Origin of the sequence: Pseudoxanthomonas yeongjuensis (assembly GCF_010093345.1) — a bacterium.
GTDB lineage: Bacteria > Pseudomonadota > Gammaproteobacteria > Xanthomonadales > Xanthomonadaceae > Pseudoxanthomonas_A > Pseudoxanthomonas_A yeongjuensis.
On sequence record NZ_PDWT01000006.1, the window covers coordinates 115,344 to 167,849 of the forward strand.

46 protein-coding genes and 1 tRNA gene (1 of these 47 cut by a window edge) are annotated in these 52,506 nt (G+C 64.6%); 7 read left to right on the plus strand and 40 right to left on the minus strand.

Going from position 1 to position 52,506, the window contains the following annotated elements; all coding sequences use genetic code 11:
* The 7 genes from CSC74_RS14405 to CSC74_RS14435 all read right to left on the minus strand — a co-directional run.
* Window positions 1-1,991 carry the 5' portion of a TonB-dependent receptor gene (locus CSC74_RS14405; protein ID WP_246193286.1) on the minus strand. Its footprint begins 259 nt before the window's first position, so 1,991 of the gene's 2,250 nt are visible here — the first part of the coding sequence; the start codon lies at window positions 1,989-1,991; the stop codon falls past the left edge of the window.
* A gap of 500 nt (window positions 1,992-2,491) precedes the next feature.
* Window positions 2,492-4,027: an FAD-dependent oxidoreductase gene (locus CSC74_RS14410; RefSeq protein ID WP_162315185.1), complete on the minus strand. Its 1,536-nt coding sequence runs from the start codon at window positions 4,025-4,027 to the stop codon at window positions 2,492-2,494.
* A 367-nt stretch (window positions 4,028-4,394) separates the two neighbouring features.
* Entirely contained in the window at window positions 4,395-5,597 is a 1,203-nt protein-coding gene (locus CSC74_RS14415) for a CaiB/BaiF CoA transferase family protein (protein WP_211369655.1), read from the minus strand.
* Window positions 5,594-6,535 (minus strand): hydroxymethylglutaryl-CoA lyase, encoded by a 942-nt coding sequence (locus tag CSC74_RS14420; RefSeq protein ID WP_162315186.1) that lies wholly within the window; start codon window positions 6,533-6,535, stop codon window positions 5,594-5,596. Before CSC74_RS14420 ends, CSC74_RS14415 begins: the two co-directional genes overlap by 4 nt.
* Window positions 6,532-7,158, minus strand: coding sequence for a 3-isopropylmalate dehydratase small subunit (gene leuD / locus CSC74_RS14425; RefSeq protein WP_246193274.1), 627 nt, complete (start codon window positions 7,156-7,158; stop codon window positions 6,532-6,534). The genes CSC74_RS14420 and leuD overlap by 4 nt, the downstream gene beginning before the upstream one ends.
* 10 nt (window positions 7,159-7,168) lie before the next feature.
* Window positions 7,169-8,617 carry a 3-isopropylmalate dehydratase large subunit gene (locus tag CSC74_RS14430; protein ID WP_211369656.1) on the minus strand — a complete coding sequence of 483 codons (1,449 nt, stop codon included), beginning with the start codon at window positions 8,615-8,617 and terminating at the stop codon, window positions 7,169-7,171.
* A 9-nt stretch (window positions 8,618-8,626) separates the two neighbouring features.
* Window positions 8,627-10,096, minus strand: a complete 1,470-nt coding sequence (locus CSC74_RS14435; RefSeq protein WP_162315187.1) for a dihydroorotase — start codon at window positions 10,094-10,096, stop codon at window positions 8,627-8,629.
* A 361-nt stretch (window positions 10,097-10,457) separates the two neighbouring features.
* On the opposite strand from CSC74_RS14435, the gene CSC74_RS14440 reads away from it, so the two are divergent.
* Window positions 10,458-11,207, plus strand: coding sequence for a FadR/GntR family transcriptional regulator (locus CSC74_RS14440; RefSeq protein WP_162315188.1), 750 nt, complete (start codon window positions 10,458-10,460; stop codon window positions 11,205-11,207).
* 22 nt (window positions 11,208-11,229) lie between these two features.
* Here the strand turns inward: CSC74_RS14440 and CSC74_RS14445 are convergent, their stop codons facing one another.
* The 3 genes from CSC74_RS14445 to CSC74_RS17475 form a co-directional block, all read right to left on the minus strand.
* Complete coding sequence (locus CSC74_RS14445) at window positions 11,230-12,300, minus strand: class I SAM-dependent methyltransferase (protein ID WP_162315189.1); 1,071 nt, start codon at window positions 12,298-12,300, stop codon at window positions 11,230-11,232.
* A complete protein-coding gene (locus CSC74_RS14450) occupies window positions 12,300-12,644 on the minus strand; it encodes a hypothetical protein (RefSeq protein WP_162315190.1) in 345 nt (114 codons plus the stop codon). The genes CSC74_RS14445 and CSC74_RS14450 overlap by 1 nt, the downstream gene beginning before the upstream one ends.
* Before the next feature lie 643 nt (window positions 12,645-13,287).
* The gene (locus CSC74_RS17475; RefSeq protein ID WP_211369657.1) at window positions 13,288-13,533 is read right to left on the minus strand and encodes a hypothetical protein; all 246 of its coding nucleotides are present in this window, start codon (window positions 13,531-13,533) and stop codon (window positions 13,288-13,290) included.
* Between the two features lie 419 nt (window positions 13,534-13,952).
* On the opposite strand from CSC74_RS17475, the gene CSC74_RS14455 reads away from it, so the two are divergent.
* Window positions 13,953-14,222, plus strand: coding sequence for a hypothetical protein (locus CSC74_RS14455; protein ID WP_162315191.1), 270 nt, complete (start codon window positions 13,953-13,955; stop codon window positions 14,220-14,222).
* A 159-nt stretch (window positions 14,223-14,381) separates the two neighbouring features.
* Complete coding sequence (locus tag CSC74_RS14460) at window positions 14,382-15,062, plus strand: L,D-transpeptidase (protein ID WP_162315192.1); 681 nt, start codon at window positions 14,382-14,384, stop codon at window positions 15,060-15,062.
* A 666-nt stretch (window positions 15,063-15,728) separates the two neighbouring features.
* On the opposite strand, the gene CSC74_RS14465 is transcribed toward CSC74_RS14460, so the two are convergent.
* The 19 genes from CSC74_RS14465 to aspS form a co-directional block, all read right to left on the minus strand.
* Window positions 15,729-15,804: transfer RNA gene (locus tag CSC74_RS14465), tRNA-Lys, on the minus strand.
* A 63-nt stretch (window positions 15,805-15,867) separates the two neighbouring features.
* Complete coding sequence (gene queC / locus CSC74_RS14470; protein ID WP_162315193.1) at window positions 15,868-16,536, minus strand: 7-cyano-7-deazaguanine synthase QueC; 669 nt, start codon at window positions 16,534-16,536, stop codon at window positions 15,868-15,870.
* A gap of 92 nt (window positions 16,537-16,628) precedes the next feature.
* Window positions 16,629-17,312, minus strand: a complete 684-nt coding sequence (queE, locus tag CSC74_RS14475; protein ID WP_162315194.1) for a 7-carboxy-7-deazaguanine synthase QueE — start codon at window positions 17,310-17,312, stop codon at window positions 16,629-16,631.
* Window positions 17,313-17,430: 118 nt separating this feature from the next.
* Window positions 17,431-18,243 (minus strand): tol-pal system protein YbgF, encoded by an 813-nt coding sequence (gene ybgF, locus CSC74_RS14480; RefSeq protein WP_162315195.1) that lies wholly within the window; start codon window positions 18,241-18,243, stop codon window positions 17,431-17,433.
* Between the two features lie 30 nt (window positions 18,244-18,273).
* Window positions 18,274-18,792 carry a peptidoglycan-associated lipoprotein Pal gene (pal, locus tag CSC74_RS14485; RefSeq protein WP_162315196.1) on the minus strand — a complete coding sequence of 173 codons (519 nt, stop codon included), beginning with the start codon at window positions 18,790-18,792 and terminating at the stop codon, window positions 18,274-18,276.
* A gap of 67 nt (window positions 18,793-18,859) precedes the next feature.
* A complete protein-coding gene (gene tolB, locus CSC74_RS14490; protein WP_162315197.1) occupies window positions 18,860-20,179 on the minus strand; it encodes a Tol-Pal system beta propeller repeat protein TolB in 1,320 nt (439 codons plus the stop codon).
* A gap of 84 nt (window positions 20,180-20,263) precedes the next feature.
* Window positions 20,264-21,250 carry a cell envelope integrity protein TolA gene (tolA, locus tag CSC74_RS14495; RefSeq protein ID WP_162315198.1) on the minus strand — a complete coding sequence of 329 codons (987 nt, stop codon included), beginning with the start codon at window positions 21,248-21,250 and terminating at the stop codon, window positions 20,264-20,266.
* A complete protein-coding gene (locus tag CSC74_RS14500; protein WP_162315199.1) occupies window positions 21,240-21,677 on the minus strand; it encodes an ExbD/TolR family protein in 438 nt (145 codons plus the stop codon). Before CSC74_RS14500 ends, tolA begins: the two co-directional genes overlap by 11 nt.
* 12 nt (window positions 21,678-21,689) lie before the next feature.
* The gene (tolQ, locus tag CSC74_RS14505) at window positions 21,690-22,466 is read right to left on the minus strand and encodes a protein TolQ (protein WP_162315200.1); all 777 of its coding nucleotides are present in this window, start codon (window positions 22,464-22,466) and stop codon (window positions 21,690-21,692) included.
* Window positions 22,467-22,514: 48 nt separating this feature from the next.
* On the minus strand, window positions 22,515-22,952 hold the full coding sequence (ybgC, locus tag CSC74_RS14510) for a tol-pal system-associated acyl-CoA thioesterase (RefSeq protein ID WP_162315201.1): 438 nt from the start codon (window positions 22,950-22,952) through the stop codon (window positions 22,515-22,517).
* Entirely contained in the window at window positions 22,942-23,982 is a 1,041-nt protein-coding gene (ruvB, locus tag CSC74_RS14515; protein ID WP_162315202.1) for a Holliday junction branch migration DNA helicase RuvB, read from the minus strand. The genes ybgC and ruvB overlap by 11 nt, the downstream gene beginning before the upstream one ends.
* A 105-nt stretch (window positions 23,983-24,087) precedes the next feature.
* The gene (locus CSC74_RS14520) at window positions 24,088-26,016 is read right to left on the minus strand and encodes a potassium transporter Kup (protein ID WP_162315203.1); all 1,929 of its coding nucleotides are present in this window, start codon (window positions 26,014-26,016) and stop codon (window positions 24,088-24,090) included.
* 54 nt (window positions 26,017-26,070) lie between these two features.
* Entirely contained in the window at window positions 26,071-26,655 is a 585-nt protein-coding gene (gene ruvA, locus CSC74_RS14525) for a Holliday junction branch migration protein RuvA (RefSeq protein ID WP_162315204.1), read from the minus strand.
* Window positions 26,655-27,176 carry a crossover junction endodeoxyribonuclease RuvC gene (gene ruvC, locus CSC74_RS14530; RefSeq protein WP_162315205.1) on the minus strand — a complete coding sequence of 174 codons (522 nt, stop codon included), beginning with the start codon at window positions 27,174-27,176 and terminating at the stop codon, window positions 26,655-26,657. Before ruvC ends, ruvA begins: the two co-directional genes overlap by 1 nt.
* Before the next feature lie 145 nt (window positions 27,177-27,321).
* The gene (locus CSC74_RS14535) at window positions 27,322-28,047 is read right to left on the minus strand and encodes a YebC/PmpR family DNA-binding transcriptional regulator (protein ID WP_162315206.1); all 726 of its coding nucleotides are present in this window, start codon (window positions 28,045-28,047) and stop codon (window positions 27,322-27,324) included.
* Between the two features lie 138 nt (window positions 28,048-28,185).
* Window positions 28,186-28,875 carry an esterase/lipase family protein gene (locus tag CSC74_RS14540; protein ID WP_162315207.1) on the minus strand — a complete coding sequence of 230 codons (690 nt, stop codon included), beginning with the start codon at window positions 28,873-28,875 and terminating at the stop codon, window positions 28,186-28,188.
* The gene (locus CSC74_RS14545) at window positions 28,826-29,137 is read right to left on the minus strand and encodes an I78 family peptidase inhibitor (RefSeq protein WP_246193276.1); all 312 of its coding nucleotides are present in this window, start codon (window positions 29,135-29,137) and stop codon (window positions 28,826-28,828) included. Before CSC74_RS14545 ends, CSC74_RS14540 begins: the two co-directional genes overlap by 50 nt.
* Window positions 29,138-29,187: 50 nt before the next feature.
* Window positions 29,188-29,712, minus strand: a complete 525-nt coding sequence (locus tag CSC74_RS14550) for a GNAT family N-acetyltransferase (protein WP_281349763.1) — start codon at window positions 29,710-29,712, stop codon at window positions 29,188-29,190.
* A gap of 118 nt (window positions 29,713-29,830) precedes the next feature.
* Window positions 29,831-31,594 (minus strand): aspartate--tRNA ligase, encoded by a 1,764-nt coding sequence (aspS, locus tag CSC74_RS14555; RefSeq protein WP_162315209.1) that lies wholly within the window; start codon window positions 31,592-31,594, stop codon window positions 29,831-29,833.
* 174 nt (window positions 31,595-31,768) lie between these two features.
* On the opposite strand from aspS, the gene CSC74_RS14560 reads away from it, so the two are divergent.
* A complete protein-coding gene (locus CSC74_RS14560) occupies window positions 31,769-32,659 on the plus strand; it encodes a DUF3011 domain-containing protein (protein WP_246193278.1) in 891 nt (296 codons plus the stop codon).
* Between the two features lie 72 nt (window positions 32,660-32,731).
* Here the strand turns inward: CSC74_RS14560 and CSC74_RS14565 are convergent, their stop codons facing one another.
* The 3 genes from CSC74_RS14565 to CSC74_RS14575 form a co-directional block, all read right to left on the minus strand.
* A complete protein-coding gene (locus CSC74_RS14565) occupies window positions 32,732-33,361 on the minus strand; it encodes a hypothetical protein (RefSeq protein WP_162315211.1) in 630 nt (209 codons plus the stop codon).
* A gap of 200 nt (window positions 33,362-33,561) precedes the next feature.
* On the minus strand, window positions 33,562-33,915 hold the full coding sequence (locus tag CSC74_RS14570; RefSeq protein ID WP_162315212.1) for an FmdB family zinc ribbon protein: 354 nt from the start codon (window positions 33,913-33,915) through the stop codon (window positions 33,562-33,564).
* 71 nt (window positions 33,916-33,986) lie between these two features.
* The gene (locus CSC74_RS14575) at window positions 33,987-35,840 is read right to left on the minus strand and encodes an ABC-F family ATP-binding cassette domain-containing protein (RefSeq protein ID WP_162315213.1); all 1,854 of its coding nucleotides are present in this window, start codon (window positions 35,838-35,840) and stop codon (window positions 33,987-33,989) included.
* A 187-nt stretch (window positions 35,841-36,027) separates the two neighbouring features.
* On the opposite strand from CSC74_RS14575, the gene CSC74_RS14580 reads away from it, so the two are divergent.
* Window positions 36,028-38,427 carry a TonB-dependent receptor plug domain-containing protein gene (locus CSC74_RS14580; RefSeq protein WP_162315214.1) on the plus strand — a complete coding sequence of 800 codons (2,400 nt, stop codon included), beginning with the start codon at window positions 36,028-36,030 and terminating at the stop codon, window positions 38,425-38,427.
* Window positions 38,428-38,706: 279 nt separating this feature from the next.
* Complete coding sequence (ybaL, locus tag CSC74_RS14585) at window positions 38,707-40,404, plus strand: YbaL family putative K(+) efflux transporter (protein ID WP_162315215.1); 1,698 nt, start codon at window positions 38,707-38,709, stop codon at window positions 40,402-40,404.
* A 172-nt stretch (window positions 40,405-40,576) separates the two neighbouring features.
* On the opposite strand, the gene CSC74_RS14590 is transcribed toward ybaL, so the two are convergent.
* The 4 genes from CSC74_RS14590 to CSC74_RS14605 all read right to left on the minus strand — a co-directional run bounded on the left by CSC74_RS14590 (window position 40,577) and on the right by CSC74_RS14605 (window position 46,844).
* A complete protein-coding gene (locus CSC74_RS14590) occupies window positions 40,577-41,008 on the minus strand; it encodes a hypothetical protein (protein ID WP_162315216.1) in 432 nt (143 codons plus the stop codon).
* A 90-nt stretch (window positions 41,009-41,098) separates the two neighbouring features.
* A complete protein-coding gene (gene clpB, locus CSC74_RS14595) occupies window positions 41,099-43,699 on the minus strand; it encodes an ATP-dependent chaperone ClpB (protein ID WP_162315217.1) in 2,601 nt (866 codons plus the stop codon).
* A gap of 711 nt (window positions 43,700-44,410) precedes the next feature.
* On the minus strand, window positions 44,411-46,009 hold the full coding sequence (locus CSC74_RS14600; RefSeq protein WP_162315218.1) for a SulP family inorganic anion transporter: 1,599 nt from the start codon (window positions 46,007-46,009) through the stop codon (window positions 44,411-44,413).
* A gap of 343 nt (window positions 46,010-46,352) precedes the next feature.
* Window positions 46,353-46,844: a DUF3574 domain-containing protein gene (locus CSC74_RS14605; protein WP_162315219.1), complete on the minus strand. Its 492-nt coding sequence runs from the start codon at window positions 46,842-46,844 to the stop codon at window positions 46,353-46,355.
* Between the two features lie 268 nt (window positions 46,845-47,112).
* Here CSC74_RS14605 and CSC74_RS14610 point away from each other — a divergent pair, with 268 nt between their 5' ends.
* On the plus strand, window positions 47,113-49,554 hold the full coding sequence (locus tag CSC74_RS14610; protein ID WP_162315220.1) for a TonB-dependent receptor plug domain-containing protein: 2,442 nt from the start codon (window positions 47,113-47,115) through the stop codon (window positions 49,552-49,554).
* A 127-nt stretch (window positions 49,555-49,681) separates the two neighbouring features.
* Here CSC74_RS14610 and CSC74_RS14615 read toward each other — a convergent pair whose 3' ends face one another.
* Genes CSC74_RS14615 through rluD form a run of 4 tightly spaced genes read right to left on the minus strand, consistent with a single transcriptional unit; the run spans window position 49,682 to window position 52,398 of the window.
* The gene (locus CSC74_RS14615) at window positions 49,682-50,107 is read right to left on the minus strand and encodes a thiol-disulfide oxidoreductase DCC family protein (RefSeq protein WP_162315221.1); all 426 of its coding nucleotides are present in this window, start codon (window positions 50,105-50,107) and stop codon (window positions 49,682-49,684) included.
* Window positions 50,091-50,621, minus strand: coding sequence for a DUF4166 domain-containing protein (locus CSC74_RS14620; RefSeq protein ID WP_162315222.1), 531 nt, complete (start codon window positions 50,619-50,621; stop codon window positions 50,091-50,093). The genes CSC74_RS14615 and CSC74_RS14620 overlap by 17 nt, the downstream gene beginning before the upstream one ends.
* The gene (gene pgeF, locus CSC74_RS14625) at window positions 50,618-51,391 is read right to left on the minus strand and encodes a peptidoglycan editing factor PgeF (protein ID WP_162315223.1); all 774 of its coding nucleotides are present in this window, start codon (window positions 51,389-51,391) and stop codon (window positions 50,618-50,620) included. The genes CSC74_RS14620 and pgeF overlap by 4 nt, the downstream gene beginning before the upstream one ends.
* Window positions 51,388-52,398 carry a 23S rRNA pseudouridine(1911/1915/1917) synthase RluD gene (rluD, locus tag CSC74_RS14630; RefSeq protein WP_162315224.1) on the minus strand — a complete coding sequence of 337 codons (1,011 nt, stop codon included), beginning with the start codon at window positions 52,396-52,398 and terminating at the stop codon, window positions 51,388-51,390. Before rluD ends, pgeF begins: the two co-directional genes overlap by 4 nt.
* Window positions 52,399-52,506: the final 108 nt, after the last annotated feature.

Here is a 52,506-nt window from a genome sequence, read left to right on the forward strand (position 1 = left end):
CACGACCCGTTGATGCGCAGCTGCCCGGGCAGGCCAGGCACCTCTGGCGTCAGGCGGAACCCGAGCTGCGCCTTCCTCGGGATCAGGTTCGCGATGTCCCTATCTCCGCAGTCAATGACCTGACCGAACTGGTTGGCGCACGCGAACGAACCGGTGTACTCGCCGTCGGTGAAGGACGCATTGCCATAAAGCAGCAAGCTGTCGGAGACCTGCCACGAGGGCTCCAGCTCGATGCCGCGAACCACGCCGCCGGTGGCGTTGGAGGTGTAGATGGTGCTGGTTCCAGGAAAGAACACCGGCAGCTGCAGCCCGTCGTACTCGGCTCGATAGGCGGCCACGTTCAGGCGAAAGCGATTGTTCGGGGCGGTGTATTTCATACCGACCTCGTAGCTGTCGACGCTCTCCGGGTCGTAGGGCGTCGGTGCACCGATCTGGTCCGGCACGCCGGTGTTCGCGTTGGGCGGGATGGGATTGAAGCCACCGCTCTTGAAGCCCTGCGTCCAGGACGCATATACCATGACTTGCGAATTCGGCTCCCAGTTCACTCCAAGCTTGGGCGTAGTCGCGGTGTAGGTCTTTTTGGCGTTCTGCGAGACGTTGAGCAATGTGCGGTAGAACTGGGTGAAGTCCGCGCGCTCCTCGGTGTACCGGATACCTGCCGTCACGCCGACGCCGGCGCCGACTTCGTAGGTGCCTTGCGCAAAGACCGCAGTTGCGCGCGTGTTCCGGTCCTGGTCGATCGTCGGACTGCTCGCGGCAACCGCGCGGCTCTGACCCTCCTCGTCGAAGTAGTAGAGGCCAAGCACGCCCTTGAATTTATCGCTCGTGTAGGTCGCGTTGAACTCCTGGCTGTAGAATACGTTCCGGGTTCGACCCTCGTTGGCGCTCAGCAGATTGACGTCCTCACCGCGATCGCGCGCCTGCTGCATCGCCAGGCTCACCCAGATCGTGTTACCAGTGCTGAACGTCCTCTGGTTTCCATAACCCGTGGTCGAGGACAGCGATATGGCGTCGGACAGGAAGTACCGCGCGTTGATTGAGGCGCCGGTGTTGTGGATCGAACCCTGACCGAGCGGACCATAGGTTTCCGTGCGCGTGAGGTCGCGATCAAAGGTGCCATTGGCCTCCGGAATGTTGATCCCGGGCAGCACTTGCAGCGGTACGGGCACACCCGCCTCGGAAAAGTCCTGGATGGAAAACACGGACCCCTCGACCTCGAACTTCTCGTTTGGGGTGTACAGCAGCTTGGCCCGCTGAGCACGCGAGTCGATGTTGCCGATGCGACGGCCGTACTCCGTACCGTACAGATAGCCGTCGCGCTCGCGGGTAACGCCGCTGAGAGAGAACGCCAAAGTGTCTTCGATCAGCGGACCGCTTGCATAGAACCTCGTCCCCAACGCATCGAAATTGCCTGCACTCAGCTCGGCCTTGCCGGTCCAATAAGCCGATGGACGGCGCGTCTCGATCTTCAGCGCGCCACCGGAGCTGTTGCGGCCATACAGCGTTCCCTGTGGCCCGCGCAATACTTCCAGCCGGTCGATGTCGAAAAAATCGAAGAACGCGCCATTGATCCGCGGTTGGTACACGTTGTCTATATAGATGCCTACTGCGGGATCGAAGTTGATGCCGGCGGTGCTTTGTCCGACCCCGCGCATGGCGATGCGCGCGCTCGTGTTGCTGCCCTGGGAAGGCGTGATCATGATGCCCGGGATCTCGGAAGCCGCGGTCAACACGTTAGTGACCTGGCGCTCGGCCAGGGTCTCCGCTGTCAGGGCCGTGATCGCTACGGGCGTGGTCTGGACGGTCGAGGTGAAGCGCTCGGCGGTTACCGTAACCGCGTCGAGAACAACCGCTTCCTTCGGCTTTCCCGCTTCGCCTTCCTGCGTTGGCTGTTCTTGTTGGGCTTGCGCCGTCGTCGACAGTGCGATGGTGAGCGCAGAGACCAATGCGAGCTTCTTACACGTCGACTCAGGAAGTCCGGTTGCCAGCATGCTTTTCACCTTTGAATTTCCCCTAGAGGTTGTGATGACTTCGCGATGGTTTCGAGGACGCACCTCGGATGCGTCCCGATATTTGCTTGGCGATGGACCCCTGCCCGATTCAATCCTTTCCAGCTGATTGAAATAACGTAGTTCACTACGTTATCCATATTGCATAAGCCCCTCTGCCTTGTCAAGCCGATCTGCGTGCGGTTTCGAGCGTGTACGTGGCGCGGATCGATAAAGCGCGGATCCAGTGACTCCGCTGCCTTTTCGCTCGACTTCGAATCCCCTTCCAACGCGCAGCAGATAGGTGTCCGCAGGGGTGTCAACCTGCCGCTTTGCAGGCAGACGCGAGCCGCGTACCGCGAGAGACCGAGAGTGCGGGATCGATGTGCGGTTCTCGCCAGGAGCGCGCTGCGCCAGGACGAGCCATGCGATGCCGCAGGTTCGTCCGCCCGGCATTTATCCACCGCCGGGACGCCTCGCAAGCGCGATGGCGCGCAAGTGGCTCAGACCCTGATGATCTTCTCTCCGAGGAGTTTTCCGAAGGTGAGTGCGGGGGTCAGGCTGGCACCGTTGGTGTGCGCTTTGCCACCCGTGGCCGCGCCCAGGACTTCACCAGCTGCGTAGAGTCCGTCGATCGCGCGTCCCTCTTTCGTGGTCACCCGCAAGTCTTTATCCACGCCAAGGCCGGCGTAGGACTTGAGCGTCCACGTCTGAGATCGGACGGCATAGAATGGGCCGCGTGCGAGAGGCACTGGCCTGTGTTCGCGATCGAAGGGATCGGGATTGCGTCGTTCTACCGACAGGTTGTACGCATCTACGGTTTTCTGCAGGTTGGCGGGATTGATCCCGGCCCTTACGCCGAGCTCGGCCAGGGTCGCGCCCTGGTGGAACATCGGATGCGTGTTGAAGGCATCGAGCAACTTCGCCCGGCTCCAACTGCCGATGAGGGCGGGAGCCTCGTCGAGCACACGCTGGTCGAATACGGCCCAGAAGCAGTGACCCGCCTGGCGATCCATCGTCCGGTCGCGCTCGCTCATGCTTGGATGGTCTTCACGCACGAACCTTTCGCCCGATGCGTTGACGAAGATCTCCCAAGGCGCACGCGACCGCGGATCGATGTCCATGTTCGCGGCGGCCAAAGAGGGCCACTGATCGCTCTCGGCAATGGAGCCGTAATAGCCGATGTAGTTCTCGGCGCACCGCACGTGGCCGCCGGCCGACAACCCCAGGGTAATACCGACGCCTTGGCTCGATGGCATGGCCACACGTCGATAGAGTGGCACGCCGTGCAGCGCTTCGAACATGCGGGGATTGCTTGCACAACCTCCCGTCGCCAGTACGGTGCTCCGGCCAGAAACATCCGAGCGCCTACCCTTGCCATCCGCCACCACTACTCCAGTGACTACGCCCTTCCTGTCCTGCATCAGCTCGATCGCGTCGGCACCAGTCATCAGAGTGATCTGTCCCAGCCCGACCAGGCGGTCGAACTCCGGCTTCATGACCGCCAGGATGGATATGCCGTTCTGCAACGCCGCGTGATAGCGGGGCACCGAGTAGTAATCGTAGATACCGACGCTCAGACGATCGTCGGGGATGACCAGGCCCTTCCCGGCCAGCCAGTCCACCATGCCTCCCGCGTTGTCTGCCCAAAGCCTGGCCATCTCGGGCACCGCAGTACCCTTACTGATTCTCATGATGTCGTCGTAGTGCTTCTGCGCGGTGTCGTGGATGCCCCTGGCCTTCTGGAAAACCGTTCCGGCGGCGCCCAGGTTTCCGCCGGTGATCACCAGCGATCCGCCAACGCTCAACTGTTTTTCGATAACCACGACCTTCGCCCCCCGGTAGGCGGCGAAGATCGAAGCAATCATGCCTGCGGTACCGCCGCCGACGATCACCAGCGTGCTGGGCTCTCGCGCGTAGCTCTGGCGAATGGACCAGGGAAGAGCCGCGAGCACGGCTGCAGCTGCGCCGCTCTTCAGCATCCTGCGCCTGGAGAAAGAAGTAAGACCGCACGTATCGGGCACGTCGTAGCTGCTCATCGAATCGCCTCCATGGTGTGTCGTAATAACGAATCCGCCGGCAAGCCGGCGAGCGAAGCAGCCGTACGCACCGCCTGCGCGCACAGATGGGAACCAACAGCGGTGGCCGTCAGTGCGAACTGACGGGGTAATAGACGACGACATAGATAACGTATCTATCTATGTTAGAGATTGTCAAGCGAGGCAGGGGATCGCGCCGGCCCTGCCTGACGCAGGGCTACGCTGCTGACGCTTCGTCACGGGCATCATCGGTTCACCGGCACCCCGATCCGGGCACATCGACTTGAACGAGAACGTTGATGCACGATCTCGTCTTGGGCAGCTTCGGCGCATTGCCGATGCAGTGCAGCATGAGAATCCGCCGGGGTTACTGCGCTTCTCGTCCGACCACTCCGGCGACCAAGAGCTGTTCGGTCTCTTCTGCGGTAAAGCCAAGAGCGCCGAGGATCGACTCGCTGTGCTCGCCAGCCCGCGGAAGCGCCCCACCCTGCGTCGGCCGCCGACCCGCCATTTCCAGCGGGAGGATGGGCAGAGCGGTTCGAATGCCATTCGCCAGCTCGAGTTCCCCCAGTCCGCCGCTGGCGAGCAGGTGCGGATCGTCGAACAGATCCTCCGGGCGACGGATTGGCGCGAAAGGCAAACCCACTTGCTCGAATAGCTGCAGCAGCTGGCGACTGTCGAACTTCAACAGCACGTCGCGCACGATAGGCAGCAATTGCTCGCGTGCCGCCACCCGCATCGCATTGGTGAGATAGCGCTCATCGGCCGCGAGATCGTCAAGCTCCATGGCCTTGCAGAAGTTGAGCCATTGCAGGTCGGAGACAACGCCCAAGAACACGCGCTCGCCATCCCGCGTCTCGAAGACGTCGTAGATGGCCCAGGCCGAGATGCGTACCGGCATCGGTTGGGCCGCCTTGCCCGTCACCGCTTTCTGGGCCATGTGCTGTCCCACAAGATAAACAGTGGTTTCGTAAAGCGCGCTCGTCACCTTCTGGCCTAGTCCGGTACGGTGCCGTTGCTCTACGGCCGCCAGGATGCCGATCACGCCGAACATTCCCCCCGTCACGTCTATGACGGACGCACCGGCCCGGAGCGGGCGTCCGGGTGGGCCCGTCATGTAGGCCAGGCCACCCATCATTTGCGCGACTTCGTCCAGCGCGGTCCGGCTCTCGTAGGGACCGGAGAGGAATCCTTTTTCCGAGCAGTAGATGAGCCGCGGGTTGAGCTCGGCCAGCGAGTCGTAGCCGATACCAAGCCGCTCCATGGCGCCAGCGCGGAAATTTTCGACCAATATGTCGGCGTTTGCCACAAGGCTTCTCGCTATTTCAAGACCCCGCGGTTCCTTGAGGTTGAGGCACATACTCTTTTTGTTGCGGTTGTACATCGGGAAATAGCCGGCGCCAGAACCCACGAGCTCTCGTGTGGCATCCCCGCCCATGGGCTCGACCTTGATCACCTCGGCGCCCAGCTCGGCAAGGATCGCGCCCACTACCGGCCCCATCACCATGTGAGTGAACTCGACTACCCGAAGACCCGACAGCGGCAGTTCGGCTGTCGCAAGGTCAGTCACGACTTGTCTCCCGTCGGTGGTACGAAGCCGAGTGGAAGTCCTGCATCCGGCGTGAAGCCATACAGCGGCTCGCCCGGCAGCGCATCAATCAGAATGCGCCGCACTTCAAGCAGTCGCGACAGGTCGATGCCTACGCTGATACCCATGGCCTGCAGCATGAATACGAGGTCTTCGGTCACGATGTTGCCCGATGCGCCAGGCGCGAAGGGGCAGCCTCCCAGCCCGCCCAGTGAACTGTCGAATGTGGTGATGCCGGACTCGATGCCTGCCAGTACGTTCGCCAGGCCCAAGCCACGGGTGTTGTGCAGATGCAGACCGTTCAGCGAGCTGCTTCCCACTGCATGCTTGACGGCCGCCACCAACCGTCTTACCTGTGCCGGGTTCGCGTAGCCGGTCGTATCCGACAGACCGACCTCGTCGCAGCCCGCCTGCATCAGGGCTTCCGCCAGTTCCACCACTTTGGACTCGGCTACCTCGCCCTCGATCGTGCAACCGAACGCCGTTGAGATGCCCCCCTCGAAGTGGGGCCGCTCGCCCGATGGCAGGCCACCGAGCAACCGGGCGATGGCACGAACATCATCCAGGACCTGCGCGTGCGTGCGGCGCAGGTTCTTCAGGCTGTGCGATTCCGATGCGGACAGCGGCAGTGTGACCTTGTGGACACCGGCCTGCACCGCGGCTTCGGCGCCTTTGAGGTTGGGCACCAAAGCGGCCACGGTCAGGCCGGGTATCCCCCGCGCGTGAGCCACCAACTCGGCGGTATCGGCCAGTTGCGGCAATATTTTCGCGGGCACGAAGCTGCCAACCTCGATCTCGCGCACGCCGGCCGTCGCCTCCGCGGTAATCCAGGCTTTCTTGGCCGCCAGCGGCATTATCCGCTTGATGCTCTGCAAGCCATCGCGTGGGCCAACTTCACTGATCAGAATCGATATGGTCATGTCTCGTAGATCCAGGGTCGACGTTCACGGTCCCGTTCAAGGAAGGCTTCGATCCGTGCCTTTCCCTCCAGCGTCAGATCGATTTCGTCGAGGCCCGCCAGCAACATCTGGCGCGCGTAACCGTCGATGGGAAACGCCAGTCCGGTTCCGTCCGGCGCAACGATTCTCTGCGCCTCCAGATCCACGGTGAGGCGTGCGCCGGGCGGATCGGCTGCCAGCTTGGATGCAAGCTCGGCGATCGCTTCGCCGGACAGCTGCACCGGCACGATGCCATTCCGGACGCAGTTGTTGAAGAAAATGGGGGCGAAGCTGGAGGCGATCACCACACGAAATCCATAGCCGACCAGCGCCCAGGCTGCATGCTCGCGGCTCGAACCGCAGCCGAAGTTCTGGCCGCCAAGAAGGATCTTGGCATTGCGATAGATCGGCTGGTTGAGAATGAAGGCCGGATCGGGTTCGCGACCGCCTGCTTCCCGATAGCGCCAACCGGAGAACAGGCCGCCGGCCAAAACTTCCGGATCGGCCGACACCATCTCCCGCGACGGGATGATGGCGTCGGTGTCGACGTTGTCGCGCAGCAGCGGTGCCGCGATAGCAGTAAGGGTGCCGTCGAATTTGATCAAGCCCCGGCCCTCAACGCGCCCACGCGCGAGCGTCTGCGATGTGGCCGGCCAGGGCGCTGGCGGCGACGGTTTCCGGACTGGCTATATGCGTGCGCGTGCGCGGACCCTGCCTGCTTTCGAAGTTCCGGTTTGTGGAGGAAACGACGCGCTCATTGGCCCCGAAGCTCTCGCCGCCGGCGTAGAAGCACATCGAACAACCCGACTCGCGCCATTGGAAACCCGCCTCCACGAAGACGCGGTCCAGCCCTTCGGCCTCGGCCTGCAGGCGTACCTGGGTCGATCCGGGTACGCATATGGCACGCACGCCCTCTGCCACGCGACGACCCCTGAGTAGCCCAGCCGCGCGCCTGAGATCTGAAATCCTGCTGTTGGTGCACGAGCCAATGAATGCGCCATGGATCCTCAGATCGGCCATGCGCGTGTCCGCCTTGAGATCCATGTAGTCCAAGGCACGATCGTAAGCCTCGCGCTTGCCTTGTGCCGCCTCGTGGCGCGGCACCTGGCCATCGACGCGAACCGCGTGCTGGGGGCTCGTTCCCCAGGTGACCATGGGCGCCAGGTCTCCGGAATCGATAATGATCTCGCAATCAAACGTGGCTGCGTTTCCACTCACGAGTTCGCGCCAGTTGCCCAGCGCACGCTTCCATGCCTCCCCGCCCGGGGCATAGGGCCGACCCGAGAGATATTCGAAAGTCTTCATATCCGGGGCGATCAGCGCAGTCACTACAGCGAACTCCGCGGCCATGTTGCACAGAGTAAGGCGGGCTTCGATATCGAGCGCACGTACCGTGCTGCCGGCAAATTCCACCGCATACCCGCTGCCCCCGCCCGACCCAAGGCGCGAGATCAGCGACAGGCTCATGTCCTTGGCGGTCACCCCATCGGGCAGATTGCCTTCGAAACACACACGCATGGTCTTCGGCTTGTGCACACGGAGTGTCCCGGTGGCCAGCGCATGCTCGGCCTCGGTCGAACCGATGCCCCATGCGAATGCACCCAGCGCACCCTGGGTGCAGGTATGGCTATCGGGGCACACGAGCGTGACGCCAGGCAGCACGATACCCAACTCGGGCGAGATGACGTGGACGATTCCCTGCTCCGGAGTGTTGATGTCGAACAGACGGATCCCAGCGTCGATGGCGCGTCTGCGCGTTTCCACGATCAGCGTCTGCCCGCCGGGCACCCGGGTGGCGTCGCCCCGTCCCGGCACAGTCTCGACGATATGGTCCATCGTGCAGAACGTTCGCGATGGATGCGCGACAGGACGCTGCGCTGCATGCAGCTTGCGCAATGCGACCGCGCCGGTTCGCTCGTGAAGCAAGATCCGGTCGATGGCGATGAGCGCAGCGCCGTCCTCGAAGTCGGTAACCACATGCTGGGCCCAGAGCTTCTCGAACAGGGTGGTTCCATCAGCCTGATCGAAGCCCACCCCACCCTCTCCGCTTTTCGCCTGTTGCACGCCAAGCCCTCAGTAAGGGCGCTTGAGGTACTGCCCACCCGGTTCGCCCACGATCCGGCCGTTCTCGCAGATCAGGTTTCCGCGCAGGTAGGTGGACACGATCTTGCCCTGTAATTCCAGGCCCTCGAAGGGGGTATAACCCTGGGCAGACGCGGAATCTTCGGCTCGCACGACAAAGGTCTGCTGCGGATCGAAAAGCACGATATCGGCGTCATAGCCCGGCGCCAGGTCGCCCTTGCTCTTCAACCCGAATCGCTGCGCCGGATTCGACGAGGTCAGCTCGGCCATGCGGTTCAGCGACAGGCCCCGTCTGCGGCCCTCGGTATGCAATGCCGAGAGCAGATACTCGGCACCCCCGAAGCCGGACTTGGCCAGGAAGATGTCCTCTGGCTGGTCGGAATCGACCTTCAACTCGTGCTTGCAGCAGGCGTGGTCGGAGCACACCCAGTCAAGCTTGCCCTCAAGCAACTTTTCCCAGAGGTATTCAACATCCTCGCGCGCGCGGATGGGCGGATTGACCTTGGCGCAGGCGCCGGCGGGGGCGTCGTAATCAAGCACCAGGTGGGCGATGGTGACTTCGCGGCGGAAATCCACGTGCGGGAAGGCCTCGGCCATCTTGAGCGCGGCGTCGAGCGCCTTGCGTCCCGACAGATGGAGAAGGTTGATGTTCGTGCATTCGGTTTCGTGCGCGAGATAGGCAGCGATGCAGACCGCCAGTCCTTCGGAATGGGGCGGACGTGCGGCGCTGTAGGCACGCAAGCCTGTCAGCTTGCCTTCCTCGCGCACGATTTTGGTGTAAGCGGCCATGATTTCAGGCGTCTCGCAGTGCAGGCTGAGCGAAATGCTGTCCCGGCGGTCCGGATACGCGCGCATCGCTTCCTTTACCCCGCGCATGACGAACTCGAAGTGCGCCACGTCGTACTTCTCGTCCTGACCGATCATCAGGAATTTGTGCTGGTGGTCGGAGGCCCCGTGCAGGCCATAGCCGCCATAGAACATGAAGATCTTGAACGAGGTCACCCCGAACTTCTCGATCAGCATCGGGATCTCGCCGATTTGGTGCTTGTCTACCGGCGCCAGATGATAGGCATAGTCGACGTAGAACCGCCCTTCGCTCGTGGCCAGCACTTCGGGGAAGAACGCTTCGTATGGGCCACCCTTGTTGAGGTAGTACTGGCCGGTCCGCATGTAATTGAGGCTGGAGGTAACGCCGCCCTGGGCGGCTGCCTTGCTCTCGGTCAGGGCATCCTGCTGCAAGGGCGAGTAGATGCCGGTATGCATGTGCGCATCTACCAGCCCCGGGAATGCGAGGCGGCCCTTGCCGTCCACCACCCTGGCGGCCTTGGCGGGATCGATGCCTGGCCCGGTGGCCACGATCTTCCCCTCTGCAATGGCGATATCGCCCCGTTCGACGCCGTCGGCACCCGGCCGGACGATCTGTACGTTCTGGATCAGCAGGTCGAACGTTTCGTCATGCATCTCGATACATCTCCGAATATAGAGTCAGATTTCCGCCGGTTTTCGCCCCCTACCTGCGAAACGGGGTTACATGTCCGGAGGTCGGTCGACCCGATGCCCATGCCCCTCGCCCGAGGGCATCAAGTTCAATTTCAGAACTAAGATAACCTAGTTTATTATTTAGTGAAATGCTGCCCATCCTTGCTCCCACCGGCGCCCCTCCTTCGGCCTGTGCCCGGTCACGTGCAGCCCGTGCCGATAGCCGCGCCGCAACGGCCATGGCAGACTTACCCGGATGAGAACCAAGAAAGCACCAGCAGTTGCACGGACCACCGGTCAGCCGGCGGCCGCGGGGCCACGTGCCCGACCGATAGGCGTTGGCATGGTCACGCCCAAGCTTGCCCATCTGGTCGCAGACCGGATGCGCGAACAGATCGCCAACGGCGAACTGAAGAATGGCGACACGCTGCCACCCGAGGCCGAGTTGTTGCGGCAATTCAACGTCTCGCGCCCGATCATGCGCGAAGCGCTGCGCGTGCTTGAGGCGGAGAATTTGATCCAGCTAGGACGCGGCGCGCGCGCCGGCGCCACCGTTCTCACACCAACCATCAACACCGCATCAAGGTACGGCGCACTCTATCTGGCCACACAAGGCACGACACTAGGCGAGATAAACCAGGTCCGCATGTTGCTGGAGCCGCCGCTTGCGGCGTTGCTCGCCCAACGCAAGAGCAAAGGGTTCCTTTCCGACCTGGAGAGTTGCGTCGTGACTCAGCGCGCGGCTCTGGCACGGCAGGATCATGCCGCTGCAATCGCTGCAGTCAATGAATTCCACCAGCAGATGGTGAAGCACTCGGACAACAGCGCTCTCAACCTGCTGGCAGGCATGCTTAGCGACATTACCGCCGCAGCCTATCCGCGCTTATTGCTCAGCCGACCGAACCAGCGGGCGGTGTGGGTGCGCACGGAAGAGTCTTGCGCCGCACACGCACAGCTTCTCAAGTTGATCTCCGATGGCAAGGCCTCACAGGCGGAAAACTTCTGGCGCAAATACATGCTGGAAACCGCCGAGTATCTGATCAACAATTCCCTGGCCAACCTTCCGGTTGGCCTACCGCGCTCAAACAGCTGACGCTCCTGACCGAAGCAATCGCTCAGGAGTGAGCTGGCTTGCGGGCACTGATCACCGTCCAGGGGAATCGCCAGGCATCGCTGCCGCCCGAGGTTCCGCTGGACTCGTGGAAGGGCTCGATCAGCACATCCTTGAATCCTTTCTTAGCCAGTATTCCAGGCAGATCGAGCTCAGCCAGTGGCTGCATGTAAGGTTCATTGTTGCGCCGTCCATGCCCGTAGTGCAGGAACCGGTCGAACGGATCGGGGATATGCCAGAAGTCGAGGTGCACCATGCGTCCACCCGGCTCAAGCACGCGGATGCACTCGTCGAATACCTGATCGAGAACCCTTGGTGGCATCTCATGCAGGAACATGGTCGACGTCACCAGGTCGAAACTATTCTCTTCCAGAATGGCTTGGGAAGCGTCCGATTGGCGGAACTTGACGTTGTCCAGCTTCTCTTCCCGCGCCGCGTGCGCGGCAACTCGCAAACAGGGTTCGGACAGGTCCAGACCCTGAACCTTTGCGGCGGGAAACCGTCGCGCAAATGGCAACGTGCTCTTGCCAAAGCCGCATGCCATGTCCAGCACGCGGGTCGGCTGACCATCGGCCGCGATCTTTTCGGTAAAACGCGTGTGGAGGTCGGCGTGCGTCTGGCCGAGCAGCGGCGTGGTCGTGCGCGCGCCGTGTTCGTAAACCAACCCTGCAATGGGCTCTGACCAGACTCCGCCGGGATGCTGGTGGATGTCCGTGGCGACGTAATAAGCAGGCATCTCCAGCGCGGCGTCCAATTCCAGGGCCGGGTCGTGCTCTATTCCATCCAGCTTGCCCAGCGCCTCTTCCTGCCGCCGGCGATAGTGCGGGACCAGGCCGTAGCGTCCGGAGTACTTTGCGCTCTGCAAATGCCGCTCGAGCCACGCGAAGTAGCGGTACGTCGTCAGGCTTTCGACGACGTCGGCTACCTCGGTCACGGTCTGGGGTGCCTTGCCCTGAGCCGCACATTGCTCGGCATACTCCGCGCGCAGCCGGCTGTACATCTTCGTGGTCCAAAATCCCTTGGCAGCGAGCAGGAAGCGCTGAGCAGCCTGGAAGGAACTATCGCTCGTGCCCATCACGTCCTCCGCCGACCTGCAAAACTGAACATACCCGTCGCCCCGTTGGCCTGCTGCACGCCAAGGAGCGGGCGCAGCAGGGCTTCGGCGAAGGCGGCTGCCTCCTGCTGCGATTCCTCGGACCCGCTGGAACCGGCCAGGTCCTGGCTGGTCGTCGGGCCAAGAAACCCACCCTTGGCCAGCGCGCTCTCCAGCGCCATGAGCTGGTCGCGCAGGACGCAATGTTCGGTGGCCAGCGCCAGAATCACACCCATCATCCGGTCGAGCGCCGGATCCTCGAAAAAAACCTGCTCGGGACGGGATAGATCCGTATCGGGCTCGATTAAGGGTTCGCGTGGCGACATGCTTTTGGTGGCCGGCAAATGGACAGGACCAAATATAGGCCAAGCCCGGCAATTGTACAACTAAGTTATCCTTGTTACGTTTCCGGGCATACTGGCCAACCGCATCATCGGACGGGGTACTGCGCACGTGCAGGGTGTTGTCGTACCAGGCGTTGGCTGACATTCGCTTTGCCTCGGACAACGCCGCATCGGGACCAACGATTTAATAGAGCCATGCGCTCCGCTTAGCCGATTCGGTTAGGGCGCGGGAACCTCCGAGGCGACTTGCAACAGAATAGGGATATGCCTATTGCGGTGCAGATTCTATCGACGAAAGCGGTCAAACAACCCCGAGCCCAGCTTTTTTGGTCTCCAAATTAGGCCGCATGTGAAAGCTATGACCGAAGAGCGGGTTTTCTCAAAGAGAATCCTGTCGAAGACGGACGGCACGCAAGCCACGCCATTGATTTGTCGGCACTAGCATGGGGCAGTGCATCCATCGCGCATGCAGCGACTGACCGAATGATGGACCGAATAACGATTCCAACCATCGACCAAAATTTGCCGCCCAGCTACGGTGAACACAGAAAACAGCTTATTTTTTTAAGCTGTTCTACTTTCTTTCTCTGGACCCAAAGCGGCTCTGCAATCCCCCCATTTCTTTTCAGATTTGGTCGATGGACTTGTGCAGCCTGCGAAGTTCGCCATGCCCGGCATAGTGGACTTCAAACCGCGGACCATAAATCTCGGAGAGAATTACTCTGCCAAGGTGGAAGGACTGAATGCTCTCCCGCTTTTTGACATCGAACTGTTTTGACCAATAGAAGCAGGTGTTGAGAAATTGTGGCAAGCCGAGCTGGAACGCGGCCTCCGATCCTTTTTGATCTCTACGCCATAGCGCAATTTTCAAGCCCAGGTGGCACCTTGCGGGTGCGTTATCCACCCGAAGCGGATATCGCGCGCGGTGCAGTAGCGGGATGCCGGGAGAGACTATGTCGACCGCCTAGACTCATTGGAGGCGCCGGCATGGCTTTCCTTGCCGATGAATTGGGAGGAGTCGAAGAAGTCTCCGAAGATCAGTCGGCGCGAAACGGCCCGCTTATTAAGGTCTACTGTTCACCTTGGGTGGGGATCGGTGACTGCGGATAAGGTTGTGGCAGTCGATCAATGCTGCGGGTTTTCGTGGAGACTGATGGATTCAAGCCGCAACTCTTGCCAGATGCCACATCTTCACAATCCGTCTACGTATCCCAACGTCAGCTAAAGGCGAGTCATGACTCCGGCAAAAAGACCGCTATATTCCAATATCCCAGACGAAGGAGAATTGGAATGTTTCTGACCAAGCAACATCTGAAGACGGCGCGTACGCTCGGCGTGGCGATCGTCGTCAGCGTGGGACTTGCTTCCTGCGCAACCTATAAAGACGAGTTTGCAGGGATCAACTCACGCCTCGATCAACTCGACACGAAGGTGCAGGGCGCGGCCCAGAGCGCCGAATCCGCCAATCAGTCCGCGCAGCAGGCCAACCAACGGCTGGATCAAATTGAAGGTCGCGTCCAGCAGCTCGAAGCGGCACCGCGCCGCCAACCGCGCGGTTAGTCGCTCTTGCACAATTCGTGACGAGCATCTGAATCCGGGACCCGGTGGCCTTTGCTGGCCACTGGTTTCCTTTTCGTCACGCAGTCTTCGTTCCCAAGGAACCATCCCATCCGTACATACACATACCCCGCAATCCGGGCCGTCTATGGCGCGCTGGCAATGGCGCTGGCGTTCGCGAACATCGGCGTAGCCAGCGCCGAGGATGCCGCCGCGCAACCGGTCGCCACCGTCGACCAGCTTCCGCCAGGCCAAGACGTGTCCGACACGGTGATTGAACTCGCGGGCTGGGTTGTCGCAAGCAAGGACAACCAGGGCTATCCGTTCGCGATCATGGACAAGGCCGCCGCACAGATCCTGGTGTTCGGCGGCGACGGTCGGCTTCGCGGCGCGGCGCCGGGGCTCTTTGGCTCGGCGACCGGCGATCACACGGCCCCCGGTATCGCCGGTCTCGCGCTTCGCGAGATTCCGGGCCGGGATCGCACGACGCCTGCTGGTCGCTTTGTGGGTGGTTTCGGTCCGTCGATCGATGCTGGGCGCGTGCTGTGGGTGGACTACGATTCCTCGGTCTCCATCCACCCTACCGCTACCGGCGTCCCGGCCGAGAGACGCGCCGAACGCCTTGCATCGCCTTCGCCGGACGACAACCGCGTCACTCATGGCTGCATCAACGTCTCGCCCGAGTTTTACGAGCGGATCATCCGTCCGACGTTCGAACGGGGCGGGGTGTTCTACATCTTGCCGGATGCTGATTCGATAGCTGAGACCTTCCCGGAGTTCGCGCAAAGTCGCGCGACTACGCAACGCAACGGTGGAAGACGCGCACGGTCCGCCCGCAAGTGAAAGGCATGTCGGCGTGTTGCCTTTGGCGTGCGAGGCGGCGCAGCGGATGACGCTGCTCGTGTCCCGGCCTCTTCTGCCAGTGTGCAGCACAATGCCGTGCCTTCCCTGCAGTGGGGATCCGGTCAGGCGTTACGTCTGATCTTGGCAGCTCCTCGACCCACCAAGGTCCAGGAGCATGCGTCCTTGACTCGGACATCCGTCTCCTCGGCATTGCTTCGTCCAGTTGGCTCAGTGAACAGGTCTGACAATTTATTCAAGCCGAAGCGGCTTCGCGGCTCAGCTTAATTCTGGCGTTGGTCCATGTCCGCTTGTGGCCGATAGCCGACGTTGAAGAATGCCGTTACCAGGACTTGGTGCGCGCTTAGCCAGACGGCAAAGCGGACGAACATGGATCTTGAATCCAATCGAAAGCCGCCAAGAACGCCCAGGGCGATATTCTCCGATGTTGACGTGTTGGCGCACCCATAAGGATTGGCGCTTGAGAGCTGAAAGCAAGTGAAAAATCATCTTTTGGCCAGCAAAAAGCGACGCCCGAGAAAAGAGCTCGCAAGATCGCAGAATATGCCCCGAGTTGCTTCTCTTCGACCCCAGCAAGAGCGCCAACTCTTTGATTGCCAAAGGGGTTTTTGACGGAGCGCGGGAGAAAAAACAGGGTTCCAGGCTGGATGGTGGGCCGTGATGGATTCGAACCATCGACCAAAAGATTAAAAGTCTTCTGCTCTACCAACTGAGCTAACGGCCCGCTTGGAACACCCGGCCTTGCGCCGGGACGCGCATTCTAACGCAGCATGCGCCCGCTGCGAAATCAGGCGTAATGGGTCGGATCGGGCACGCCGGCGTCGGCGAAGCCGGCGGCGCGCAGCTGGCAGGCGTCGCAATGGCCGCAGGCCAGGCCCCGATCATCGGCGCGATAGCAGGACACGGTCTGGCCGAAGTCCACGCCCAGGCGCATGCCTTCGCGGACGATGTCGGCCTTGCTCATCTTCATCAGCGGGGCGCGGATGCGCAGGCCGGCGCCCTCGACCCCGGCCTTGGTGGCCAGGTTGGCGAGCTTCTCGAAGGCGTCGATGAATTCCGGCCGGCAATCGGGATAACCCGAATAATCCACTGCGTTGACCCCGCAGAAGATGTCGGCCGCGCCCAGCACCTCGGCCCAGCCGAGGGCGACGGACAGCATGATGGTGTTGCGGGCCGGCACGTACGTGGTCGGGATGCCGGGGCCGCCCGCTTCGGGGACTTCCATATCGGAGTCGGTCAGCGCGGAGCCGCCGATCGAGCGCAGGTCGACGTTGACGGTCTTGTGGGCCACCGCGCCGAGTGCGCTGGAAACCCGGTCCGCGGCTTCCAGTTCGGAAGTATGGCGCTGGCCGTAGCGCACGCTGAGCGCATGCACGGCGAAACCCTGCTCGCGCGCCAGGGCGAGGACGACGGCGGAATCCATGCCACCGGAAACGAGGACGACTGCGTTTTTCATGGGCGAATTCTAATGTAGGAGCGCCCCTTGGGCGCGATGCCCTTTGTTGGGGCAATCGAAAAAGCATCGCGCCCAAGGGGCGCTCCTACGACTCAGCGACCCGGCTCGTCGTTCCACAGCAGCTTGTGCAGCTGCATCTGGAAGCGCACCGGCAAGCGGTCGGCGACGATCCAGTCGGCCAGTTCACGCGCGGAGAGATCGGACTTGCTGGGCGAAAACAGCACGTCGCAGCGTTCGTTCAAACGATGGGTCGAGACGATCCCGCGCGCCCATTCGTAGTCTTCGCGCCCGCACAGCACGAACTTGACCTGATCGCGCGCGGTCAGCAACGGCAGGTTTTCCCAGCGGTTGCGTGCGACCTCGGCCGAACCCGGCGTCTTGATGTCGAGCACGCGGGAAACGCGCGAATCGACTTCGGCGATGTCGATCGCGCCGGAGGTCTCCAGCGATACGTCATGACCGGCGTCGCACAGCGCGCGCAGCAGGATCAGACAGCGCTTCTGCGACAGCGGTTCGCCCCCGGTGACGCAGACATGGCGAACGCCATGCCCGGCGACTTCGGCGACGATGTCGGCGATATCGCGCCATTCGCCGCCATGGAAGGCATAGGCGGTGTCGCAGTACTGGCAACGCAGCGGACAGCCGGTCAGGCGCACGAACACGGTCGGCCAGCCGACGGTGGCGGCCTCGCCCTGCAGGGACAGGAAAATCTCGGTGATCTTCAGCCGGTCCGTGGAGGACTGGACGATATCGCTGGGAATGGAAGCGGCATTCATGACAGGAATTATGGACTTCGCGACCAAAGTGTAGGAGCGCCCCTTGGGCGCGATGCTTTTGTCGGTTATCGCGACGAAGAGCATCGCGCCCAAGGGGCGCTCCTACGGGATTGCCGGTTCAGCGGATGCTGCGACCCAGCTGCATCGACCGCAGGCGGTCGTCGGCGGTGCGGGCGACATCGCTGTTGGGGTATTTGGCGACCACGTCGCTCAAGGTGCGTTCGGCGTCGTCCACCTTGCCCAGGCCGTATTCGGACAGGCCCAGTTTCAACAGCGAACCGGAAGCCTTGTCGTGGGTCGGATAGCGTTCCAGCAGGGTGCGGAACTGCTGCGCGGCCAGCTGGTAGTTCTGGGTGACGTAATAGCTTTCGCCCAGCCAGTAGAGCGCGTTGGGGGTATAAGCGCCGTTCGGATAGAGCTCGAGGAAACTCAGGAACAGCTGCGCCGCATCGGCGTAGTTGCCGCCCTTGAGCGCATCGAACGCGACGTTGTAGGCGGCGCGCTCGTCGCCTGTACTGGCCATGGCCCCGACATCGCCGTGCACGGACGGCGGCCGTTCCGCGGCAGCGGGAGCCGCGGGGCTGCTGGCGGCCTGTGGCGACGCCTGCGGTGGAGCGACTGGCGGAGTAGCCGGCAGCGTACCGCCTTCGAGGCGGTTCAAGCGTCCATCCAGATCCAGGTACTGGTCGCGGCTGGTCTGCTTGAGTTGAGTGTTCTCGTGCTGCAACTGTTCCACCAGGGAACGCAGCTGCTGCAATTCGGTGCGCATCTGGCCGATCTGGTTCAACAGGTCGGTGTTGCCACGGTCGCTGGCGGCCTGGACTTCCAGGGCTGCCACGCGATCGGCCAGGCTCTGGCGTTGCGCGTGGGCAGGTGCGGCGGCCGCGAGGGCCGCCGCGATGACCAGGATGGATCTGGACAGGATTTGCATCGTTTGCTCTTGCTGGTTACCGGAATGCGCTTACTTCGCGGTGTACACGATCTCGACGCGACGGTTGCGGGCCCAGCAATCCTCGTTGGAATCGGTGCAGACCGGGCGCTCTTCGCCGTAGCTGACCACCGAAACCTGGCTGCCGGAACCGCCCTGCGCCTGCAGCGCGGAAGACACGGCGTTGCCGCGGCGCTCGCCCAGGCCCAGGTTGTATTCGCGGCTGCCGCGTTCGTCGGCGTTGCCTTCCAGGTTCATGCGCGAGGACGGACGGTCGCGCAGGTACTTGGCGTGGCAGCCGACGATCGCCTGGAATTCCGGCTTCAGCGCGTCCTGGTCCAGGTCGAAATAGACCACGCGCTGGCGCAGGCAGGCGTCGGTATCGAGGTCGTTCGGGCCGTAGGCGCCGGCGGTGGTGGTGCCGTCGGTGACTACACCGGTGTCGGTCGGACCGGTGTCGGCCGGCGGGGTTTCCTTGACGGTCTTCTTGCAGCCCGCCAGAACCGCGACGGACAAGAGGGAAAGCATGACAACACGGGTGGTGGTATTCATCGTGGTTCCTCGGGGGCTATGGCACGGGTGGAGCAATGGGTTTCACAATATTAACTCGGGGGCCCGCTCAACGGGGAGTGCGATAGGGGGACCAGGCCGGTTCGCGCACATCGCCTTCGGCCAGGACCAGGCGCTGGCGCACCCGCGCATCGGCGGAAACCGCATAAAGAACGCCGCGGCGCCCTTCGCGGGCCGCGTAAAGGATCATGCTCGCGTTGGGGGCGAAGCTGGGCGACTCGTCCAGCGAACCCGGCGACAAGGTGCTCCAGCGCGGCGAACCCAGGCTGCTGTCCATCATCGCGATGCGGTAGTTGTTGCCGCTGCCCTGGGCTACGGCGATCTTCTTGCCGTCGTAGGACACGGTCGCGGTGGCGTTGTAGTTGCCCTGGAAAGTGACCCGCGAGGCGCTGCCGCCTCCCGCGCCGACCCGGTAGATCTGCGGCCGTCCGCCACGGTCGGAGGTGAAATAGATGCTGGAACCGTCGGCGCTCCAGGTCGGCTCGGTGTCGATCCCGAACTGGTTGGTCAGCTGGGTCAGCTGCTTGCTGCCCAGGTCCATCACGTAGATCTCTGGATTGCCGCTGCGCGACAGGGTCAGGGCCAATTTGCGGCCGTCCGGGGAGAAAGTCGGCGCGCCGTTGATGCCGCGGAAGCTGGAAACCAGTTCGCGGGCGCCGGTGCTGATGTTCTGGATGTAGATCGAGGAATTGCCGCGCTCGAAGCTGACGTAGGCCAGGCGGTTGCCATCCGGACTCCACGACGGCGACAGCAACGGCTCGGCCGAACGCACCACGGTCTGCGGGTTGAAGCCGTCCGAGTCGGCGACCATCAGCGCGTAACGCGCGTCCTTGCCGAGCCCGGTCTGGGTGATGTAGGCGATGCGGGTCCAGAACGCGCCGCGCACGCCGAGGATCTTTTCATAGATGGCATCGGCCATCTGGTGGGCCACGTCGCGCATGGCATTGGAGCGCGCGGTCAGGGCCAGGCCCAGCAGGCGTTCCTGCTTGGCCACGTCGAACAGTTCGTATTCGACCCGGTAGCTGCCGGCACCGGCATCGACCACGCGGCCTACGACCAGGTAGTCCTGCTTCAATGCGCGCCAGGTCGGGTATTGCACTTCCCCGCCACGAGTCGGGCGTTCGACCATGCTGGCTTCCGGCAATGCACGAAAGGCACCGGAGCGCTCCAGGTCCGAGCGGACCACGGAACCCACATCGGTCTGCGGTGCGGCAGCCGAACCTTGATACGGCATCGGCACGATCGCGATCGGCAGGGCCGAGGCATTGCCACCGACGATGTCGATTTCCAACCCTTGCTGCTGTGCCGAAGCGGAGAACGGCAGCAACAGGAGCGCGAGTACGGCTAGCCAGTACGGCAGTGTTTTCATGGGCACTTCGTGGTTTGGACCGGGGGGAAGGGATACCAGCTTGAACGTGAACATTTTCGCAATCATGAACGAAAGATTGCGTGATCACTGATCCTGGGCGGTGAAATTGAAAGTCAGGTTGCGCTGGAACACCGACTCGAAACCGCGGTAGGGCAAGGGCTGGGCGCGCAACACCGCTGCCTCGATCGAGCGCTTTCCTGCTTCGTCATAGGGGCAGTTGGCGGCGACCTTGGCCTCCACCACTTCGCCGCCGGGCAACTGGCGGATCGCGATGGTGCAGCGCTGGCCCAGCGGCACCGAATCCGGCCGTATCCACTGGCTCAACACCGCCCTCTGGATCGCGGCCGCGTATTCGCCTTTCAGATTCGCATCCGCTCCCGCACTGCCCGCGGGTGGCGAGGCGCTGGCCTGCGCGGTGGAGGCGGAAGCGGCACGCGAACGCGCATCGGCGATCTGCCGCAGTTTCTGTTCGGCCAGCTTCTGCTGCTGATCGAGCTGTGCGCGCTGGCGACGGATCTCGGCCAGCTTGGCCTGCTTGTCGGCTTCTTGTTGTTCGGCCAGGCGCTGTTGCTTCTGCGCTTCTTCCACGCGCTTCTGCTCGGTCAGGTCGATCTGCTCCTGGCGGCGCTTGGCCTCCTGCTCGCGCAGGGCCTTTTCCTGGGAAATGGCCAAGCGACTGGCTTCGTCCTGATCCTGCGTGTCGGGCACCGGGATGCGTTCCTGCGCCACCTGCTGCTGGGGTGTAGGCGAATCCTGCGGGCGCGGTTCCTCGATCGGCTGCGGTGGCGGCACCGTTTCTTCCTCGGCCGTTTCCTCGACCGGCAACGGCAAGGGCTCGGGAACATGTTGCAAGGCGCGTTCGGCGGCGCGGATATCGGCGGCCGAAGCGTCCAGAGAAGCATCCATCACCGGCAACCCCGCCGCCGAAGCCGAATCGTGATTCCAGGTCAGCCAGGACGACAACCACAACAACACTGCCAGCAACAGGTGCAGGCCGATCGCATAGGTGATGGCCTTTCCGTAACCCTCTTCCGGCAGGACCACGCCGCGTGTGGCAACGTCAGCGTGCATTACCGGATTCGGTCAACAGGCTGACGTTCTTGACCTTCGCTTTCTTCAGCACGTCCATCGCGGTCAGCACGACCTGGTAGGGAGCCTTGCCTTCGGCGGCGACCATCACCCGCATCTCGCCCCCTTGCTGGGCGACGATGGGCGCCAGCCTGGCTTCGAAGGCGGCCGTATCCAGCACTTCGATGTCCGCATCGGGCAGCTTCAGGCCCATGCGGCCATCGGGATAGGCGACCACGACAATGGGATCCTCCTTGCTGTCCACCGCCTTGGCGTTGGCCTTGGGCAAGGTCACATCCACGCTGAGCGTGAGCAACGGCGCGGTGACCATGAAGATGATCAGCAGCACCAGCATCACGTCGATATAGGGGACGACGTTGATCTCGGATTTGAGCTTGCGGCGCTTGCGGCGGAAAATGGCGGTGGCCATGGCGGACTCCGCTTACTCTTCGGACGGGGTTTGGCGTTGCAGGATGGAACTGAATTCCTCGGCGAACGATTCGTACCGAACCGAAAGCCGTTCCACCCGGGTGGTGTAGCGGTTGTAGGCCCACACCGCGGGAATGGCCACGAACAAGCCGATGGCGGTGGCGAAAAGGGCTTCGGAGATGCCCGGCGCCACCGCGGCGATGCCGGCCTGCTCGCCGCTGTTGAGCATGTCGTGCATGGTCACCATGATGCCGAACACGGTGCCGACCAGGCCCACGTACGGCGCGGTGGAGCCGATGTTGGCCAGCAGTTCCAGATTGCGTTCGAGTTTGTCGATCTCGCGCGTATAGGCCACGCGCATGGCGCCCTGCGCGCCTTCCAATTGCGCGCGGCTGTCGAGCTTGCGCTTGTCGCGCAGGCGGGCGAATTCGCGGAAACCGGCTTCGAACACCGCCTCCAACCCGCTCACCACGCGGTTGCGGTCGACTGCGGCCGAGTACAGCTTGTTGAGGTCGGCGCCGGACCAGAACCGGCCTTCGAATTCGTCCGCATCGCGGTTGGCGCGGCCGAAGATGCGCGCCTTGCGGAAGATGATGACCCAGCTGATCAGCGATCCGACCAGCAACAGCAGCACGATCAGTTTGACCGGCAGGCTGGCTTTCAGCATCAGGTCGAAGTAGTTGATGCTGCTGTGGGCCACTTCGGCGCTGGCCTGCGCGGCGGCGCTGGCAGCGTCTTCGGGCAAGGCTTCGACCACGGTGTCCTGCAGGGCCAGGAGCAGTGCAATCATCCGGTATTTCCTCAGGTTTCCGATTCAGGGGTTGATCAAATTCAGGGTCTATCTCGGCATTTCCAGCGCCTTGAACTCTTCGTACAACGCATCCGGCGCCGGTTTGGGTCTGAAACCGGCCGCGCTCAGCACCGCCACCCGCACTTCGGCGGTCAGCAGCATTTCCTCGCCACGCCGGATGGATTGGGCGAACACCACGCTGGCGCGTTTGCAGGTGCGGATCTCCACGGTCACCGTCAGCAGGTCGTCCAATCGCGCCGGGCGCAGGAATTCCAGTTGCATCGAGCGGACCGCGAAAACCAGGTCGAGGTCGTGGCGCAATTGCTCCTGTCCATGGCCGCGGAAACGCAACCATTCGGTGCGTGCGCGTTCCAGGAAAGCAACGTATTGCGCGTGGTAGACCACGCCACCTGCGTCGGTATCTTCCCAATACACGCGTGTCGGCCAACTGAACCGCAGGTCATCGGCATGCGGATCAACCGGCATCGTCGCCCTCCACGAACAGCTCGGGGACCGGTTTGAGGGGCTTCAGGCCCAGGTGGCGGTAGGCCTTGGCCGTGGCCATGCGGCCGCGCGCGCTGCGGACCAGGAAGCCCTGCTGGATCAGGTAGGGCTCGATCACGTCTTCCAGCGTGCCACGCTCCTCGGACAGGGCCGCGGCCAGCGATTCGACCCCGACCGGGCCACCATCGAAGTTCTCGATGATCAGCCGCAGCAGGCGCCGGTCGAGCTCGTCGAAGCCTTCCGGATCCACGTTCAACATGCCCATCGCGGCCCTGGCCACGTCGTGGTCGATGCGCCCTTCGGCCCTGACCTGGGCGTAATCGCGCACCCGCCGCAACAGCCGGTTGGCGATGCGCGGGGTGCCGCGCGAGCGGTTGGCGATCTCCACCGCGCCTTCGGCCACGCAATCGATATTCATGATCTTCGCCGAGCGGCGCACGATCTGGGTCAATTCCTGGGTGTTGTAGAACTCCAGGCGCTGGACGATGCCGAAACGGTCGCGCAACGGCGCCGTGAGCAAGCCGGCGCGGGTGGTGGCGCCGATCAGGGTGAACGGCGGCAGGTCCAGCTTGATCGAACGCGCGGCCGGGCCGTCGCCGATCATGATGTCGATCTGGAAATCCTCCATCGCCGGGTACAGCACCTCTTCCACCACCGGCGACAGGCGGTGGATCTCGTCGATGAAGAGCACGTCGTGCGGCTGCAGGTTGGTCAGCAGCGCGGCCAGGTCGCCGGCCTTCTCGATCACCGGGCCCGAAGTGACCCGCAGGTTGACCCCGAGTTCGTTGGCGATGACATGGCTGAGCGTGGTCTTGCCCAGTCCCGGCGGGCCGAAGATCAGCACATGGTCCATGGCCTCGCCGCGCCCCCTGGCGGCCTCGATATAGATCGAAAGCTGGTCGCGGACCGGCTTCTGGCCCAGGTATTCGTCGAGTTTGCGCGGCCGGATGCTGGCCTCGAGAGCGTCGTCTTCGCGGGTCGCCGCGGCGGTGAGGATGCGGTCTTCGGTCATGGGGCTATGGTAAAGGAACGAGGAACGAGGAGTGAGGAACGAGGAGCGAGCAAGAGCCATTGCCGCTGTTGCTCACTCCTCGTTCCTTGTTCCTCGTTTCTGCTCCTATATCTCCACCTGCGCCCCCAGCTCCACCAGCCGGTTGCCCGGAATCCGGAAGAACCCCGTGGCCGGCGCCGCATTGCGGTGCATGACCGCGAACAGCTTGTCGCGCCAGACCGGCATGCCGCGATGGGCGCTGGCGATGATGGTTTCGCGGCTGGCGAAGTAAGTGGTTTCCATCGGGTCGAAATAGATCCCGCCCTTGTCGCAGGAGCCCATCAGCGCCTGCGGCACGTCCGGGGCCTCGGCGAAGCCGTAACTGATCATCACCCGGTAGAAATCGTCGCCGACCGGCTCCATCTTCAAGCGCTTTTCCTTGGGCGCGTAGGGCACGTTGAGCGTCTGCACGGTCAGGAACACGTTGCGCTCGTGCAGCACCTTGTTGTGCTTGAGGTTGTGCAGCAGCGCGTGCGGCACCACGCCCTGGTCGGCGGTCATGAAGATCGCGGTGCCGGGCACGCGGACCGGCGGCGCCAGCATCAGCCCGGGCAGGAAGCTGTCCAGCTTGATGCCCTCCTTCTGCACTTCCGCATGCAGCAGCTCGCGGCCGCGGCGCCAGGTGCGCATCATCAGGAAGGCGATGATGCCGATGACCAGCGGCACCCACGCACCGATGCCGCTGAACAGCTTGGCGCCGTTGGCGACCAGGAAGGCGATGTCGATCAGCAGGAACAGCGCGCACAGCGGCAGCACCCACTTGCGCGAATCCGGCCAGCGCGTATAGGCCACCACCGCCAGCAACAAGGTATCGATCAGCATGGTGCCGGTGACCGACAGGCCGTAGGCGGTGGCCAGCGCGGTGGAGCTGCGGAACACCAGCACCAGCAGGATCACCGCCAGCAGCAGAATCAGGTTGATCGACGGCACGTAGATCTGGCCGATGGTGTCCTGCGAGGTGTATTTGATCGACAGCCGCGGCAGATAACCGAGCTGGATGGCCTGGCGGGTGACCGAGAAGGCGCCGGTGATGACCGCCTGCGAGGCGATGGCCGCCGCGACCGTGGCCAGCACGGTCATCGGGATCTGCGCCCAGTCCGGCATCGACATGAAGAACGGGCTCTCCACTGCGGCCGGATGCTCCAGCAGCACCGCGCCCTGGCCGAAATAGTTCAGCACCAGCGCCGGCAGCACGAAGCCGAACCAGGCCCAGCGGATGGGTTTCTTGCCGAAGTGGCCCATGTCCGCGTACAGCGCCTCGCCACCGGTCACGGTCAGGACCACCGCGCCGAGGATGAACAACGCGTGCCAATCGTGGGCCACGAAGAACTTCAGCGCCCAATACGGATTCAGCGCGACGAGCACGCTGGGGAAACCGGCGATGTTATGCATGCCCAGCGCGGCGAGGACCACGAACCAGGTGATCATCACCGGGCCGAAGATCTTGCCGACCCTGGCCGTGCCGAAGCGCTGGAACGCGAACAGTCCGATCAGGATCACCAGGCTGATCGGCACCACCCAGCGGGTCAGCCCGGTGGAGATGACGCTCAGGCCTTCGACCGCGCCCAGCACGGTGATCGGCGGGGTGATCATGCCGTCGCCGAAGAACAGCGACGCGCCGAAGATGCCGAGGATGCCGACCACGTAGTTCAGGCGCGATCCCTTCGTCAGGCTGCGCTGGGCCAGCGCGGTCAGGGCCATGATCCCGCCCTCGCCTTCGTTGTCGGCGCGCATGATCACGATCACGTACTTCAGGGTCACGATAAGGATCAGCGACCAGAAGCCCAGCGACAGCAATCCCAGTACGGTGTCCGGATCGGGCTTCAGGCCGAAGTGCGGGTGGAACATTTCCTTGATGGTGTACAGCGGGCTGGTGCCGATATCGCCGAACACCACGCCCACGGCGCCCGCGACCAGCGCGGCGAGGCCTGTCTTGCCATGGCCGTGTTCGCCGGAATGACCGGTCTTTGCCTGCGGGGAATGGGGGGTGCTCATGGGTGCGCGAGGGTAACGCCTGGGATGTGAGGAGGGGCTCTAAAAACCAGGCGTTCAGCGCAAGGCCGATTGCAGGGCCCTGCGGATGATCATCGCTGCATCGTCGCCCGGCGCCGCGGCCTCGCGGGCCATGCGCACGGCTTCGGCCGGTTTGTAGCCGAGCTGCTGCAAGGCGATGGTCGCTTCGGACTGCGGATCATTGGGCAGGCTGGGCGAACCCAGCGGATTGCTGCCCAGGTCGACCACGCGGTCGCGCAGTTCGACCACCATGCGTTCGGCGGTCTTCTTGCCGATGCCGGGGATGCGGGTGAGCGCGGCGATGTCGCCGGTCTGCACCTGGCGCGCGAACTCGTCCACGCTGACCCCGGACAGGACCGCAAGCGCGATCTTGGCGCCGATGCCGCTGACCTTCTGCACGTCGCGGAACAGCCGGCGCTCGCTTTCGCGCAGGAAGCCGTACAGCGACACGCTGTCCTCGCGTTGCGCGTAGTGGGTGAACAGGATCACTTCGCGGCCCACGTCGGGCAGGTCGTAGAAGGTGCTCATCGGCGCTTCCAGCTCATAGCCCACGCCGCCCACGTCGATCACCAGCCACGGCGGTTGCTTGTAGGCGAGGATCCCGCGCAGACGTCCGATCATTATTTCCTTCCCCAGGCTTCGCGCACGTTGACGCCCAGTCTATTCGCAGTGGCGCGGACATGCGCATGGGTGATGGCCACCGCCAGCGCATCGGCGGCGTCGGCCTGCAGCTTGCCCTTGAGATTGAGCATGATCCCGACCATGTGCTGGATCTGGACCTTGTCCGCACTGCCCTTGCCCACCACCGCCAGCTTCACTTCCTTGGCCGCGTATTCGTGCACCGGCAGGTCGCGAAGAACCACGGCGCAGATCGCCGCGCCGCGCGCGTGGCCCAGCTTCAATGCGGAATCGGGATTGCGGGCCATGAACACCTGCTCGATGGCGACCTCGTCGGGGCGGTAGGTTTCCATCACTTCGGCCAGGCCAAGCAACAACCGCTTGAGTCGTTGCGCGAAATCGCCCTCGCCCAGCAACAGCAGCGGCGCATGGTAGACATGCGTGGTCCTGCCTGCCGCGTCGACATCGATGATGCCGACGCCGGTGCGCTGGGAGCCGGGATCGATGCCGAGGATGCGGGTCATGCGCGGTGGATCCGGCTGCCGCGCAGCCTGCGAAGCCGCGCACTGCGTGCGCTGTAAACGGGGAAGAGAAGCATCGCCTTGATCGACTATTCGCAGGTCGCGTAGCGGCCGACTTTACTCTTCGCAGCCAGCGACGCGAGCGGCTTCACGCGTGCGCAGCCAGGTCGGCATTCGAATAAACCGCTTGCACGTCGTCCAGATCCTCCAGCATGTCCAGCAGCTTGACCACCTGCGGCGCCTGTTCGGCATCCACGGCGATGTCGTTGTCGGCGCGCATGGTGATCTCGGCATGACCGGGAGCGAGGCCCGCGGCTTCCATCGCTTCCTTCACCGACAGGAACGCATCGGGCGAAGTCAGCACGTCGATGGCGCCGTCTTCCGGATACACCACGACATCGTCGGCGCCGGCTTCGATGGCGGCGTCGGTGATCGAGTTCTCATCGAAGCCGGCGTCGTAACTCAGTACCCCGAGCTTGCGGAACATGAAGGCGACCGAGCCTTCCGCGCCCATGTTGCCGCCGCACTTGCCGAAGGCGTGGCGCACTTCGGCCACGGTGCGCACGCGGTTATCGGTCAGGCAGTCGACGATCACCGCGACGCCGCCGGGCGCGTAGCCCTCGTAGCGGATTTCCTCGTACTCCACGCCTTCCAGCTCGCCGGTGGCCTTCTTGATGGCGCGCTCGATCACGTCCTTGGACATGTTCGCCGACAGGCCCTTGTCGACCGCGGTGCGCAGGCGCGCGTTGTTGGCCACGTCGCCGCCGCCGGCGCGCGCAGCGACGCCGATCTCGCGGATGATCTTGGTGAAGATCTTGCCGCGCTTGGCATCGGTGGCGTTCTTGCGGCCTTCGATCGAGGGACCACGACCCATGGGCGTTCCGGACGGTTGCTGAGGAAGCCGCGAATTATACCGGGGCGGCACGGCCATCGTAGGAGCGCCCCTTGGGCGCGATGCCCTTCGGCCCGTATCCCCGATCCCGACCAAGAGCATCGCGGGCAAGGCCCGCTCCTACGACTGCTGGAAGCGGCCTTCCCGGAGGAAATGCGCCGCCTGGCGGGCGGCCTCCGCGGAAAACACCAGGCCGCTATGGCTGCTGGCGACCACGCAATGGCCGCTCAATCCGGGGAGCCGGGTTTCCTCGATGGCCACGGTGCCATCGGACTCGCCATCGAAACGGGTGAAATGCCGGCCCAGGCCGCGGGCCACGTTGCCCGCGACCATGCCGACGGGAACCCTGCCCTCCCAGCGATCGAAGCCGGCCTGCAGCAACCCGGCACTGCGACCGAGCGCCGGCGCCACCCAGGCATTTCCAGCCAGGCCACGCGCCGCATCGCTGCCGCGCAAGGGCGTGCCCAGGCAGACCACCCGCGTCACCGGCAGTTCGGGGCTCTGGCTCAGTGCCTGCAGCGCGACCAGTCCGCCCAGGCTGTGCCCCAGCAGCGCGACCGGTTCGCTGCCCTGCAGGCGTGCGATCAACCGCGGCACCGCCACATCGGGACCGCCGAACACGCTCGGATAACCGAATACCTCGGTGTCGAATCCCGCCGCACGCAGGCGTGCCGCCAGCGGAACCAGCCAGGCCTTGGCGTTCCAGATGCCGTGCAGCAGCAGGACGCGTGGCTTGCGGTCTTCTTCCACGCAGGCGGGATCAGCCGCAATCGAGATGGGTGATGGTGTTGTCGGCGTCGAGATGGACATTGATCCTGTCCTGGCGGAAATCCATGGTCACCACCTGGCCCGGCGCCATCGGGCGGATCAGTCCCGCGCCGCTCTGTTGCCAGACTTTCTTCATCACTTGTTCGTCGGCCTTCTGGCCCACCGCCCATGCAACGGGCGCGGCATCGCAACGGCCATCGCCCTTCACCGTCGGACCCGCCTCGGCAGGCAGCAGGGAAGCGGTGGAGGCGCATGCCGCAAGCATCGGGAACAACACGATCACGATCAGGAAGTTACGGTTCACGGGCCATCTCCACGCAGGCAGGGACGTTGGCGGCGAGTCTAACAGCGCTTTCAACGCGCGCCGGCGTGGCGGCGCAGGATGAACTCGTCATCGAGCGTGTCGCCGACCGGGAACTTGTATTCGCCGACGCGCTGGAAGCCGTAGCGGGAATAGAAACGCTGCGCGCCCAGATTCTCCGACCAGACGCCGATCCACAAGGTGCGCGGACCGTCCTTTTCCAGCCATTCCAGCGCGGTCTCGAACAGTTTCGCGCCCCATCCCTGGTTGTGCGCCTCGCGCAGGACATACAGCCGCTTGAGTTCGCCGTCGCCTTCGACGACGTCCGGATGCGGCAATCCGCAGGCACCGGCGCAGGCATGCCCGACCGCCACGCCATCGCGTTCCAGCAGCCACATCGCGGTGGAGTCCTGTTCCAGCATTTCCCGCTGCGCGGCGGGCGAATACGAATTCAGCAGGAAATAGGCCAGGTCTTCCGGCGGATACAGGTGCCCGAACGTCTCCACGAACGTATCGGTGGCGATACGCGACATCGCCGCGGCATCGTCCGGCGTGGCGCGGCGGATGATCACGGGCACGACGCCCGCCCTTGCGGGAGGGGCGTCAGCCCCGAAAACCGCGCGCAAAAGGCTTCGGGGCTGACGCCCCTCCCACGCTCCGAAGGAAGTCTTCCTGGGGAGCAACGGCGCATCGGCTTCATTCCGCGGCCTTCTCGGGCTTCGGACGTACCGCCACATGCACCTCGGCCAGCTGCGCGTCCGGGATCGGCGACGGCGCGCCGGTCATCAGGCATTGCGCGGTGGTGGTCTTGGGGAAGGCGATGACGTCGCGGATCGATTCGGTGCCGGCCATCAGCGCGGCGATGCGGTCGATGCCGAACGCGATGCCGCCGTGCGGCGGTGCGCCGTACTTCAGCGCGTCGAGCAGGAAGCCGAACTTCGCTTCCGCCTCTTCCGCGCCGATGCCGAGCAGTCCGAACACCGCGCTCTGCATGTCCGGGCGATGGATGCGGATCGAACCGCCGCCGATTTCATTCCCGTTCAACACCATGTCGTAGCCGCGCGACACCGCGGTCTTCGCATTGGCGCGCAGGTCGGCGATGTCATCGACCGCCGGCGCGGTGAAGGGATGGTGCAGGGCGACGTAGCGCTGCGCTTCCTCGTCCCACTCGAACATCGGGAAATCGGTGACCCACAGCGGCGCCCAGCGGTCTTCCACCAGGTCCAGGTCCTTGCCGACCTTCAGCCGCAGCGCGCCCATGAAGTCGCTGACCGTGCTGTATTTGCCGGCGCCGAAGAACACCAGGTCGCCGTTCTGCAGGCCGATGGCCTTGATCAGTTCCGCGAATGCGGCTTCGGCGAAGAACTTGGCGATCGGCGAAGCGACCTCGCCGTTTTCGCCCAGCTTGATGTAGGCCAGGCCCTTGGCGCCGTACTTGGCCGCGTGCGCGCCCAGGTCGTCGATCTGCTTGCGCGACAGCACCGCGCCGCCGGGAATGCGCAGCGCGGCGATGCGGCCTTCCGGGTTCGAGGCCCAATCGGTGAACACCTTGAACTCGCTGTCCTTCACCAGATCGGCGACGTCGACCAGCTCCAGCGGATTGCGCAGGTCGGGCTTGTCCGAACCGTAGCGACGCATCGCCTCAGCATAGGTCAGGCGCGGGAATTCGGCGGCCAGTTCCACTTGCATCACTTCGCGGAACACCGCGCGGATCATGTCCTCGGTGGTGTCCTGGATATCGCGCTCGCGGACGAAGGCGAACTCCATGTCCAACTGGGTGAACTCGAGCTGGCGGTCGGCGCGCAGCGCTTCGTCGCGGAAGCAGCGCGCGATCTGGTAGTAGCGGTCGAAGCCGGCCACCATCAGGATCTGCTTGAACAGCTGCGGCGACTGCGGCAGCGCGTAGAACTCGCCCGGATGCATGCGCGCCGGAACCAGGAAGTCGCGCGCGCCTTCCGGCGTGGCCTTGGTCAGGATCGGGGTTTCGATGTCCTGGAAATCGCGTGCGTCCAGCCATTGGCGCAAGGCGGCGACCAGCCGGGTGCGGGTGCGCATCATCCGCTGCATTTCCGGGCGGCGCAGGTCGAGATAGCGGTACTTCAGGCGGATTTCCTCGCCGGCGTTCTCGTGCGCGTGGAACGGCAGCGGCTCGGCCTTGTTGAGGATCGTGATCATTGTCGCGACCACTTCCACCTTGCCGGTATGGATCTTGTTGTTGACGCTCTGGCGCGCGCGGACCACGCCTTCGACCTGCAGCACGTCCTCGTAGCCCAGGCTGGCAGCGACCTTGAATGCTTCCACCTGTTCCGGCTCGACCAGCACCTGGACGATGCCATGGTGGTCGCGCAGGTCGATGAAGCACAGGCCGCCGAGGTTGCGGGCGACGTCGGTCCAGCCGCAAAGAGTGACGGACTGGCCAGTCAGGGCCTCGTCGATGAGGCCGCAGAAATGGGTACGCATGGGAACTCCGGGAATCGGTTCCGGCACCGAGTGGGCCGGAAAGGCCGTCATTTTGGGGCCGCGGCCCTGCCCGGGCAAATCCACCGCTCATCGGGGCCGAATAAGCCGGGTGTATATTCCGGCCCTACCACCCCAATCCGTCAGGAGGACACCATGTTGCGCTCGTTATCAGCGATGTTCGTAGTGCTCGGTTTGCTCTTCGTCGTCCCGCAACCGGTCCAGGCCCAGATCCAGCCGAAGGCCTATGCGCCGGAAAACTTGCGCAACCTGTCGCGCAGCGACCAGGAACGGGTCATCGGCCTGGAATATTCGGAACAGTCGCGCGGCCGCCGCATCCCAGGCGACCAGCTCAGGTTCTACCTGGACCAGGTGAACCGTTCCAATTGGGGCTTCAGCCGGATCAAGCAGGACATCGCCACTTCGCTGGGCGGCGGCGCCTGGAATCCGGGGCCGGCCCCGGGCAATTCGATCCTGTGCGAAAGCAACGACAAACGCCGCCGCCAATGCAATACCGGTTTCCGTGGCCGCGCGGCGCTCAGCCAGAACATTTCCGACACGCGCTGCATCGAAGGCCAGAACTGGGGCAGTGGCAACGGTTTCGTCTGGGTCGACCGGGGCTGCCGTGCGCGCTTCGTCGAAGGTTCGTTCGGGGGCGGCATCGGCGCCAAGGTGCGTTGCGAGAGCATCGGCAAGCGCTATCGCGAATGCAATACCGGTTTCCGTGGCCGCGCGGCGCTCACCCGCAAGCTTTCCGACGCGCGCTGCACCGAAGGCGAGACCTGGGGCCAGCGCAACGGCACGGTCTGGGTGGATCGCGGCTGCCGGGCCGAGTTCGTCGAGGGCAACGGCGGCTGGAACCCTGGCGGCGGCAACAGCAACTACAGCGTGCCCTGCAGCAGCCAGGGCAACCGCCGCGCCACTTGCGCATGGAACAGCCGCTATGGCCGCCCGTACCTGATCCAGCAGATTTCTTCCGACAGCTGCCGCGAAGGTACGAACTGGGGCTACCTGGGCAACCAGATCTGGGTGGACCGCGGCTGCCGCGCGCGCTTCGGCGCTCGCTGAGCGCCGGTTCGTTCGCTCAACGGGACTCTCGTTCGATGAGAAGCGCCGCCCTCGAGGCGGCGTTTTTCTGGATCAGGAGGCGGCGCCCCAGGGCGCCGGCGGCGGCGCGACCGGCGTGGACAGGTCGAACTCGACCCGGAACAGCCGGCCATCAGGGCGACTGAGTTCGTAGACGAAATTCTTCCCCGGGACGATTTCCATCGCCCAGGTGTTGGATACCGAGGCCGTACTGCCTTCGCGCCGGAACAGGGCCACCGATTCGGCATCGACCGGGAATTCCTGCCGCCCTGCTTCGCCGGGCGATGCGGTGTCCCCGCCGTACATCGTCAGCACGTCCGCGCTGCCGTCCCGGTGCCGATGGTCGTGTTTCAGGCGAAGTCCGGTCGCAGTGCGGGTGACCACCCAGGTACGCGAATGGTCGTCGCCGACATGGAACGGCACCCGCAGTTCCCTTGCCGGCTCGTCGCAGCCGCGCACATGCATGACCAGCGCCTTGCCGTCGAATGGATCGGGCGCGGTCGACGCGGGGGTATTGGCCACGATCCGGCCGGCGAACGCCCGGTCGCAGTGCGCAGCGAGGGCCGCCATGAAGATATCCGCTGGAGACGGCGCGGCAGAGGATGCGTCGGGAACCGTCGTGTCGGAAGTCGTGGAACAGGAGGCAAGCCACAGCGTGGCGACGAGCAGGAGAGGTTTTTTCATGCCTGCACCCTAATGGGTATGCATATCCGGGCTCAAGAGAAAAAATGAATCGTCATTCCCGCGAAGGCGGGAACCCAGTGACTTGAAGCTTTAAATCCAGCGACTTCAAGCTCAAAGCTCAAAGAGCGAAAGTCGCTGGGTTCCCGCCTTCGCGGGAATGACGAACTTATTTCCAACGCGGCCCTGAAGCAGAAAACGCTTCAGGTAGAAGAAGACGGCGCCGCAGGCGCGGCAGGCTTCGCTTCCGTCTTGCTCTCGGCCTTCGGCGCACTCGCCGTTTCAGTGGCTGCTGGCTTGGCATCGCCAGAGGTCTTGCTCTCGGACTTGCCTGTGCCTTCGCTGCCCTCGCTCAGGTTGCGCTTCTTGTCGCCGTCTTTCTTGAAGTCGGTTTCATACCAGCCGCTGCCGGCAAGGCGGAATGAAGGCGCAGTGACCTGGCGTCTGACCTGATGCGCGCCGCAGGAGGGACAAGTCTCCGGATCGGGATCGGACATCTTCTGCAGACGGTCGAAACTGTGGCCGCATTCGGCGCACTGGAAGGCATAGATAGGCATGGAGGTCGAGGCAGTTCGTGCGGGTCGTGTCTGAAGTTGGGCCGAAGTGGCCGGGAAGCAAGCCTGGCAGTCTAGTCGTACAGCGCCGACCACTCGGCCTCGGCGGTCGCGAGCGCGTCGCGAAGCTGGCTTTGCTCGCGCCCGATTTCGGCCACCCGCGCGCCACCGTTGGCGTAGACGGCCGGATCGGCCATCTCGGTTTCCAGCGCGGCCAGCCTGGTTTCCAGCTCGGCCACGCGCGCTTCGGCCTGGGCCAGCTTGTGCGGATTGACCTTCTTCGCCGGGGTCGCCGGTTTGACGACCGCCGCAGGTAGCGGCGTTTCCGGGATCTTCGGCGCCCTGTTGCCTTGCGCGGTGGCGCGGCTGCGCAGCCAGGCGGCGTATTCGTCCAGGTCGCCGGCGAACGGTTCGACCACGCCGTCGGCCACGCGCCAGTAGGTTTCGCAGACCAGGCCGATCAGGTGGCGATCGTGGGAGACCATGACGATGGCGCCTTCGAACAGGCTCAGTGCCTCGGCCAGCGCCTCGCGCATCTCCAGGTCCAGATGGTTGGTCGGTTCGTCGAGCAGCAGCACGTTCGGCTGGCGCCAGGCGATCAGCGCCAGGGCCAGGCGCGCGCGTTCGCCGCCGGAGAAACCATCGACGCTTTCGAAGGCGCGGTCGCCGGGGAAATTCCACTTGCCGAGGAAATCGCGGAAGGCCTGCATCGGCGAATCCGGCGACAGGTCGCGCAGATGATCGATCGGCGATTGCGCGGGTTTCAGCGATTCCACCGTGTGCTGGGCGAAGTAGCCGATGCGCACGTCCGGATGGCAACTGCGGTCGCCATGGATCGGCTCGAGATCGCCGACCAGGGTCTTCACCAGGGTCGACTTGCCCGCGCCGTTGACGCCAAGCAGGCCGATGCGGTCGCCCGCTTCGAGGCCGAAGGCAATGTCCTTGAGGATCACGGTATCGCCATAGCCGGCGTCGACATGGTTCAAGCGAATCAGCGAGAACGGCAGGCGTGCGGGCTGGGCGAATTCGATGGTCAGTTCGCGCTCGGCGCGCACCGCTTCGGTGCCGGCCATCTTGGCCAGGCGCTTGACCCGCGACTGCGCCTGCTTGGCCTTGGCCGCGCTGGCGCTGAAACGGTCGATGAAGCTCTGCAGGTGGGCGCGCTCGGCCTGCGATTTCTCGTGGGTGATCTGCTGCAGGCGCAGTTGCTCGGAACGCTGGCGTTCGAACGCGGTGTAGTCGCCGGTATAGAGTTTCGCCTTGCCGCTGTGCAGGTGCAGTGTATGGGTGGTGACGTTGTCCAGGAACTCGCGGTCGTGCGAGATCAACAGCAGCGTGCCCGGGTATTTCAGCAGCCACTGTTCCAGCCACAGCACCGCATCCAGGTCGAGGTGGTTGGTGGGTTCGTCGAGCAGCAACAGGTCGCTGGGCGTCATCAGCGCGCGCGCCAGGTTCAGGCGCACGCGCCAGCCGCCGGAGAACGAGGAAACCGCGCGCTGGTGGGTATCGCCGGGGAAACCCAGGCCATGCAGCAGCTTGCCGGCGCGGGCCGAGGCGTCGTAACCGTTGACCTCTTCCAGCCGGTGGTGGGCCATCGCCACCGCTTCCCAGTCCTCGTCGGCCAGGGCCTTGGCCTCGGCGCGCAGGGCGGCGGCGACATCGACATCGCCGGCCAGCACGAACTCGATGGCCGGGTCCGGCAGCGACGGGGTTTCCTGGGCCACGCTAGCGATCCGGACCTTGCCAGGCAGGTCGATATCGCCCTTGTCGGCCTCGATCTCGTTGCGGATCGCGGCGAACAGGCTGGACTTGCCGGTGCCGTTGCGGCCGACCACGCCTACCCGATAACCGGCATGCATGGTCAGGTCGACATCGGACAAAAGTAGCCGTTCGCCCCTGCGCAGCGCGAAATTTCTTAGTGAAATCATTTAGATAGCGCCGAGCCGGCGGAGTGGGAATAAGGACATGAGCAGAAGTTCTGCGACCCGATTCTACTCCTTAACAAATAATTGACGTTATGTTGTGGCGCAGCAGATCCGTGAATCCGCGGTTCCGCCTTGCAGTTGTGCCGTCCCATCCAGGTAGTTCTTTCCCGTTTTTCGTACTGGAGTACCCATGAATCGCAAGCTCTCCCCCCTGGCCACCGCCATCGTCCTGGCGCTTTCCGCGTCTTCCGCCTTCGCCCAGGAATCCGCTCCCGCCAGCGCCCCGGTCGCCAATACGCTGGATACGGTCATCGTCACCGGTACCCGGGTCAGCGACCGCACCGTGGCCGAATCGCAGTCGCCGATCGACATCATCACCCCCGAGGCGCTGCAGGCGACCGGCACCACCGAGCTGGCGACCGCCCTGGCCCGCGCCCTGCCCTCGCTGAACTTCCCGCGCCCTGCCATCACCGACGGCACCAGCGGCGTGCGCCCCGCGCAGCTGCGCGGCCTCTCGCCGGACCAGGTGCTGGTGCTGGTCAACGGCAAGCGCCGCCATATCTCCGCGCTGGTCAACGTCAACGGCAGCATCGGCCGCGGCTCGTCGGCGGTGGACTTCAACGCCATCCCGATCGCCGCGATCGAGCGCGTCGAAGTGCTGCGCGACGGCGCCTCGGCGCAATACGGCTCCGACGCCATCGCCGGCGTGGTCAACATCGTGCTGAAGGGTTCCGGCAAGGGTGGCAGCCTGGCCGTCGACTTCGGCCAGTATTCGGCGGGCGACGGCAAGCAGACCCAGCTCTCCGGCGACACCGGCCTGCCCTTCGGCGGCGACCGCGGCTTCCTGAACGTGGCCGGGCAACTCACGCAACAGGATGAAACCGACCGCGCCGGCCCGTACCAGGGCACCTCGCCGAACACCGGCAACAATCCGGCCATCGGGCAAGTCGCCTACATCTACGGCGATCCGAAAGTGGACGCTGCAGCGGTCTCGGCCAACGCCGGCTTCGCCTTCAACGACCACATCAACGGTTATGCCACCGCCATCGCCAGCAACCGCGACATCATCTCGTTCGCGTTCTACCGCTCGATCGGCCACAACCCGCTGGTGCCGCAGGTCTATCCCGACGGCTACGTGCCGGAGATCAACCAGCTGTCGCAGGACCGCTCGCTGGTGGCGGGCGTCAGGGGCGACACCGACAGCGGATGGAAGTGGGACCTGAGCTACAACTACGGCTACAACCACCTGGCCTTCCATACCCAGAACAGCATCAATTACAGCCTGGGCGTGGACAGCCCCACGCGCTTCTACGATGGCGCGCTGGAGTACACCCAGAACGTGGTCAACGCCGATGCCAGCAAGACCCTGGACTGGGGCCTGGCCTACCCGGCCACGCTGTCCTTCGGCGCCGAGTACCGTCGCGAGAAGTGGAACCAGTCGCCCGGCAACCCGGATTCCTATACCAGCGGCGGCGCTCAGGGCTTCGGCGGGTTCACCCCGATCAACGCCGTGCATTCGGATCGCGACAGCTACGCGGTGTACGCAGGCCTGGAAGCCGACATCACCGAGAAGTTCTCGGCCGGCGTCGCCGGTCGTTACGAGGACTACTCCGACTTCGGCAGCGAAACCTCGGGCAAGCTGTCGGCGCGTTACGCATTCACCGACAAGGTCGCGCTGCGTGCCACCGTCGCCAGCGGTTTCCGCGCTCCGGCGCTGGCCCAGCAGTACTACCAGGTGGTGACCTCGCAGTACAACGCCAGCGTCGACCGCTTCTTCGAATCGGGCACCTTCCCGGCCACCGGCGCCGTGGCCCAGGCGCTGGGTGCCGATGCGCTGACCGCGGAAACCTCGCTGTCCTACGGTCTGGGCCTGGTGCTGCAGCCGGTCGACAGGCTGTACATCACCGTCGACGCCTACCAGATCGACATCGACGATCGCATCGTGCTGTCTTCCAACCTGTTGCTCGGCGACAACCCCGCCGCGCAGGCGTTGCTGGCCAGCCTCGGCATCAACGGGGTCACCAGTGCCCGCTACTTCACCAACGCGGCCGACACCCGCACCCGCGGCGTCGACGTCATCGGCAGCTACAGCATCCCGTTGACCAACAGCGACCTCAACCTGACCGCCGGCTACAACTACAACGAGAGCGAGATCGTGCGCATCGCCCCGAATCCGACCGAACTGACCGACCTGGGCGCCGACCTGCGGCGCATCGGCCGCGACGAGGAAGGCCGGATCGAGGAAGGCTATCCGCGCGACAAGGTCACCCTGTCGGCGAACTGGAAGCTGGCCCAGTGGGACTTCAATCTCGGCGCCACCCGCTACGGCGAATTCACCACGCGCGTCAGCGAGACCGGCAATCCCGCCAACGACCAGACCTATGGCGCGACCTGGATAGTGGACGCATCGGCCAGCTATCGTCCGGGCGAGAACTGGACGCTGACCCTGGGCGCGGACAACCTGCTCGACGAGTATCCGGACCGGACCCTGTTCGCCAACTCCAACAGCGGGCAGTTCCCTTACAGCAGCCAGTCGCCGGCAGGCTTCAATGGTTCCTACCTGTACGGGCGCATCAGCTACAAGTGGTGAGGACGCGGCGAAGTCCCGCGCCGTAGATGAAGCCAGGTGCCCCGGCAATGCCGGGGCATTTTTTCTTTTCCGTAGGAGCGCCCCTTGGGCGCGATGCTCTTCCGCAACCTGGCCGAAGAGCATCGCGCCCAAGGGGCGCTCCTACGGGATGATCCATTCCGTGAGCGGTGAAGAACCTGTTTTTCCCTGGTCAGGATGAACGCCATCGCTCGTTCCGATTTGTCCTGAAACAACGCATCAGCGACACTTGTTCCCACTCAGACCCCTGCTGGAAACCGGATGCCCCATGACACCGACCTGATCGACCTCGTAGCCGTTGGCCTGGCCCTTGCCTTCGTACTGGGCGCGCTCGCCAACAAGCTGCGCTTGTCGCCACTGGTCGGTTACCTGATCGCGGGCATCATCGTCGGCCCCTTCAGTCCCGGCTTCGTCGCCGACCAGGAACTGGCCACGCAACTGGCCGAGATCGGGGTGATGCTGCTGATGTTCGGCGTCGGCCTGCATTTCTCGCTGAAGGACCTGATGGAGGTCAAGGCGATCGCGATCCCCGGCGCGGTCGTGCAGATCGCGGTGGCGACGGTGCTGGGCTGGGCCCTGGCCTGGGCCATGGGCTGGCCGACCGTGCAGGGCATCGTGTTCGGCTTCTCGCTGGCGACCGCCAGCACCGTGGTCCTGTTGCGGGCCATGGAAGAGCGCCGCCTGCTGGAAACCACCCGCGGCAAGATCGCGGTGGGCTGGTTGATCGTCGAGGACCTGGCCTGCGTCCTGGCGCTGGTGATGATGCCGGTACTGGCCGACGTGTTCGGCGAGCAGGCGGGCAGCGGCACCCAGACCTTCGGCAGCATCGCGGTCAGCATCGGCTGGACCCTGGTCAAACTGGGCGCGTTCGTGGCGGTGATGCTGGTGGTCGGGCGCCGTGCGATCCCGTGGATCCTGGAACGCATCGCCGGCACCGGTTCGCGCGAGCTGTTCACCCTGTCGGTGCTGGCCATCGCCCTGGGCGTGGCCTTCGGTTCGGCCAAACTGTTCGGGGTGTCGTTCGCGCTGGGCGCGTTCTTCGCCGGCATGCTGCTCAACGAATCGGAACTGAGCCACAAGGCGGCCAACGATTCGTTGCCGCTGCGCGACGCGTTCGCGGTGCTGTTCTTCGTCTCGGTCGGCATGCTGTTCAACCCGGCCATCCTGATCGAGCATCCGTGGCAGGTGCTGGCCACCACCGGCATCATCCTGTTCGGCAAGTCGCTGGCCGCGTTCGTGATCGTGCGCGCCTTCGGCCACTCCAACGGCACCGCGCTGACCATTTCCGCCAGCCTGGCCCAGATCGGCGAATTCGCCTTCATCATCGCCGGCCTCGGCGTGTCGCTGAAGATCCTCTCGCCCACCGGCCAGGCCCTGGTGCTGGCCGGCGCGCTGATCTCGATCATGCTCAACCCGATGATCTTCATGCTGCTGGATCGCTGGGAAGCCAAGCACAAGCGCCTGGAGCCCGCCGCGATCGTGCCGGAAATGCCGCCGGGCCCGTCGCTGGACCTCACCGACCACGCCATCGTCATCGGCTACGGCCGGGTCGGCAGTTCGCTGGCCGATGTCCTGCGCGAGCGCGGCGTGCCGGTGGTCATCATCGACGACAACGAACAGCATGTGGAGCGCGCGCACGCGGCCGGCATCCCCGGCATCCGCGGCAGCGCCGCCGCCGACCGGGTGCTGGCCGAGGCGCATCCGGAAAAAGCCAAGATCGCGATCCTCGCCATTCCGCAACCGCTGGAAGCCGGCGAGGCGCTGGCCAAGCTGCGTGCGATCAACCCGTCGCTGACCCTGCTGGCCCGCGCGCACAGCGATGCCGAAGTGAAGCACCTGCTGGAACACGGCGCCGACGGCGCGGTGCTGGCCGAACGCGAGCTGGCCTATTCGCTGGCGGAGATGGTGATGTCGACGCCGCCCTACCGTGCGCTGCGCAAAGCCGAGGCGCCCATGTAGGAGCGCCCATGGGCGCGAGCTCTTGATTTTTGCCGCGACCGGATCGTAGAACTCGCGCCCATCGGGCGCTCCTACGACGATGGCGACCTTTCCTGCCGGCACGCGAAGAATCAAAAAAAGCCCCGGAGATCCGGGGCTTTTTGTTTACGGTCCTGATGCTTCGCTCGGGCGCTCAGCGCGCCTCGATGGTGAACTTGGTGAAGGCCACGCCCAGGTCCCAGCCCTGACCCTTGCCGGCGAGGGCCAGCGAAACATCGCCATTGGTCATGGCCTGCGCATGCGCGGCTTTTTCCGCGCCGGCATGGGCCTCGACCGAAGCGTAACTGCCCAACACGTCGCGGATGTTGTTGACCCGGGCGAATTCGCCGGTGCCGTTCTGGATCTTCGTCTTGCCGACAGTCAACCCGCCGCCTTTCGCGGAAATCTTCACCGCAAGGCGGCTGCCATCGCTGCAGGTCACGGTGCCGGTGCCGGAGGCGGTCTTGTAGAACACCGACCAGCCGGACATGTTGAAGCTGAGCTTGCAGGTCTGCGCGGCCTGCGCCGCGGGAGCGAGCGCGAACAACGCCAGTGCCAGGGAAGTGCCGATCAAGGTCTTGTGCATGTGCCTGCTCCATGGAAAGGGGCAGCCACGATGCCGGGTCGCGGCTGAATCCCAGTCTGCTCGCGACCCGGTAGCGACGGGCGGTCCGGATCAGGCCTTGTCGAAGGCCAGCCCGGCACCCCGGGCGTGGATCCGGATCGTGTCGCCGCTGGCGAATTCCCCGACCAGGATCTTCTGCGCCAACGGGTTCTCCAGTTGCTGCTGGATCGCGCGCTTGAGCGGACGCGCGCCATAGACCGGATCGAAGCCCGCGTTGCCGAGCAGTTGCAACGCACTGTCGTCCAGTTCGATGCGCAGGCCGCGTTCGGCCAGGCGCTTCTCCAGGCCGTGCAACTGGATTTTCGCGATCTCGCGGATCTGCGCCTTGTCCAATGGATGGAACACGACGATGTCGTCCAGCCGGTTGATGAACTCCGGGCGGAAGTGCGCCTGCACCACCGCCATCACCGCGGCCTTCATCTGCGTGTACGCCTCGGCCGAATCGGCATCCGACCCGCTGTTGTCGGACAGGTCCTGGATCTGGTGCGAGCCCAGGTTGGAGGTCATCACGATCACCGTGTTGCGGAAGTCCACGGTGCGGCCCTGGCCGTCGGTCAGGCGGCCGTCGTCCAGCACCTGCAACAGGATGTTGAACACATCCGGGTGCGCCTTCTCCACTTCGTCCAGCAGGATCACCGAATACGGGCGCCGGCGCACCGCCTCGGTCAGATAACCGCCTTCCTCGTAACCGACGTAGCCCGGGGGCGCGCCGACCAGGCGCGAGACCGCATGCTTCTCCATGAATTCGCTCATGTCGATGCGGATCATCGCGTCGTCGCTGTCGAACAGGAATCCGGCCAGCGCCTTGCACAACTCGGTCTTGCCCACGCCGGTGGGACCGAGGAACAGGAACGAGCCGGACGGCCGGTCCGGATCGGACAGGCCGGCGCGCGCGCGCCGCACCGAATCGGACACGGCCTTGATCGCTTCCTCCTGCCCGACCACGCGGCCGTGCAGCGCGTCTTCCATGTGCAGCAGCTTCTCGCGCTCGCCTTCCAGCATCTTGCTCACCGGGATCCCGGTCCAGCGCGACACGACTTCGGCGATCTCTTCGGCGGTCACCCGGTCCTGGACCAGGATGAAATCCTTGCGATCCACTTCCTGCGTGGTCTGCAGCTGCTTCTCCAGCTCCGGCAACAGGCCGTACTGGATCTCGCTCATGCGCGCGTAGTCCTGGTGGCGCTGGGCGGCTTCCAGTTCAAGCCTCGCTTGTTCGATCTGTTCCTTGATCTTGGTCGAGCCCTGCAACGCGGCCTTTTCCGATTTCCAGATCTCGTTGAGATCGGAGAACTCGCGTTCCAGCACTTCGATATCCGCTTCCAGGTCGGCGAGACGCTTCTTCGATTCGTCGTCTTTTTCCTTCTTCAGCATCTCGCGCTGGATCTTGAGCTGGATCAGGCGGCGCTCCTTGCGATCGAGTTCCTCGGGCTTTGAGTCGATCTCCATGCGGATGCGCGAGGCGGCCTCGTCCATCAGGTCGATGGCCTTGTCCGGCAACTGGCGGTCGGCGATGTAGCGATGCGACAGTGTGGCCGCTGCCACTATCGCCGGATCGGTGATCTCCACCCCGTGGTGCACGGCGTAGCGTTCCTTCAGGCCGCGCAGGATGGCGATGGTGTCTTCCACCGTCGGTTCGCCGACGAAGACTTTCTGGAAGCGGCGCTCCAACGCAGCGTCCTTCTCCACGTACTTGCGGTATTCGTCCAGCGTCGTCGCACCGATGCAATGCAGCTCGCCGCGCGCCAGCGCCGGCTTGAGCATGTTGCCGGCGTCCATGGAGCCCTCGGCCTTGCCCGCGCCGACCATGGTGTGCAGCTCGTCGATGAACAGGATCACCTGACCGTCGGTCCTGGACAGGTCGTTGAGCACCGCCTTCAGGCGCTCTTCGAACTCGCCGCGGAACTTGGCGCCGGCGATCAGCGCGCCCATGTCCAGCGACAGCACCCGGCGGTTCTTCAATCCCTCCGGCACCTCGCCATTGACGATGCGTTGCGCGAGCCCCTCGACGATGGCGGTCTTGCCCACGCCGGGTTCGCCGATCAGCACGGGATTGTTCTTGGTCCGGCGTTGCAGGACCTGGATGGTGCGGCGGATTTCCTCGTCGCGACCGATCACCGGATCGAGCTTGCCGGATTCGGCGCGTTCGGTCAGGTCGATGGTGTATTTCTCCAGCGCCTGGCGCTGCTCTTCCGCGTTCTCGGACTGCACGCTCTCGCCTCCGCGGATCTTCTCGATCGCCGCTTCCAGCCTGGCCTTGTCGGCGCCAGCGGCGCGCAAGGCCATGCCGAGGGGCCCCTTGTCGTCGACCGCGGCGAGCACGAACCATTCGCTGGCGATGAACGCGTCGCCACGCTGCTGGGCCAGCTTGTCGGTGAGGTTGAGCAGGCGGTTGAGGTCGTTGCCGATGGAAAGATTCCCTTCCTGTCCGCTGACCTTGGGCAGCTTGTCCAGCGCCTCGACCAGGCGCTCGCGCAGCACCGGCACGTTGACCCCGGCCTGGGCCAGCAACGGTCGCGTGCTGCCATCCGACTGGTCGAGCAAAGCGGTCAGCACATGCACCGGTTCGATCATGTTGTGGTCGCGGCCCACGGCCAGCGATTGCGCATCGGCCAGCGCCTGCTGGAAGCGCGAAGTGAGTTTGTCCATCCGCATCGGGATCTACCTCTGGAAAGGGGGGCCGGCGTGCCGGCAATGCTATCCAGATGCGGTTGAAGGCACGGTGATTCAAGCCCGCCGGGCTCCCGCAGGAGCGGGCCTTGCCCGCGATGCTCTTCGTCGGGATCGTCGATGCGGGCCGAAAAGCATCGCGCCCAAGGGGCGCTCCTACGGGGAATTCCGACGACCCGCTTTTGTAGGAGCGGGCCTTGCCCGCGATGCTCTCCGTCGGGATCGGCGATGCGGGCCGAAAAGCATCGCGCCCAAGGGGCGCTCCTACGGGGATTTCCTACGACCCGCTTTTGTAGGAGCGGGCCTTGCCCGCGATGCTCTTCGTCGGGATCGTCGATGCGGGCCGAAAAGCATCGCGCCCAAGGGGCGCTCCTACGGGGAATTCCTACGCCCCGCTTTTGTAGGAGCGGGCCTTGCCCGCGATGCTCTTCGTCGGGATCGTCGATGCGGGCCGAAAAGCATCGCGCCCAGGGGGCGCTCCTACGGGGAATTCCGACGACCCGCTTTTGTAGGAGCGGGCCTTGCCCGCGATGCTCTTCGTCGGGATCGTCGATGCGGGCCGAAAAGCATCGCGCCCAGGGGGCGCTCCTACGGAGAATTCCGACGACCCGCTTTTGTAGGAGCGGGCCTTGCCCGCGATGCTCTTCGTCGGGATCGTCGATGCGGGCCGAAGGGCATCGCGCCCAAGGGGCGCTCCTACGCGGTCGGCCGCTCTTCAGGCTTCTGCAACGACAACAGTCCCAGCAACAACGCCAGCGCCGCGTACGCACCGGCGAACTGCCACATGATCGCCTTCGGCAGGCCGGCCAGGTCCCATGGGAAGTAGATGCCGCCACGCGGATCCACCGAGTGGATGAAACCGAACAGTGCCAACGCCGCGCCGATCAACAACGCCAGCACCGCGTGGCGCATGCGGCCGTCGATCATCGCCACCAGCGCCGTGGTCCAGATCATCGCGGTGATGATGAAGCCGTTGCCCAGGGTCACGATGGTGGCCAGGTCGGGCAAGCCATGGCCGTTGGCGTCGCTGTAGAGTTCCGCGAACTTCTCCGGCGCTATCCATGCCGGATTGCCGAGCTTGATGTTGAGCAGATAGGCGATGGAGGGCAGGAAGCCGAGCGCAACCGCGATCGCGTGCTTGCGCGGGGTTTCGTGGAAGGCCTGCACGGTGATGTCCAGGCCGACATAGACGATGATCGGCGCCAGCACCGCCAGCGGCAGCCACTGCACCAGCCCGGAGACGTAACCGAAGATGCCGCCCAGGCCGATGAACAGGCCAGTGAGCAAGGTGTAGCCGCTGCGCGCACCCATGTGCTTGTAGGCGGGCTGGCCGATGTAGGGCGTGGTCTGCACGACGCCCCCGCAGAAGCCGGCGACCAGGGTTGCGACCGCTTCGACCAGCAGCACGTCGCGGGTGCGGTAGTCGTCGCCCGCGGCGCGCGCGCTTTCGCTGACGTTGATCCCGCCGACCACCATCAGCAGGCCGAACGGCAGCAGCAATGGCAGGTACGGCACCGTGTACGCCAGGCCATCGAGGAAACCCAGCGTCGGCAGCGGCAAGGTGAAACCCAGCGGCACCGCCTGCGGCAGTGCGAACCCCGGCGTGCCGAGTCCAGCCAGCCCCAGCCCGTAGTACAGCGCGGTGCCGACGATGAAAGCCAGCAGCACGCCGGGAATCCTGACCGGCAGCCTGCCCTTGGCGACCAGCACGTACAGCAACAGGCCGAAGGTGACGAAGCCGACCACCGGCGAGCGCAGGGTTTCGATCAGCGGCAGGAAGCCGAGCAAGGTCAACGCGGCGCCGCCGATGGAACCCAGCAAGCCCGCGCGCGGCACCATCCGCGTCACCGCATCGCCGAAGAACGACAGCACCAGCTTCAACACGCCCATCACGATCAGCGAGGCCATGCCCAGCTGCCAGGTGGCGAGGGCCGCGGCGTCCGCCTGCATGCCCTGCTGCTTGAACGCCACGAACGCCGGCCCCAGCACCAGCAGGGCCATGCCGATGCTGGTCGGCGCATCCAGCCCCAGCGGCATCGCGGTGACGTCGTCGCGCCCGGTCCTCGCCGCCAGCCTGCGCGCCATCCACGTATAGATCAGGTTGCCGACCAGCACGCCCAGCGCGGTGCCCGGGAACATCCGCTGGTAAACGATCTCCGCGGGAAACCCGAAGATGCCGATCAAGGCCATGGCGATGAAGCCGAGGATCGACAGGTTGTCGACCACCAGCCCGAAGAAGCCGTTGAGGTCGCCGGCTACGAACCAGCGGCGGGGGTGGGCTTGAGTAGTGGACATTCGGGAACTCGACTGGTCGGGGGTGGTTGGGATGCTGCTGTTGCCTTTGACTTTGCGGAATCCCGTCCTGCTTGCGAACCCAACGGCTTCATCGTTGGGCGCGAGGTTAGGGCGGCTTTCTTTTGGTTACTTTGACCAGCCCTTCGGGCTGTTGAAAGGCGCCTCTTTGCCGTTCAAAGAAAAGTGACTCGCGCTTCAGCGCGAAAGCTTTAATGTCGGAGGTTGACGCGAAAAGCGCCCCCATCCGCCTTCGGCACCTTCCCCCGCAAGCGGGGGAAGGGTTGCTACTTTGTTTCCGCGAGTGTTTGCGCGAACGTGTCCCCTCATATTGAAGAGATGCAGCTTAAAACGACACTTCCACCGCCTGCTTCGACCACAACACCGACTGGTGCTTCGTCGCCTGCTTCCACGCCAGCCGGATCGCCTCGATATCCGCCGTCCGCTGCGGCGTGTCCTCGTGCAGGATCACCAGCACCTTGGTGTTGAGCCGGTTCGGCTCCTTCGCCCCGCGAAACAGCCACTGGCCATATGCATCGAAGACGGTAAGCCCATCGGGAAAGCGCGGCGTCACTTCCTTGTCCAGGAACGCGCGCCACTGCGCCTGACTGATCGGTTCTGCCTGCGGACGGTCGGCCGGACCCGTTTCCTCGCCAACCCCGAAGTACAGTTCGCTGCGCACCCAGCCCAGGGCCTGCGCAGGCCGCGCCACGTCGCCCTGCAAAGTGGCCGAGACGCCCGTCGGCGCAGGTGCGGCGCGGGGTTGGGTGACGCACGCGCTCAGCCCGACCAGCATGGCGAACAGCGTGCCGCGTAAAAGGGTGCCGCGTAGAACCATGTCGTCGCTCCTGAAAACAGCCGCTACTCTGGTTTCATCTTACCCGCACCCGAAATAACCGTAAGGCATGAGCTGATGCGCAAAGCCCATGCCGCAAGCATGTCGCTGCCCCGCTTATGCAATTAAGGTATCTGCATTACGAAACGATAACGCTCGACGAAGGCCCGACGAACTTGAACCTCCCTTCCATTCGTCCGCAATGCTGTCGCGGCTGAGCCCTCGTCCCGCGCTATCCGCACCCGATCCGAAAAACCTCCAGGAGCCCCCCATGTCCCGTCCCCTCGTGACGCCGCTCGGCGTCGCCATTGCCCTGGCACTGACCAGTCCCGCCTTCGCGCAGGAGGCAGTCCAGGCGCAGGCAGAAGCCACCAACCTCGACACGGTCATCGTCACCGGTACCCGCGCCACCGACCGCACGGTGCTGGAATCCACTTCGCCCATCGACGTGCTGAGCGCCGAGGACATCCGCAAGGCCGGTGTGTTGAACGGCGAACTCGGCAGCGCCCTGCAAGCCCTGCTGCCCTCGTTCAATTTCCCGCGCCAGTCCAACTCGGGCGGCGCCGACCACGTGCGCGCCGCGCAGTTGCGCGGGCTGAGCCCCAACCAGATCCTGGTCCTGGTCAACGGCAAGCGCCGGCATACCAGCGCGCTGGTCAATACCGACAGCAAGATCGGCAAGGGCACCACGCCGGTCGATTTCAACGCGATCCCGGTCAGCGCGATCAAGCGCATCGAAGTGCTGCGCGATGGCGCCGGCGCGCAATACGGTTCCGACGCGGTCGCCGGCGTGATCAACGTCATCCTCGACGACGCGCCCGAAGGCGGCGCTTATGAAGCGGGCTTCGGCGCGCATCACACCGATATCGAACCGATCGACCGGACTGTCACCGACGGCCAGACCAGTTTCGCCAGCGCCCAGGTCGGCAGTGGCCTCGGCGACGGCGGTTTCTTCCGCGTGGGCGTGGAATTGAAGAATCGCGAAGGCACCAACCGCGCGGGCTTCGACCAGATCCCGTTCTTCGAAGAACAGACCCCGGACAACCTGGCCCTGGCCGGCCAGCGCAACTATTCCCTGGGCGATGGCGAATCCAGGGCCCTCAACGCCTGGCTCAACAGCGCGGTGCCGGTCGGCGAGCACGCCGAGTTCTACGCCTTCGGCACCTGGCACCAGAGCGACACCCGCGGCGCCAACTATTTCCGCTATCCCGATGGCGTGGCCAACTGGAAAGAGGTGTATCCCGAGGGCTACCGCCCGATCTCCATCGGCGAGAACCTGGACGTGGCCGGCGTCGCCGGCCTGCGCGGGCAATGGGGCGACTGGGACTACGACGCCAGCCTCAACTACGGCCGGAATGCCTTCACCTACCGTCTCGAAAATTCGCTCAATGCCTCGCTCGGCCCGGGCAGCCCGACCCAATTCAAGACCGGCGATTACGAATTCCAGCAGACACTGGCCAACTTCGACGTGAGCCGCGGCTTCGATGCCGACAGCAACCACCACACCTTCGCCACCGGAGTGGAATTCCGCCGGGAGCAATACGATACCGGCGCCGGCGATCCCGCGTCCTACGCGGCCGGCCCCTACACCGACCGCCCCACCGGCTCGCAGGCCGGTGGCGGACTCACGCCGCAGGACGTGGCCCACCTGTCCCGCGACGTGGCCAGCGCCTATGCCAGCCTTTCCAGCCAGTTCGGCGAGAAATTCAGCACCGACGTCGCCGCGCGCTACGAGCATTACGACGACTTCGGCGGCGAGCTGACCGGCAAACTCGCCGCGCGCTACGAATTCGCGCCCGCGTTCGCGCTGCGTGGCTCGGTGTCGAACAATTTCCGCGCACCCTCGCTGAGCCAGATCGGCTATGAAGCCACCTCGACCGGCTACGACGCCTCCGGGCAACTGCTGCAGGGACGGCTGCTGTCGGTGAACAACCCGATAGCGCAGGCGCTGGGCGCACGGCCGCTGGATCCGGAGAAATCGGTGAACCTCAGCCTCGGCTTCACCAGCCGGATCGGCGAGCACTTCGACGTTTCGCTGGACGTGTTCCGCATCGACATCGACGACCGCGTGGCCCTGACCGAACGGATCAGCGGGGACGCGCTGACCGAATTCGTCCTGGAAGAGTTCGGCGTGCCGGGTGTGCAGAGCGTGAACTTCTTCATCAACGCGGCCGATACCCGCACCGAAGGCGCCGAGCTGGTCGCCAACTGGCGGCAGAAGCTGGGCAGCGGCGACCTGCTGCTGAGCGGCACCTACAGCTATGCGAAGACCGAGATCAAGCGCATCGCCGCCACGCCAGCCGAACTGCAGGCGCTGGACCCGGACTACGTGCTGTTCGGCATCGAGGAAAGCAACACCCTGACCGATGCCGCACCACGCACCCGTGCGTTGCTGTCGGCCAACTGGGCGAGCGATCAGTGGAATCTGCTGACCCGGGTCAGCCGCCACGGCAGCGCCACCCGCATCTTCAACTTCGGCGGCGGCTTCGAGCCGAAGCAGACCTACGGTGCCGAGTGGCAGCTGGATGCGGAAGTGGAATACCGGATCACGCCGAAATGGAGCATCGCCCTGGGCGGGCAGAACCTGACCGACGAATACCCGGACCGTTCCATCGACGACATCGCCTACTTCGGCAACCTGCCCTACGACGTGCTGTCGCCGATCGGCAGCAACGGCGCCTACTACTACTCGCGGATCCGCTATACGTTCTGATCGCGCACCCTGCAGGTGCGGCGCCTTTGTAGGAGCGGCGCAAGCCGCGAAGTCTTGAAACCCAGGGCTTCATGACTTCGCGACTTGCGTCGCTCCTACAACGAGCGTCGCTCCTAAGCGCTGGTCGTTACAGGAAACGGTTGCGCTGGGCTTCGGTAGGAACCGTGCAGCTTGTCGTGCCGAACCAGCGGTAACGATTGCGCGCGACCATCCTGTACAACGGATCACGCAGGAAGCGCGGGATCAGCGCGATGAGCGCCGCGATTCTCCATGGACCGCCCAATCCGGTGAGCACGCACCGTATCGCATCGCTGTCGGTCCAGGCACGGCCTGGTTCCATGCCCTCTGTTTCCACCAGCAGGAAAGAAGCCGGATCATCCGGATCGAGTCCGTGGCCGGCCAGCAGCGCGCGGCCGGCGTCCGATTGCATCGAAGCGAAACGATAGCGACCCCGGTCGCGCTTCAGCAGGAAACGCACCCAGCCGTTGCACAGCACGCAGACGCCGTCGAAGACGATGACCGGGGCCGCGGCCGCCCTATGCCGACGGGACATCGAGCCAGCCCCGGTAACGCACCAGCAAGCCGGCTACAGGCAAGGCCGCGCGCACGTCGAAACAGTAACGACCCGCCTCTTCCGATTCGTGCGCGACGACCCCATCGAACCAGCGCGCCGGCAGCGGCAGCCCGAGCGCCGCCACCCGTGCCACGCGCCAGACAATGGCGCCACGCTCGACCGACAGGCGGAAACCGAACGTCGCCAGGCCCAGGCGTTCGCACAGCAGGCCATCGGCGCTCCACAAGCGCGACGGCATCGCGTGTCCGTGGATATGCCGGGTCCATTTCTCGCACTGTTCCCGTGCGTCGATCTCGACCCGCACTTCGCCTTGACTGGCAGGCGGCAATCGCGTGGCCCAGGCCAGCACGCGCGCGATCGGATGGGCGCCACGCTCGACCTGCACCTGGCCGCGATAGAGCCGCAGGCCCGGCGCCAGGTGCAGGGCCTTGAGCAGCGGCGACAAGCTGTCGAATCCGGTGCCCAGCACGCGCTGGAACAGCGCGTCGCTCATGGGGCCATCCACACCACGGTCGCCATGCGCCCGGTGCGCCCGCCCGCCTCGGAGGTGCTGCGGCGATGCGAATAGAAGCGCTGCGGATCGGAAATCGTGCACAGGCCGCCGCCGTGGACGCGGCTGATGCCGAGTGCCGCCAGGCGCTGGCGGGCGAGTTCGTAAAGATCGACCCGCCAGTGCCCGGGACGCGTGGCTGCGAAAGCGGATGCGGCGCGCGCGTCCTGCGAGACGAAGGCATCGAATACCTCTTCGCCGATTTCGTAGGCCTGCGGCCCGGCCGCCGGCCCCAGCCAGGCGACGAGCTTCGCGGCGGGCGTATGCATCGCCGCGACCGTGTTTTCCAGCACGCCGCTTGCCAGCCCGCGCCAGCCGGCATGCGCCGCGCCGATCTCGCCGCCATCCTCGGCGGCGAACACCACCGGCAGGCAGTCGGCGGTGAGGATGGCGAGGACCACGCCGGGAGTCGAGGTTACGCAAGCATCGGCGATGGGTTCCGCGCCTTGCGCAACGCCATCCGGATCGAAGCGCAATACCTCCGTCCCGTGCACCTGCCGCAGCCAGTGCGGGGGCGACGGCAGTTCGAAGCGCTCCACCAGCTCGATCCGGTTGCGATCCACGATGACCGGATCATCGCCATCGGCCGCATGCCGGTTACCCAGATTGAACTCGTCGAACGGCGCCACTGAAGCCCCTGCACCATGGCGCAACGTGGTGAAGGCATGCACGTTCGCCGGCACCGGCCACTGCGCCCGCAACGCCGCGCTCATCGCTGCTTCTGCGCCTCGCCGTCGGCGCGCAGCGCGGCGAGCAGGTTGAGCATGTCGGCGGGCACGGGCGCGGACACACGCAAGGATTCGCCGCTGGTCGGATGCTTGAACTCCAGGATTTCCGCATGCAGCGCCTGGCGCTTGAAGCCGCGCAACGCGGCGACCAGCTCCTCGGTGGCGTGCTTGGGCAGTTTCAGCGGGCCGCCGTAGAGCGGATCGCCGACGATCGGGTATTTCAGGTGGGTCATGTGCACGCGGATCTGGTGGGTGCGGCCGGTTTCCAGGCGGCATTCCAGCGCGGTATGGGCACGGAAACGTTCGCGCAGGCGGTAATGGGTGACCGCGTCGCGGCCTTGCTCGCGCACCGACATGCGGATGCGGTCGCGCGAATGGCGATCGATCGGCGCATTGACGGTGCCGCCGGAGACCATCGAGCCGACCACGATCGCCAGGTACTGGCGATGCACCTCGCGCGACGACAACTGCTCGACCAGCGCGGTGTGCGCCGGCAGCGTGCGCGCCACCACCATGACCCCGCTGGTGTCCTTGTCCAGGCGGTGGACGATGCCGGCGCGCGGGATCGTGGACAGCGACGGGTCGCGGAACAGCAAGGCGTTGACCAGGGTGCCGTCGGGATTACCGGCGCCGGGATGCACCACCAGGCCGGCGGGCTTGTTCAGCACGAACACGTCGGCGTCCTCGTACAGCACCTCGATCGGGATGTCCTCGGGCAGGGCATGGGTCTGGGTATCCAGGATCACGTCCAGGCTGGCGGTCTCGCCGCCGCGCACGGAGTCGCGTCCGCGCACGATTCCGCCATCCAGGCGGGCATCCCCGGACTTGATCCATTCGGACAGGCGGGTGCGCGAATACTCGGGGAACAATTCGGCCAGCACCGCGTCGAAACGGCGCCCGGCGGCACTGGCCGGAACCACGGCGGTGCGCGGGGAATCGTCTTCCGGGGTGTCGGAGGAGTCGGAATCGTCGATTGGGGGGGTGTCGTTCATGGCTTTGCAGGCGGCATGTTGGCCGCACGTTCATGGCTTGGGCAGCGCCTAGGCTATCATCGCCGTTCCGTTTCCCCGCCGCGGCCTTCCGCCAGCCCATGACCCAGC

Coding starts and splice junctions, on each gene's coding strand:
- CSC74_RS14500 (WP_162315199.1), bottom strand. CDS start 21,677: ATGGCCACCGCCATTTTCCGCCGCAAGCGCCGCAAGCTCAAATCCGAG.
- CSC74_RS14605 (WP_162315219.1), bottom strand. CDS start 46,844: ATGGTTCTACGCGGCACCCTTTTACGCGGCACGCTGTTCGCCATGCTG.
- clpB (WP_162315217.1), bottom strand. CDS start 43,699: ATGCGGATGGACAAACTCACTTCGCGCTTCCAGCAGGCGCTGGCCGAT.
- CSC74_RS14420 (WP_162315186.1), bottom strand. CDS start 6,535: ATGACCATATCGATTCTGATCAGTGAAGTTGGCCCACGCGATGGCTTG.
- tolQ (WP_162315200.1), bottom strand. CDS start 22,466: ATGATTGCACTGCTCCTGGCCCTGCAGGACACCGTGGTCGAAGCCTTG.
- CSC74_RS14440 (WP_162315188.1), top strand. CDS start 10,458: ATGGTCACGCCCAAGCTTGCCCATCTGGTCGCAGACCGGATGCGCGAA.
- rluD (WP_162315224.1), bottom strand. CDS start 52,398: ATGAACGACACCCCCCCAATCGACGATTCCGACTCCTCCGACACCCCG.
- CSC74_RS14580 (WP_162315214.1), top strand. CDS start 36,028: ATGAATCGCAAGCTCTCCCCCCTGGCCACCGCCATCGTCCTGGCGCTT.
- CSC74_RS14600 (WP_162315218.1), bottom strand. CDS start 46,009: ATGTCCACTACTCAAGCCCACCCCCGCCGCTGGTTCGTAGCCGGCGAC.
- CSC74_RS14410 (WP_162315185.1), bottom strand. CDS start 4,027: ATGAGCAGCTACGACGTGCCCGATACGTGCGGTCTTACTTCTTTCTCC.
- CSC74_RS14450 (WP_162315190.1), bottom strand. CDS start 12,644: ATGTCGCCACGCGAACCCTTAATCGAGCCCGATACGGATCTATCCCGT.
- ruvC (WP_162315205.1), bottom strand. CDS start 27,176: ATGACCCGCATCCTCGGCATCGATCCCGGCTCCCAGCGCACCGGCGTC.
- CSC74_RS14460 (WP_162315192.1), top strand. CDS start 14,382: ATGGCGCTGGCGTTCGCGAACATCGGCGTAGCCAGCGCCGAGGATGCC.
- CSC74_RS14560 (WP_246193278.1), top strand. CDS start 31,769: ATGTTCGTAGTGCTCGGTTTGCTCTTCGTCGTCCCGCAACCGGTCCAG.
- CSC74_RS14575 (WP_162315213.1), bottom strand. CDS start 35,840: ATGATTTCACTAAGAAATTTCGCGCTGCGCAGGGGCGAACGGCTACTT.
- CSC74_RS14570 (WP_162315212.1), bottom strand. CDS start 33,915: ATGCCTATCTATGCCTTCCAGTGCGCCGAATGCGGCCACAGTTTCGAC.
- tolB (WP_162315197.1), bottom strand. CDS start 20,179: ATGAAAACACTGCCGTACTGGCTAGCCGTACTCGCGCTCCTGTTGCTG.
- CSC74_RS14620 (WP_162315222.1), bottom strand. CDS start 50,621: ATGAGCGACGCGCTGTTCCAGCGCGTGCTGGGCACCGGATTCGACAGC.
- pgeF (WP_162315223.1), bottom strand. CDS start 51,391: ATGAGCGCGGCGTTGCGGGCGCAGTGGCCGGTGCCGGCGAACGTGCAT.
- ruvA (WP_162315204.1), bottom strand. CDS start 26,655: ATGATCGGACGTCTGCGCGGGATCCTCGCCTACAAGCAACCGCCGTGG.
- CSC74_RS14565 (WP_162315211.1), bottom strand. CDS start 33,361: ATGAAAAAACCTCTCCTGCTCGTCGCCACGCTGTGGCTTGCCTCCTGT.
- CSC74_RS14535 (WP_162315206.1), bottom strand. CDS start 28,047: ATGGGTCGTGGTCCCTCGATCGAAGGCCGCAAGAACGCCACCGATGCC.
- CSC74_RS14610 (WP_162315220.1), top strand. CDS start 47,113: ATGTCCCGTCCCCTCGTGACGCCGCTCGGCGTCGCCATTGCCCTGGCA.
- CSC74_RS14455 (WP_162315191.1), top strand. CDS start 13,953: ATGTTTCTGACCAAGCAACATCTGAAGACGGCGCGTACGCTCGGCGTG.
- pal (WP_162315196.1), bottom strand. CDS start 18,792: ATGAATACCACCACCCGTGTTGTCATGCTTTCCCTCTTGTCCGTCGCG.
- ybgC (WP_162315201.1), bottom strand. CDS start 22,952: ATGCCGGTTGATCCGCATGCCGATGACCTGCGGTTCAGTTGGCCGACA.
- CSC74_RS14435 (WP_162315187.1), bottom strand. CDS start 10,096: ATGCATGACGAAACGTTCGACCTGCTGATCCAGAACGTACAGATCGTC.
- queC (WP_162315193.1), bottom strand. CDS start 16,536: ATGAAAAACGCAGTCGTCCTCGTTTCCGGTGGCATGGATTCCGCCGTC.
- CSC74_RS14520 (WP_162315203.1), bottom strand. CDS start 26,016: ATGAGCACCCCCCATTCCCCGCAGGCAAAGACCGGTCATTCCGGCGAA.
- CSC74_RS14615 (WP_162315221.1), bottom strand. CDS start 50,107: ATGTCCCGTCGGCATAGGGCGGCCGCGGCCCCGGTCATCGTCTTCGAC.
- ybaL (WP_162315215.1), top strand. CDS start 38,707: ATGCCCCATGACACCGACCTGATCGACCTCGTAGCCGTTGGCCTGGCC.
- CSC74_RS14540 (WP_162315207.1), bottom strand. CDS start 28,875: ATGTCCATCTCGACGCCGACAACACCATCACCCATCTCGATTGCGGCT.
- CSC74_RS14590 (WP_162315216.1), bottom strand. CDS start 41,008: ATGCACAAGACCTTGATCGGCACTTCCCTGGCACTGGCGTTGTTCGCG.
- aspS (WP_162315209.1), bottom strand. CDS start 31,594: ATGCGTACCCATTTCTGCGGCCTCATCGACGAGGCCCTGACTGGCCAG.
- tolA (WP_162315198.1), bottom strand. CDS start 21,250: ATGCACGCTGACGTTGCCACACGCGGCGTGGTCCTGCCGGAAGAGGGT.
- CSC74_RS14445 (WP_162315189.1), bottom strand. CDS start 12,300: ATGGGCACGAGCGATAGTTCCTTCCAGGCTGCTCAGCGCTTCCTGCTC.
- queE (WP_162315194.1), bottom strand. CDS start 17,312: ATGAATGCCGCTTCCATTCCCAGCGATATCGTCCAGTCCTCCACGGAC.
- ybgF (WP_162315195.1), bottom strand. CDS start 18,243: ATGCAAATCCTGTCCAGATCCATCCTGGTCATCGCGGCGGCCCTCGCG.
- ruvB (WP_162315202.1), bottom strand. CDS start 23,982: ATGACCGAAGACCGCATCCTCACCGCCGCGGCGACCCGCGAAGACGAC.